At 56.9% G+C, this 48,430-nt stretch carries 47 protein-coding genes, 1 tRNA gene and 2 pseudogenes; 20 read left to right on the top strand and 30 right to left on the bottom strand.

What is annotated here, in order from left to right; all coding sequences use genetic code 11:
• Positions 1-319: 319 nt before the first annotated feature.
• Entirely contained in the window at positions 320-1,906 is a 1,587-nt protein-coding gene (locus tag QMG40_RS16685; RefSeq protein ID WP_283532251.1) for an ABC-F family ATP-binding cassette domain-containing protein, read from the bottom strand.
• A 256-nt stretch (positions 1,907-2,162) separates the two neighbouring features.
• Here QMG40_RS16685 and QMG40_RS16680 point away from each other — a divergent pair, with 256 nt between their 5' ends.
• Positions 2,163-3,149, top strand: coding sequence for a diaminopimelate dehydrogenase (locus QMG40_RS16680; RefSeq protein WP_283532250.1), 987 nt, complete (start codon positions 2,163-2,165; stop codon positions 3,147-3,149).
• Here the strand turns inward: QMG40_RS16680 and QMG40_RS16675 are convergent.
• Both QMG40_RS16675 and QMG40_RS16670 read right to left on the bottom strand, forming a co-directional pair.
• Positions 3,146-3,418, bottom strand: a pseudogene (locus QMG40_RS16675) (helicase-related protein); the annotation flags it as partial. The gene QMG40_RS16680 and the pseudogene QMG40_RS16675 overlap by 4 nt on opposite strands.
• Positions 3,419-3,700: 282 nt before the next feature.
• Positions 3,701-3,880 (bottom strand): hypothetical protein, encoded by a 180-nt coding sequence (locus tag QMG40_RS16670; protein WP_283532249.1) that lies wholly within the window; start codon positions 3,878-3,880, stop codon positions 3,701-3,703.
• Positions 3,881-4,212: 332 nt separating this feature from the next.
• Between QMG40_RS16670 and QMG40_RS16665 the strand changes: the two genes are divergently transcribed.
• The 6 genes from QMG40_RS16665 (at position 4,213) to QMG40_RS16640 (ending at position 8,209) form a co-directional block, all read left to right on the top strand.
• Entirely contained in the window at positions 4,213-4,377 is a 165-nt protein-coding gene (locus QMG40_RS16665; protein WP_283532248.1) for a hypothetical protein, read from the top strand.
• 214 nt (positions 4,378-4,591) lie between these two features.
• Positions 4,592-4,714 carry a hypothetical protein gene (locus tag QMG40_RS16660; protein ID WP_283532247.1) on the top strand — a complete coding sequence of 41 codons (123 nt, stop codon included), beginning with the start codon at positions 4,592-4,594 and terminating at the stop codon, positions 4,712-4,714.
• Between the two features lie 235 nt (positions 4,715-4,949).
• Positions 4,950-5,729: a 3-hydroxybutyrate dehydrogenase gene (locus QMG40_RS16655; protein ID WP_283532246.1), complete on the top strand. Its 780-nt coding sequence runs from the start codon at positions 4,950-4,952 to the stop codon at positions 5,727-5,729.
• A 957-nt stretch (positions 5,730-6,686) separates the two neighbouring features.
• Complete coding sequence (locus tag QMG40_RS17335) at positions 6,687-6,848, top strand: hypothetical protein (protein ID WP_343318324.1); 162 nt, start codon at positions 6,687-6,689, stop codon at positions 6,846-6,848.
• Positions 6,849-7,041: 193 nt separating this feature from the next.
• Positions 7,042-7,296 carry a hypothetical protein gene (locus QMG40_RS16645; protein ID WP_283532245.1) on the top strand — a complete coding sequence of 85 codons (255 nt, stop codon included), beginning with the start codon at positions 7,042-7,044 and terminating at the stop codon, positions 7,294-7,296.
• Positions 7,297-7,306: 10 nt separating this feature from the next.
• A complete protein-coding gene (locus QMG40_RS16640) occupies positions 7,307-8,209 on the top strand; it encodes an FHA domain-containing protein (RefSeq protein ID WP_283532244.1) in 903 nt (300 codons plus the stop codon).
• Positions 8,210-8,306: 97 nt separating this feature from the next.
• Here the strand turns inward: QMG40_RS16640 and QMG40_RS16635 are convergent, their stop codons facing one another.
• A complete protein-coding gene (locus QMG40_RS16635) occupies positions 8,307-9,938 on the bottom strand; it encodes a DHA2 family efflux MFS transporter permease subunit (protein WP_283532243.1) in 1,632 nt (543 codons plus the stop codon).
• Between the two features lie 59 nt (positions 9,939-9,997).
• The gene (locus QMG40_RS16630; RefSeq protein ID WP_283532241.1) at positions 9,998-10,864 is read right to left on the bottom strand and encodes a helix-turn-helix transcriptional regulator; all 867 of its coding nucleotides are present in this window, start codon (positions 10,862-10,864) and stop codon (positions 9,998-10,000) included.
• A 170-nt stretch (positions 10,865-11,034) separates the two neighbouring features.
• Here QMG40_RS16630 and QMG40_RS16625 point away from each other — a divergent pair, with 170 nt between their 5' ends.
• On the top strand, positions 11,035-12,075 hold the full coding sequence (locus tag QMG40_RS16625) for an NAD(P)-dependent alcohol dehydrogenase (RefSeq protein ID WP_283532240.1): 1,041 nt from the start codon (positions 11,035-11,037) through the stop codon (positions 12,073-12,075).
• Between the two features lie 443 nt (positions 12,076-12,518).
• Complete coding sequence (locus tag QMG40_RS16620) at positions 12,519-12,674, top strand: hypothetical protein (RefSeq protein ID WP_283532239.1); 156 nt, start codon at positions 12,519-12,521, stop codon at positions 12,672-12,674.
• 45 nt (positions 12,675-12,719) lie between these two features.
• On the opposite strand, the gene QMG40_RS16615 is transcribed toward QMG40_RS16620, so the two are convergent.
• The 3 genes from QMG40_RS16615 to QMG40_RS16605 all read right to left on the bottom strand — a co-directional run bounded on the left by QMG40_RS16615 (position 12,720) and on the right by QMG40_RS16605 (position 14,155).
• On the bottom strand, positions 12,720-13,193 hold the full coding sequence (locus QMG40_RS16615; protein WP_283532238.1) for a hypothetical protein: 474 nt from the start codon (positions 13,191-13,193) through the stop codon (positions 12,720-12,722).
• 94 nt (positions 13,194-13,287) lie between these two features.
• Complete coding sequence (locus QMG40_RS16610; protein WP_283532237.1) at positions 13,288-13,593, bottom strand: hypothetical protein; 306 nt, start codon at positions 13,591-13,593, stop codon at positions 13,288-13,290.
• A 118-nt stretch (positions 13,594-13,711) separates the two neighbouring features.
• Positions 13,712-14,155 (bottom strand): Fur family transcriptional regulator, encoded by a 444-nt coding sequence (locus QMG40_RS16605; protein WP_283532236.1) that lies wholly within the window; start codon positions 14,153-14,155, stop codon positions 13,712-13,714.
• A 127-nt stretch (positions 14,156-14,282) separates the two neighbouring features.
• Between QMG40_RS16605 and QMG40_RS16600 the strand changes: the two genes are divergently transcribed.
• The gene (locus QMG40_RS16600) at positions 14,283-14,909 is read left to right on the top strand and encodes a class I SAM-dependent methyltransferase (RefSeq protein WP_283532235.1); all 627 of its coding nucleotides are present in this window, start codon (positions 14,283-14,285) and stop codon (positions 14,907-14,909) included.
• 33 nt (positions 14,910-14,942) lie between these two features.
• Here the strand turns inward: QMG40_RS16600 and QMG40_RS16595 are convergent, their stop codons facing one another.
• The 6 genes from QMG40_RS16595 to galU all read right to left on the bottom strand — a co-directional run bounded on the left by QMG40_RS16595 (position 14,943) and on the right by galU (position 20,375).
• Positions 14,943-16,664 (bottom strand): ABC1 kinase family protein, encoded by a 1,722-nt coding sequence (locus QMG40_RS16595; protein WP_283532234.1) that lies wholly within the window; start codon positions 16,662-16,664, stop codon positions 14,943-14,945.
• Between the two features lie 5 nt (positions 16,665-16,669).
• Entirely contained in the window at positions 16,670-17,212 is a 543-nt protein-coding gene (locus QMG40_RS16590) for a PadR family transcriptional regulator (RefSeq protein ID WP_283532233.1), read from the bottom strand.
• 309 nt (positions 17,213-17,521) lie between these two features.
• Positions 17,522-17,597 (bottom strand) — tRNA-Ala (locus tag QMG40_RS16585).
• A 169-nt stretch (positions 17,598-17,766) separates the two neighbouring features.
• Positions 17,767-18,603 (bottom strand): hypothetical protein, encoded by an 837-nt coding sequence (locus tag QMG40_RS16580; protein WP_283532232.1) that lies wholly within the window; start codon positions 18,601-18,603, stop codon positions 17,767-17,769.
• Positions 18,604-18,850: 247 nt separating this feature from the next.
• A complete protein-coding gene (locus QMG40_RS16575) occupies positions 18,851-19,468 on the bottom strand; it encodes a GNAT family N-acetyltransferase (protein ID WP_283532231.1) in 618 nt (205 codons plus the stop codon).
• A 4-nt stretch (positions 19,469-19,472) separates the two neighbouring features.
• Complete coding sequence (galU, locus tag QMG40_RS16570; RefSeq protein WP_283532230.1) at positions 19,473-20,375, bottom strand: UTP--glucose-1-phosphate uridylyltransferase GalU; 903 nt, start codon at positions 20,373-20,375, stop codon at positions 19,473-19,475.
• Between the two features lie 101 nt (positions 20,376-20,476).
• Here galU and QMG40_RS16565 point away from each other — a divergent pair, with 101 nt between their 5' ends.
• Together QMG40_RS16565 and QMG40_RS17330 are read left to right on the top strand one after the other, a co-directional pair.
• Positions 20,477-21,094 (top strand): 5-formyltetrahydrofolate cyclo-ligase, encoded by a 618-nt coding sequence (locus QMG40_RS16565; protein WP_283532229.1) that lies wholly within the window; start codon positions 20,477-20,479, stop codon positions 21,092-21,094.
• A 153-nt stretch (positions 21,095-21,247) separates the two neighbouring features.
• A pseudogene (locus QMG40_RS17330) lies at positions 21,248-21,409 on the top strand (FmdB family zinc ribbon protein); the annotation flags it as partial.
• Between the two features lie 14 nt (positions 21,410-21,423).
• On the opposite strand, the gene QMG40_RS17325 reads toward QMG40_RS17330, so the two are convergent.
• Positions 21,424-21,657, bottom strand: coding sequence for a hypothetical protein (locus QMG40_RS17325; RefSeq protein ID WP_349361629.1), 234 nt, complete (start codon positions 21,655-21,657; stop codon positions 21,424-21,426).
• A 297-nt stretch (positions 21,658-21,954) separates the two neighbouring features.
• Between QMG40_RS17325 and QMG40_RS16555 the strand changes: the two genes are divergently transcribed.
• The gene (locus QMG40_RS16555; protein ID WP_283532227.1) at positions 21,955-22,629 is read left to right on the top strand and encodes a CpaB family protein; all 675 of its coding nucleotides are present in this window, start codon (positions 21,955-21,957) and stop codon (positions 22,627-22,629) included.
• 49 nt (positions 22,630-22,678) lie between these two features.
• Here the strand turns inward: QMG40_RS16555 and QMG40_RS16550 are convergent, their stop codons facing one another.
• The 7 genes from QMG40_RS16550 to QMG40_RS16520 form a co-directional block, all read right to left on the bottom strand.
• A complete protein-coding gene (locus tag QMG40_RS16550) occupies positions 22,679-23,191 on the bottom strand; it encodes a hypothetical protein (RefSeq protein ID WP_283532226.1) in 513 nt (170 codons plus the stop codon).
• 8 nt (positions 23,192-23,199) lie between these two features.
• A complete protein-coding gene (locus QMG40_RS16545) occupies positions 23,200-27,327 on the bottom strand; it encodes an AAA family ATPase (RefSeq protein WP_283532225.1) in 4,128 nt (1,375 codons plus the stop codon).
• A gap of 112 nt (positions 27,328-27,439) precedes the next feature.
• On the bottom strand, positions 27,440-29,029 hold the full coding sequence (gene guaA / locus QMG40_RS16540; protein WP_283532224.1) for a glutamine-hydrolyzing GMP synthase: 1,590 nt from the start codon (positions 29,027-29,029) through the stop codon (positions 27,440-27,442).
• A gap of 102 nt (positions 29,030-29,131) precedes the next feature.
• Positions 29,132-29,698: a DUF3817 domain-containing protein gene (locus tag QMG40_RS16535; protein ID WP_459253031.1), complete on the bottom strand. Its 567-nt coding sequence runs from the start codon at positions 29,696-29,698 to the stop codon at positions 29,132-29,134.
• Positions 29,699-29,781: 83 nt separating this feature from the next.
• Positions 29,782-30,642 (bottom strand): SURF1 family protein, encoded by an 861-nt coding sequence (locus tag QMG40_RS16530; protein ID WP_283532223.1) that lies wholly within the window; start codon positions 30,640-30,642, stop codon positions 29,782-29,784.
• Between the two features lie 233 nt (positions 30,643-30,875).
• Positions 30,876-31,367 carry a PTS sugar transporter subunit IIA gene (locus tag QMG40_RS16525; RefSeq protein WP_283532222.1) on the bottom strand — a complete coding sequence of 164 codons (492 nt, stop codon included), beginning with the start codon at positions 31,365-31,367 and terminating at the stop codon, positions 30,876-30,878.
• Positions 31,368-31,526: 159 nt separating this feature from the next.
• Positions 31,527-32,651 carry a GuaB3 family IMP dehydrogenase-related protein gene (locus QMG40_RS16520; protein ID WP_283532220.1) on the bottom strand — a complete coding sequence of 375 codons (1,125 nt, stop codon included), beginning with the start codon at positions 32,649-32,651 and terminating at the stop codon, positions 31,527-31,529.
• Between the two features lie 536 nt (positions 32,652-33,187).
• Between QMG40_RS16520 and QMG40_RS16515 the strand changes: the two genes are divergently transcribed.
• On the top strand, positions 33,188-33,805 hold the full coding sequence (locus QMG40_RS16515; protein ID WP_283532219.1) for a hypothetical protein: 618 nt from the start codon (positions 33,188-33,190) through the stop codon (positions 33,803-33,805).
• Positions 33,806-33,975: 170 nt separating this feature from the next.
• Here the strand turns inward: QMG40_RS16515 and guaB are convergent, their stop codons facing one another.
• Positions 33,976-35,490: an IMP dehydrogenase gene (gene guaB, locus QMG40_RS16510; protein WP_283532218.1), complete on the bottom strand. Its 1,515-nt coding sequence runs from the start codon at positions 35,488-35,490 to the stop codon at positions 33,976-33,978.
• 197 nt (positions 35,491-35,687) lie between these two features.
• Here guaB and QMG40_RS16505 point away from each other — a divergent pair, with 197 nt between their 5' ends.
• A complete protein-coding gene (locus QMG40_RS16505; RefSeq protein WP_283532217.1) occupies positions 35,688-36,686 on the top strand; it encodes a TIGR00341 family protein in 999 nt (332 codons plus the stop codon).
• Between the two features lie 95 nt (positions 36,687-36,781).
• Positions 36,782-38,686: a heavy metal translocating P-type ATPase gene (locus QMG40_RS16500; protein WP_283532216.1), complete on the top strand. Its 1,905-nt coding sequence runs from the start codon at positions 36,782-36,784 to the stop codon at positions 38,684-38,686.
• A gap of 111 nt (positions 38,687-38,797) precedes the next feature.
• On the opposite strand, the gene groL is transcribed toward QMG40_RS16500, so the two are convergent.
• Both groL and groES read right to left on the bottom strand, forming a co-directional pair.
• A complete protein-coding gene (gene groL, locus QMG40_RS16495) occupies positions 38,798-40,405 on the bottom strand; it encodes a chaperonin GroEL (RefSeq protein ID WP_283532215.1) in 1,608 nt (535 codons plus the stop codon).
• 95 nt (positions 40,406-40,500) lie between these two features.
• Entirely contained in the window at positions 40,501-40,797 is a 297-nt protein-coding gene (groES, locus tag QMG40_RS16490; protein WP_038464523.1) for a co-chaperone GroES, read from the bottom strand.
• A 101-nt stretch (positions 40,798-40,898) separates the two neighbouring features.
• On the opposite strand from groES, the gene QMG40_RS16485 reads away from it, so the two are divergent.
• From QMG40_RS16485 to QMG40_RS16475, 3 genes are all read left to right on the top strand, one after another.
• A complete protein-coding gene (locus QMG40_RS16485) occupies positions 40,899-41,081 on the top strand; it encodes a hypothetical protein (protein WP_283532214.1) in 183 nt (60 codons plus the stop codon).
• A 68-nt stretch (positions 41,082-41,149) separates the two neighbouring features.
• A complete protein-coding gene (locus QMG40_RS16480) occupies positions 41,150-42,040 on the top strand; it encodes an ABC transporter ATP-binding protein (protein WP_283532213.1) in 891 nt (296 codons plus the stop codon).
• Complete coding sequence (locus QMG40_RS16475; RefSeq protein WP_283532212.1) at positions 42,037-42,849, top strand: ABC transporter permease; 813 nt, start codon at positions 42,037-42,039, stop codon at positions 42,847-42,849. Before QMG40_RS16480 ends, QMG40_RS16475 begins: the two co-directional genes overlap by 4 nt.
• A gap of 2 nt (positions 42,850-42,851) precedes the next feature.
• Here the strand turns inward: QMG40_RS16475 and QMG40_RS16470 are convergent, their stop codons facing one another.
• From QMG40_RS16470 to QMG40_RS16455, 4 genes are all read right to left on the bottom strand, one after another.
• The gene (locus QMG40_RS16470) at positions 42,852-43,607 is read right to left on the bottom strand and encodes an iron ABC transporter ATP-binding protein (RefSeq protein WP_283532210.1); all 756 of its coding nucleotides are present in this window, start codon (positions 43,605-43,607) and stop codon (positions 42,852-42,854) included.
• Positions 43,604-44,665 (bottom strand): iron chelate uptake ABC transporter family permease subunit, encoded by a 1,062-nt coding sequence (locus tag QMG40_RS16465; protein WP_283532209.1) that lies wholly within the window; start codon positions 44,663-44,665, stop codon positions 43,604-43,606. The genes QMG40_RS16470 and QMG40_RS16465 overlap by 4 nt, the downstream gene beginning before the upstream one ends.
• On the bottom strand, positions 44,658-45,635 hold the full coding sequence (locus QMG40_RS16460) for an ABC transporter permease (RefSeq protein ID WP_283532208.1): 978 nt from the start codon (positions 45,633-45,635) through the stop codon (positions 44,658-44,660). Before QMG40_RS16460 ends, QMG40_RS16465 begins: the two co-directional genes overlap by 8 nt.
• Before the next feature lie 119 nt (positions 45,636-45,754).
• Positions 45,755-46,744 (bottom strand): siderophore ABC transporter substrate-binding protein, encoded by a 990-nt coding sequence (locus QMG40_RS16455; protein WP_283532207.1) that lies wholly within the window; start codon positions 46,742-46,744, stop codon positions 45,755-45,757.
• A 260-nt stretch (positions 46,745-47,004) separates the two neighbouring features.
• Here QMG40_RS16455 and QMG40_RS16450 point away from each other — a divergent pair, with 260 nt between their 5' ends.
• Entirely contained in the window at positions 47,005-48,234 is a 1,230-nt protein-coding gene (locus QMG40_RS16450) for a class I SAM-dependent methyltransferase (protein WP_283532206.1), read from the top strand.
• Here QMG40_RS16450 and QMG40_RS16445 read toward each other — a convergent pair.
• Positions 48,235-48,430 (bottom strand): hypothetical protein (locus tag QMG40_RS16445; RefSeq protein WP_283532205.1); only part of this gene is annotated, 196 nt, incomplete at its 5' end.

Raw genomic sequence — 48,430 nt, 5'->3', positions numbered from 1 at the left:
GGATTGTCAGTGCCGAAGGGTTCAATAGAAGGAAGAGCGGCTATCGCACCAAGGAGTGCGGCCACATCCTGTGTGGCTTCCTCGCCCCGTTCCCCGGGGGCCATCACCGGAATACTCATACCACAAGCCTACGCCCGTCGTGACCGAAACGCTATAGTTCCTAGAAGAAACATTCTAAGCAATATCTACTCAGACCCCACCACGCCTCAGCTACACAAACCGAAACACAAGCCGAAACCCGACCCGTACCCACCCCCACAACGCAAGAACCGCCGTCGTCCGCCAACCAACAGCACCAACTCCTCCAGCGGATCCGACGCTAGGCCCCATGAACTGCAATCCCGCCCGGCGCCTCCGCGTTGAACACTAGGCGGCGATTGGCGATCTTGTCAGTGAAGAACCTGTCGTGGCTCACAACCAAAACCGCCCCGGGAAAATGCAGCAACGCTCGCTCCATGACCTGAGTGCTGGACATGTCCAGGTGGTTGGTGGGCTCATCAAGGACCAGTACGGACGCGCCAGAAAGCAGACATTGGGCCATGGCGACGCGGGCACGCTGGCCACCTGAGAGATTCCCGATGCGCTGCTTCAAATCAGCCTCGGAGAACTGGAACATGGCCAGAAACCTGTTGACGGATTTTTTAGTAGCGGTCAGGGCAAGGCTGTCGGGCATGGCGTTGACCGCATGGGTAACGGTGTCCTCCGGGTCAAGCTCGTCAAGAACCTGGTTGTAGGAGACCAGCCCGCCGCCCTTCGCCCAAGTGACGTAACCGGAATCGGCAGGCTCCTCCCCCGTCAAAGCCCGCAACAGCGTTGACTTGCCCGAACCGTTGGAGCCCAGCACCACGATCCTGTTTCCCCTGCGAATCTCAAAACTAAGGTCGCTAAACAGGGTGCGCTCCCCGTAAGACTTCGTCAGTGACTCCACCCGGCACAGCACATCCTTGACGTGCAGACCACCGTAAATTTCGGTAATGATCTTATCCACTGGCCGCGGCGCACGCGATTTCTTGATCTTTGAAAGCTTGGAATCGAGCCCCTTTGTGGCACCCTTAGCGGCCTCACGCCGATCAGAAATCCCCTCGGCTTCGAAGGCGAGCAGCTCGGATTCATGCATAAACTGGCTCTCAAGGCTCTTAAGCCGGAATTGCTTGGCTACCACGTACTGGGCAAAATTGCCGGGGTACTCATGCAAGTGGTAATTCTCCAGTTCGATGATGCGGGTGACCACTGAGTCAAGGAATTTCCTATCATGGGAGACGATGATCGCCGCACCCTTGAAGTTCTTAAACCAGGCTTCCAGCCATTCAACTCCCGCCACATCTAGGTAGTTTGTGGGCTCGTCGAGCAGTAGTACCTCGGGGGCCTCCAACAGAATCTTGGCCAAGGCCGCACGGTTGCGCCAACCGCCCGAAAGATCGTCAATGGGGCACACCCGGTGCGCTTCATTGAAGCCAAGTGTAGTCAGCACCTTGTCGATGGAACGCTGATAATCCCAGCCATCTAGCCGGTCCATATCAGCAAAAAGCTCGGACTGCCGGTGGATCAGCCGGTCCATTTCCGCCTCAGCCTGATTGAGCGCAAGCGCAGCATCGATCTCCGCAAGCTCAGCCTCAATTTCAAGGACGTGCGCAAACACGTCTTCTAGCACCTCTAGAATGGTTGACTTTCCATTGAGCTCGGAAAACTGGGAAAAGTAACCGATCTTTGTACCCAGCTCAATGCTGACTGTGCCGGTGTCCGGCTCCACCTGATCCATGACGAGCTTGAGCAGCGTGGACTTTCCCGAGCCATTACGCCCGATCAAACCCACCCGATCCCCTGCTTCCAACTTGAAAAACGTCTCGCGAAGCACCTGAACCTTGTCAAAGCGGACGCTAACATCGTTCAAACGGATCAAGCTCATGGGTGTGTTCCTTTTATTGCAGATGTAGGTAGATGGCGGGGCCGGGAAAACACCCACCATCATTTTACCGCTGAACCGTGACGCGATCTCCGCATGGAGAACGACGCCGGGGGAGACAAGGCGGGCCACGCACGTAGGCGACGCGAACGTTCATAGGAGAGCAGTCCGCCTAGGCCTGGCTACGCTGCAGCCTGTACGGTTATTTCTAATGACGCGGCCGCCAAAGAGGGCGACCCAATCGATGAATGGAGATTAGATGAGCGCGCCAATTCGTATTGGAATTGCTGGTTACGGAAACTTGGGTCGTGGCGTTGAGGCTGCGATCGCCAAAAACGCGGATATGAACCTGGCTGGTATCTACACCCGCCGCAATCCGGCCGATCTGTTACCGCTCAATGCTGGGGCAGCCGTGTACTCCATGGATGATTTGGCCAGTCACGCAAATGACATTGACGTGCTGATCCTGTGCGGAGGATCCAAGTCAGACCTGCCCGAGCAGGGCCCGGTATTGGCTGCGTTGTTTAATACTGTGGACAGTTTTGATACGCACGCGCGAATCCCAGAGTACTTCGCTTCCGTGGATACCCCAGCGCTGGCCAACTCCAAGACTGCCTTGATCTCTGCGGGCTGGGATCCGGGCATGTTTTCCATTAACCGTGTGTACGGTGAGGCATTGTTGCCCGACGGCGAAACTTACACTTTTTGGGGCCGCGGGCTGAGCCAGGGGCACTCGGACGCTATCCGTCGCGTTTCGGGGGTGGCTGGCGGAGTGCAGTACACCCTGCCATCGGAAGCGGCTATTGAGGAAGTACGCAGCGGCTCGCGGCCGGAGCTCACAACGCGTCAGAAGCACACCCGCGAATGTTTTGTAGTGTTGGCAGAGGGAGCATCCGAAGACGCCGTCCGTGCCGAGATTGTGGGGATGGAACACTATTTTGACCAGTATGACACCACAGTGAACTTCATTTCCGCCGAAGAATTGGCACGCGATCATGCAGCCATGCCCCATGGAGGGTTCGTTATTCGTAGCGGAAACACTACCGCCGGGCACTCCCAGGTGATCGAGTACTCGCTGGCGTTAGAAAGCAACCCGGAGTTCACCTCCAGCGTGTTGGTTGCCTATGCTCGCGCCGTGCACCGCATGAATCAGTCCGGTCAGTTTGGTGCTAAAACCGTTTTCGACGTGGCCCCCGGACTACTCTCACCTAAATCCGCGGAGCAACTGCGCGCCCAACAGCTCTAGGGGAAATCCATGGCGGAGGTGAATAGTTTTGCCTTCCTTTTCTTCAGCGCCATGACTTTCTCCTCGATCGTGTCCTTGGCCACCAACCGGTAGACCACGATATTTTTAGTCTGTTCCATCCGGTGGGTGCGGTCTGCGGCCTGATTTTCCGCGGCAGGATCCCACCAAGGATCCAGCAGAAAGCAGTAGTCGGTTTCTGCGAGGTTTAGGCCAAAGCCAACCGATTTTAAACTGTTCAGAAACATCGGTGCGGTTCCTGGCTTGAACTTCTCGTTGGCCTCGCCATGCTTGCTGGTTTAGCCGGCCAAATAGGCGTACGCAATGACAGCTGCGATCAGACGTTCCCAGGTTTTGCCCAGAAAGATTGTGAACTGGCCAAAAATAGTGCCCGGCGTCCCTCGCCACCATATCTTCAAGCTGTTCACATAAGATCTCGAGCTTGCTGGACGCAGCAATGGCGTACTTCGGGTCAACTAAGGAGGCGTCCAAGCTTAACATCAGCAGCGTAGTGAGGGAGTGAAAAATGGCAAATTGCTTCTTTTCCATGTCGTCTACCAAGCCAACCAATTTTGGCGTTCACGCTGCCGATGACGATGATATACGGTGCGGTGTCGCGGAGCGAGTTCCAGGATTTGCTCCTGCTTGGGCGGCAGTTCCTTAGCTACTGTGTCCTTGATACGTCTCGTTGCCAGCGCCCGGATCCGCCGGCACAATTGTTTTTGCTTGTCCACATCCCCTTCCTTCTCACCAGGCTGGCAGTAATAGCCCTATGAACTACGTCGACAGCGGGAGCGGTTCCGTGGCGGTAGTGGCAAAAAGCCACCACAGCTCCATCGGGTTGCTTTGCATGCGTGTGCCAGTGCTGACCAACTTGAATGGGGCAGGGAATGACCTCAAAAGCTGGCTGGAATCAGTGAGATGCTTCTTCAAAAAGTCGGCCTCGTCCAGGATCAATCCCGCACATTTCCGGCTTTCATAGGCTTCATTTTCTGGGCGGAAAAAATGCAGGAGGTACTGACGACGTCGGCCCCGCTCACCGCTGAGACCCCATGGGTTCTACTTTTTGCGCAGCTGGTCGGTAATTGCCCTGGTGTTCAGGGCTGGCGCAGAGCAGCTGGGCTCGGCCGCCCTGTTGGATATCACCGAGGTGGGTGCAACCACAGGGTTGACAGACACCACCTTGAACACCGGGGACCATAACAACCGCGATGACCCAACAAGTCCGTGACGCTTGCCAAAGGAGCTGACCAACCATGGCAACAAGTCTTCGTCGGGACCACTTCAAAGCCTGCTTCCGCCGTCGTCGTACATCATGACCACAGTTAGTTCGCACCAGATTGCATTCACTCATGAGTGCAGTGCGGGCACCTTCCATGGCAAAAAGTCCACCATATTATTTGCGGCTGCCGACCGTGCAACTTTCCGGGCTTTCCCTCCGATTCATGGACGAACACCCCGCGTTGTACAAGTTAAGCCAGCAAACCGAGTTCACCTTCGTTGGGACACTGCGCTTGCATTACACCCGGATCGATGGAGGTAGCGTTGACGGTCTCGACGCCGGTTAGCTGACCAGAAAAGTGGAACTCCTAGCCCTTGCGGTGGGGGTCTGAGGGCTGATAAGTATCGGTGAGAACCTCGGCATGCAGTGGGCACTCCGGCAGGAAGGCGATATGGAAACCACAGGCGACTGACGACTAGCTATACCTGAGTAAGTTTTCAAGTGAATAATGGATTAGCTTGGACCCGCACTGGTACCCGAGCCTGCACCACCGGCAGCAATTAATGACAGGAGAACCAACCATGAACCAAAATGAGTACAAGCAAGCACCTCACGAGGGGCGCCTTTTGGGGCGAACTGCCCTGGTAACTGGAGGGGCCAGCGGCATCGGCGAGGCTTGCGCACGGGCCTTTGCCGCCGAGGGCGCCGTAGTTACTGTCGCAGATGTGAACAAAGCGGCAGCCACTGAACTTGCAGACCAAATTGGCGGCGATGTGTGGGCCGTTGATTTAAGCGACACGAAAGCACTTGAAACGTTGGTATTGACCACCGATATTTTGGTGAACAACGCCGGCATCCAGAGCATCGCACCGATCGAAGAGTTCGTACCTGACACGTGGCGACTGATTCACAAAATCATGCTTGAAGCCCCCTTTCTCCTAATCCGCGCCGCACTGCCAGGCATGTACGCACGCGGGTTTGGACGCATCATCAACGTCTCCTCAGTGCACGGACTACGTGCCAGCGCCTTCAAAAGTGCGTATGTGGCAGCAAAACACGGCATGGAGGGCCTCTCAAAGGTCACAGCATTGGAAGGCGGAGCACACGGGGTCACCAGCAACTGCATCAATCCCGGCTACGTCCGCACACCGCTTGTGGAGAAACAGATCACCGAGCAGGCGAAAGTGCATGGCATCCCCGAGTCCGAGGTCATTGCCAAAATCATGCTCACAGAAAGTGCCATCAAACGGCTCGTTGAACCAAACGAGGTGGCTTCATTGGCCACCTGGTTGGCAACAGCAGAGGCCGGCATGGTTACGGGCGCCTCATACACAATGGACGGCGGCTGGAGCGCGCGATGACCCAACCGATGCTCTGGAGCGGTGCAGTTAAATCAATCACAGGTAGTGAGACACGCTCGAGTGCCGTCTCGTCGCGTTGGTGCTGATCCACCGCCGTCCTAAGCCGGTCTCTTTCTCAACCGAATTACCTTGACTATTCACGTCTCCATTCTGCCCTCACCTGGCATTGACCCCCCTGTAGTGATATTTACATGGCGCACGATTCGCAAGGGCAAGCCCACCCTTGGGACCCTCCGCCAGCTAGAGGCATTGGCTCATGCCACGGCCACTTGCCCCGTGGCATGATACATGCTGCAGCATTTGCGGAGCTTTTTTTGCGCAGCTTTGTTCCTGTAGGCCCGAACGGCTCATTCGAAGAGGTGCCGGACTCTACCAAGATGACTATGTTGGTCGCTGCGCAGAAACAGTAGCTCGGTTCACGGTCTTTCAGGTTCCTGAGGCTGACCCTTGCACGATCGTGATGGACTCTGCCGGAGCCGGAGCCGCCGCCACCGGGGTGGCCGGATCGATTACTGCCCTATTGCCAGCAGCTTCCGGTTCGCAGTCCACGCGGACTTGCCACCACGCCGGATGCCAGTACGTCTCCGAAAAACGCCTCGAGCATGAATATAACGTACAAGAGAAGAATCACCTCAGTGGCCAATGCCCCAGACGGGCGCCCCTTTGGCCGTTGGCGGGTTGTGGCTGTCTGAGAACCCTATGCAGCTGATCAATGCGGGGCGGCCCCAGCGCACAACCGGGCCCTGTGTGGTCTCCACTAATTATCGTGTAGATCACGGGCTCGATTGGAGCTCTTGACTGCCGCGCTTAGGCATACGTACTTTCTCGCATGGGAGTGGGTCCCCTATCAAGTTGAGTCCGACGTCGACCTTGATCTCATCAACGCAGGGAAAGAAACAATCACGATACCCCCTGGCGATACCTTCCTAGACTCTGTCATAAGATTCGGCACGATCCGTGGTGGACAGGATCGTCACCGGCCAAGCCGTTCTGGATATAACTGACAATGGACTTGCCCTTGTTGAAACTGCGCCGGGGGTCAATATTGAGAGCATTCGCGCTGCCACGGGCGCCCATTTCAGCGTTTCTGAAGATCTGCTGGAATCAAGCGCCAACTAGCCTGCCCAAACAAAATTAACTTCCACTAAGAAGTAGTTAGATTTTTTAACTAGGTCTATTATTCTGCATTCCCAAGCACTATGGTTACAGCAAGTGCAAGATCTAGTTCACAGGCAACAATGCCCGCGAACTCATCCCCGGCACCCCTGCTGAGCGTTCCGCTCGGGCAGCATTGCTACTTGGAGGAACTGCCATGACTGACAACCAAGCATTAGCCGATGATTTCCGTTCCGTCCCGGTCAGCGACTGGTCCGACCTAGGCCAACAACTCTGGTCGTACCTAACCGGTCGAGGTGCCGTGGTCAACTACACTTTCGTGGATATGAGCGTTGAGGTGCCACGCGATATCGGTCCCGACGCCCCACGAGCCACGTGGAAGTTCAATGGGACGCTGCGAGTGACAACCAGCGACAATGAAAGCGCCCCCGTTGCAGGCCCTAAGTCCTAGGTGATGTGCCATGCGCTTCGACATTGACCTTGAATTTTCCGCAGAACTTCCCGCTGAAGCCGGCAAGGAAGCCGCCGCAGTCAACGGCACTATCAAGGCTGCGGGACAGGAAATTAACATTCACACTGACAACACTTCCCTGTTCCGGCTCGGTTCCCGGAGGAATTTGGCCGTCATTAAAGAGTTGGCGCAGTCCTTGGCCAAACGTGGCATTGTTGTGAACGTTTCGGTTCCCGAGGGAACCATTGTCAGCGTGGGTGCTGTGGATGTCTCACCCCTACAGCGCCTTCTGACCACCTCAGCCCACATCAAACCGGGCAAGTCGAACACGTGGGCAACTGTTGTCAAAGCGCAAACTACCGGCGGACTGAAAGGGCGCCTGATGCCCCCGTCAACCCCCTTCCCCTTGGTGCCTACTTTTCAGAAGTCGTACCGCATGAAAGCCACCACCACGCACTATGCACGCGGCGGCGGACGGCCCAGGCTTATTTTCGTTCGGGATAGTGAAACCTGGGATGGGCGTCCACCGAAGGAGTACAACCTCACTGAGGATTCAACTGTTATTGGCAGCGGTGCCGATGCTAATTTCATACTGCCGGAGCTGGCCCAGAAGCACGGCCGCGTAGATCATACGGACCAGGACGAATACGTCTACTTCGATGAACATGACACGTCCATCAATCCGGGTGGGCGGATTCTGCGAACAGGGGCGAGATTACTCTTGGGACCGTGGCGGATGGTGTTCTTCCGTGAAGAATATGCGGATCATGGGCGCCCTTTCGGCGGGCGGACCGGAGGCGAGTTCTCCAGAATGCAGCGCCCACAATTTGATCCCCGAACAGGACAAATTGAGTACGACGCCGTTTCCGGGCTAGGTGATCCGCGCCGCCAAGAATATCCAGACCCTTCGTAACGGCAGTCAATAACGGCCACAGAAACAACGGCTACCCGTAACCAACCATAAGACTTGGCAGCTGTGCAGATCCCCCATCTGCGCAGCTGCCAACTTTTTAGCTTGTTGCCAACTTATCCTCAACGGTGTCCTCATCCAGCCCCCGAGCGGGATCGGAGCCCCCTTCACCCTTCCCCAGTGACAGCGTGGCAAAAAGGCCCAAGGTAAGAAACCCTGCGGCGAAGTATGCGGAGTATTTTGTTCCATTGGAAAAGGCTGTCCGTGCCGCGTCCGCAACGCCTTGGGTGGCAGGATCTTTAGCAAAGCCTGTAATAGCGGCGCCGGAACTTTCCACGACTGCGGTGACGATCTTTGACTTGGCAGCTTCAGGAATATTTTGCTCATCCAGCGCATGTGACAGCTGGAGCGTGGCCGTTGAGAATAAAACAGTTCCCAGGATAGCTATGCCGAGTGCAGAACCAACTTGTCTGGCGGTGCTTTGGGTTCCAGAGGCTTGGCCGCTTTTGAGCTGCGGGACGTCTTTGAGCACCACGCCAGTCAATTGTGCCGTTGCCAGCCCAACGCCAAGTCCGTAGACGAAAAGGAATGGCACAAGGGCTCCCCACGGAGTGGTGGAGCTGATCACCAGGCCAAGGAATGCCACCCCGAGAATCTCCATAGCAATACCCACCCGGACAATTGTCACTGCCTGGATCTTGTTCCCAAAGGCGCCCGCAAATCCGCTGGCAGCAAACGATCCTGCGGCCAGAGGTAGTAAGAGCAGCCCGGTCTGTAGTGCCGAGTAGCCCAACACGTTCTGTAACCAAATGGGCAGTGACAAGATGATTCCAAACTCGCCCAAGCTCACAATCATGGCCGCAATGTTGCCATTGCGAAACGAAGGGATGGAAAACAGGCTGAAGTCCAGCATGGTGCTTGCCCCGCGCCGTGCACGGGCGCGACCCAAAGTGATAAAAAGAGCAACCGAGAGGATGCTAACGGTGAAGGCCACAGGCACGGCAGAGAGCCGAAATGGCCAATCCCATGCACCCAGCTTGAAAGGCTTGTTCACCAACCACCAACCATAGTTGCGACCCTCAATGAGTCCGAATACTAGGGTTGCGCTGGCCAACACTGAGAGCACTGCACCGCTGAAGTCGAGGCGCTTGGCAGAATCCGTGTCCCGTGACTCATCGACGGCCAGCAGAGTGCCTACAACAATGATGATGCCCAGGGGAATATTGATACCAAATGCCCATCGCCATGAATATGACGTGGTCAGCCAGCCTCCTAAGAGCGGTCCAACGGCTGACATGCCACCTATCGTGGATCCCCAGACCGCAAAAGCCAACGCTCGTTCCTTGCCACGAAACGTGGAGTTGATGATTGAGAGTGTGGTGGGAAGAACCATAGCCCCACCTATGCCCTGCAAAATCCTGGACCCAATGAGTAAATCGGCGCTTTGACTGGTAGCAGCCAGGACTGATGCCACCGCAAAGATGCTCACTCCGAGCAGAAGCAGCCGCCGGCGGCCGAACCGGTCCGCAAGAACACCAAAAACCAACAAGAGTGCGGCGAAAACGAGGGTGTACGACTCTTGAATCCATTGAACCTGAGTGGAGGAGGCGCCAAGATCCTCCACGATCGAGGGAATGGCAACGTTGACAATGGTGGAATCAACAATGATCAAGGAGACGGCGAGACTGATGAAGATCAGACCAAGCCATTTTCTTTTAGCACTATGGCGCATCTAAGTCACCGATTCCTTATTCTGATCACCGAAATTACTTAGATAATCATATTACTAACTCATGGAATCAACAATGCCGGCGTAGTCTCCCGCCAAGCCTCGAGGCGACGAAGCGCGTGGGCCGAGGAGCTGCCCGGCTCTGCCGTGTAAACGAACATGGAAAGTGCCCCTTCTCCCGGCAGGGAGAGTGTCTCGTAGATAAGATCCATGTCCCCGACAATCTCGTGATGAATCTTCTTCACCCCGGACTGGTGCTCGTGAAGATCATGGGCAGCCCAACGGAGGCGGAAGTCTTCCGAGGCAGTAGCCAGCTCACCGATCAGCCCGGTCAGGTCCTTATCGTGCGGATTGCGCCCGGCCGCAACATGCAGCATGGCAACGCTGTAGCTGGCCATCTGGTCCCAGTCCACATAAAACCGTTGCGATTCCGGGTCAAGGTGGATGTAGCGAGCGTGATTTAGCGTGCCCTTGGAACCCGCGATGAGCCCGGTATACAGCGCCCTGCCCAGCGCGTTCATGGCAACAATGTCTCCTCTGCCATTCTGGACGACGGCGGGCATTTGCGTCATCTGGTCCATGACCAGTTGGAGGGTGGCGCGGACAGCAAGTGCCGGCAAGCGCCGTCGTACTGGTTTTGGTGCTCCACTGTGGGCCCCGCGGGTGAGGAGAAAAAGGTGCCGACGTTCCATCTCGTCCAAGCGCAGGGTGCGCGCAATCGCATCTAGGACCGCGTCTGAGGCCCCCACGGCATTTCCGCGTTCCAACCGGGTGTACCAACTGAGGCTAACTCCCGCCAGGGCAGCGAGTTCTTCTCGGCGCAGCCCAGTTACACGGCGCTTACCACCTGCTGGCAGCCCGTAATCCTCTGGTTGGATCTTCGCGCGGCGAGAGGTCAAAAACTCACGCAGCTCAGTTTTGTTATCCATGGATATGACTCTACGGCCAGCACCGCTCAAGAGGCAGTCATTGCCAATGCCCCCATCAAGGCGAACTCCGCCGCAGCCAAAAAACCGCTCAAATTACCGCCCTGCCACGGTAGCGTCGAGAACACAACGCGCCTTGGGGCGCCACTAATACACAACACTTCGGAGATGTTATGACTACCGGACGCGCTTACGCTGCTACCTCCCCCACCGAGCAGCTTGTTGCCACGAGCATTGAACGCCGTGACGTGGGACCGCACGATGTCCTGATCGACATTGCCTACGCAGGAGTCTGCCACTCCGACATCCACACAGTGCGAGGCGACTGGGGTCCCATCGCTTACCCGCAGGTAGTGGGCCATGAAATTGTTGGCACCGTCTCCGCTATAGGCTCAGATGTCAGCCGCCACGCGATGGGAGATCGGGTGGGCGTGGGCTGCATGGTCAACTCCTGCCGCGAATGTGTCAACTGCTTGGCGGGCATGGAGAACTACTGCCTCAAGGGCAACACAGGCACCTATGCCGCCACTGACCGCGATGGCACCATCACACAGGGCGGCTATGCCACCAATATTGTGGTTAACGAGGACTTCGTGCTCAGCGTCCCGGAGAGCATCCCGTACCAAGCAGCAGCTCCCTTGCTCTGCGCCGGCATCACTACCTACTCACCCCTGGCCCACTGGAATGCTGGCCCGGGCAAGAAAGTTGCTGTGGTTGGCATGGGCGGGCTTGGACATATGGCCGTCAAGATCGCCCACGCCATGGGCGCTGAAGTCACCGTGCTGTCCCAGTCGCTGAGCAAGCGAGAAGATGGACTCCGCTTCGGTGCTGACCACTACTACGCAACCAGCGAAAAAGGCACCTTTGCGGAACTCAAGAGCACCTTTGACCTCATCATCAATACCGTCAGTGCCCCGGTAGACCTGGGTGCTTATGTGTCCCTGCTCCGCCTTGACGGCACTATGGTGAACGTTGGCGCACCGGCAGAGCCGCTGCCGATCTCTGTCTTCTCCCTTATGGGTAACCGCCGCTCCTTCGCCGCGTCAGGGATTGGTAGCGTGGCCGAGACGCAGGAAATGTTGGATTTCTGTGCCGCACACAACATCGCTCCTGAGATTGAACTAATCGACGCCTCCAAGATCAACGAAGCCTACGAGCGGATTCTTCGCTCAGATGTTCGCTACCGATTCGTCATCGACGCCGCAACTATCTAAGCAACGCTGAAGCGCCGCACCCGGAAGTTCAAGCGGGCGCGTCGGCAACGGTACAAAGTGGCCTCCCTCTTTGTACCGTTGCCGACTGAAGCCTCAATTGGAACACTACCGGGCTTGGACTGCTACCGGGCTGGGGCGTCCTCCTTAGTGCAAAGCCAGACCCAGATTATTCTCTTAGCTGCAGCCACTCATCCGACCCACAGAGTGGGTCATGCTGTCCGCCGGCAGTTTCTTCCACACCACATCGTTGCAGGTTCATCGCAGTCAAAGACGTAGAGCGGCAGTGCACGAATTTCAACGCGACAGTCAGCCGGGAAGAGCTCCATCGCCTTGAGCGCGATTTTGCGAGCAAAGGAGAGCCTCAGCCCTATCCACGATGGACAGCGGTAACAGCAAGGCAACAATGGCGCACGGGAACCAAGCCCGCGATGGAGCATGGAGCCATGGCCCTCTTCCAAACGGTGCGCGACGACGACCAGCAAACAGGAACTTCAATGAGCCCTAAGGACAAGCCCCAGCGCTCCTGGTGTCTGGAAGCACGCAAAGTCTCCATCGGCGTCGAGCTCGGCGCCTCTGCCGGTACGTTTACATACTCCTAGTCTCCGAAACTAAGTGCTGTACCGCGCGGCGCCGCCTCCATAGGCTTAGTCTTCCATTTCAGCAAGTAGCTCCGTGCAGCTAATGACGGTGCCGTTCATATCCAGCGTGGCGCTCTGGTCTTCGACGAGGAATTCGCGGATCACTCGGCATTCGGTGAGACCCCCGAGGGCAGAGATGGCTTCATTCTTAAGTTTCACGTGCAAAATACTGCCCTGCCAATTTGCGTCACCGTCCAGAGCGGCTCCGATCGCGGTGGCAATGCCATCCTTGGTGTTGCCGTTACTCGCCAATTTATCCTCTGCCGCCGCATTGGCAGTGTTGCCAGGGTTGCCAGGGTTGCCAGGGTTGGCAGGCTTGGTGGGAACTAAGGGCGGCGCCACACTCGTGAGGTCTTCTTGTTGCGGCTCTGAATCGGATGCGCTGCTGCATCCAACTGCGCTGCTGGTCAGGAGCAGAACACAGCCAAGCGCCATCAAGTACTTAACAAAGACCTTCATCGCTGCTCCCAAGGTAGTCATCACCAAACAAGCGTGGACCGTTGCGCCCGTATCACCCTGACCATAGCAGGGCTGCTGGAACTAAAGTTGAGCGATTCTGCCATGACCAAACAACTCACCTCGGCGCGGGCTGGTCCCCCACTCCTTCGGCACAGGTTACATAGGTGCCCTGAGTCCCGGAAGGAGCCGCGTTGGTTGTGACATATGAACCAGCACGGCTTGGTTGTGGTGCTGCTGTGCTCACATAGGTGCCCGTCACTTGATCCGTGCGAGGCGCACTGGTAGTCACATACCCTCCCCGATGACTGCGCATGGTCATTTTTGAATTTTTATCAGCGGCAAATGACTCTGTTGTGTCGGCCTGGTCGGCCACCAGGAAACGAATGAGTGGGTGACGCAATGAAATGAAAGAAGTCTTCAAGAAAGTTCCTTTGGAAATGATGGGATGAGGACGCAACAAAGCACGCCGCGTTGGGTGGTGGAGCCAAGGCAGCATGAAGTAACTACTGCCAGGAAAGATTCGTCGCTAGGGCGACGGTCTATGGGGCGTCGATGCCCAGTTGGCACTTGGAGCACAGGCCCCAAAAAGTGATCTCCGCCGACTGGATGGCGAAGCCATTCACGTGCGACGGCGTGAGGCACGGACTTGCGCCAATGACACAATCCACATCCTCTACGCTCTTGCAGTTCAGGCAAACCACGTGATGGTGGTTGTCCCCTACCCGTGCCTCGTAGAGTGCTGATGAGCCCGCCGGTTCGATCTTTCGGACTAAACCGGCCGTAACTAGTGCCGCTAAAACGCCGTAAACAGCCTGCACGGAAGTTTTAGGCAATGAAGTGACAATGTTCGAAAAAACCGAATCTGCATCCAGGTGCCCCCGACCGGTGAGAACAGCAAGAACAGCAACCCGGGGGGCTGTCACTTTCAGTTGAGCTGACCTAAGCCTGCCTTCCAGAATTTCTTGTGTTTCATGTTTGGCCATAACCCAATACTAGCAGTTGTTTTGAATTACTCAAAACAACTGCATGTATCTTTAGCGAATCCCTAATCCTGTCCTCCAGATGGCGACCAGGCGGCGCAGACAGAATTCTGGCATATACGCTGGCACCATGACAGCCATCTTTGATGAAAATTACTGGAACGATCGGTACTCCAAGCATGAAAGGGTTTGGAGCGGGAACCCCAACCCGCAACTACTGGCAGAAACTTCAGGCTTAGCGCCAAGGACTGCGCTTGATGCGGGCTGCGGCGAAGGTGCAGACTCTATCTGGCTTGCCGAGCATGGCTGGCACGTCACAGGTGTGGATATTTCCACTGTGGCCTTGGAGAAGGCTGCTGCGCACGCAGCAACTCACTTACTTTCTGGTTCCATTACGTGGGAGCACCATGACTTTTTTACGTGGTCGCCTACATCAGCTGCCTTCGACTTGGTGTCGGCGCAGTTCATGCACCTACCCAAAGCCAGCCGGGATCCCATATTTTCCCGGCTGGCCGACGCCGTCACAACTGGCGGGACGCTGCTGATCGTGGGGCACTCGCCGTCGGACGCTGACGCCGGCTTCCACCAACACTTTGGGACAGACTTATTTTTCACGGCCGAGCAGTTAGCCGCCGCTTTGGATCCAGAGGCTTGGGAAATTGTGACCACAGATTCCCGTCCCAGAAAGACCTCGGGGCGCGATGGTGAGTCCATCATCATCCACGATGAGGTTCTGCGGGCTCGCAGGAATAGCTGAACAGTCAGCGTTTCCGCCGTCGAGCTATCTCACCTAATGTCGACGACCCACCCACAAGCCGTGCAGTAACGGCAGTACCGAGACGATCATCAACACATTGCCGAACACCATATCTCCGCCTCGCACAACAGCGCCCGCTATGAGAACGGCACCAAATATGGCCACCGATACTGCCCTGCGTGCCGTGCGGTTAAGCTGCGCTACCTGCCGCTCCAAACGCGGAGTTGAGACTGACAACGAGCCCTCTTCGACTTGGGTAATTAGCCCATCCAGCCGTTTCGGTAGTCGCAGAGCCACCCCTGCGACGTCGAGCGCCTGCTTTGCAACATCCTGAACAATATTCCCGCGTTCATCTCGCAGCAACTGCGCAGCGTAGGGCTCAACCGAATCCCACAAATTAAACTTCGCGTCCAAGGAACTGCATACACCAGAGGTCAGTGACATGGCGCGGATAATCAATAGGAAATTTTCCGGCAGTTGGAATGGCAGCGAACGGACCACATCACCAAACTCCTCAGCGAAATCGAGGAACTCGCGAGGGTCTACCTCTCGCAGCTCGGCAAAGCCCATGCCGCCAAATCGGGCGAACAGGTGCGTCATAGCCCGTTCGAGCTCGAGGGTGTCGGCCGAAGGGACCAACACACCCACGTCGCTAATGGCATTCACCAAACCTTTGCCATCACGGGAAGCCGCCGCTATTAGCAACTTCCGCAGACCGCTGCGAGTGCTGGGTGGGACTTCCCCCATCATGCCGAAGTCAATGAATGTCAGCTTCCATGGCCGCTCCGCGGAAGTCCTTTCGGTGGCCTCGGTATTTGGCGTGACAAAGATATTTCCGGGGTGTGGATCGGCATGGAAGAAACCATTGGTAAACATCTGGTCAAACATGACCGAAGCAAAAACAGGAGCAACGTCCACCGGGTCTATCCCCGCTGCAAGAAGAGCTGCGGAATCCGTAATCTTGATTGCCGTGACATCTTCTAAGGTCAGCACTCGCCGGGAAGAGCGTTCCCAGACAACCTCGGGCACCAGCACCCGGTCATCATCGCTGAAGTCCGCGGCAAAGCGTTCTGAGCTGGCAGCCTCATGCAGGTAGTCGATCTCCTCCATACTGGTCGCCGCGAACTCCTCGACAAGCGCTGGCATGTCCACACGATCTGAAACGATCCGCACATGGCTAAGCCAGCCACCTACTTTGCGCAAAGCAGCCAGATCCACGTCCACAATCTTGTCAATACCGGGACGCTGGACCTTTAGCACCACCGCATGCAGGCCTGAGTCGGCAGCACCGCTGGCAAGAAGTTGCGCGCGGTGAACTTGACCTAGGGAGGCCGCGGCAACGGGCGTCTCATCGACCCATGCGAACACCTGGTCCAACCGCGCGCCCAGCTCCGTCTCGGCAAGGGAACGGATCGCAGGGAAAGGCACCGGCGGCACTTCGTCTTGCAGGCCCTCAAGTTCAGCTGTGATCTCGGGTGGAAGCACATCGAGTCTGGAAGACATGAACTGCCCTACCTTGATCATCAACCCGCCAAGGTCAACCGCAAGCACATGGAAACGTTGGGCGAAGCGGGTCATTCTTTTCGCTCTGCTGCGTTCAGCAACCTTGGTCAAGCCAACGCGTGGTAAAAATAACTCAAACCACCACGTCACCGCCAGATGCCACGCCGAAAAACGCAGAATGCGGCGATACCGTGAGCGAGCCTCCTTGGCCCCAGGAACAGAATCGGCCCGACCTTGAGGAACCGATGCCACCCGTGTCAATCTTGGGCGAGGATCGAGTACAGCCGGCGACGTGCTTCGTTGAGCACAGTGACAGCTTCGGCGACTTGCTCAGCAGATCCCGTGCGTCCCACTTGAGTGGCAGCCTGAGCAAGCTCAACCCCTGCTTTAGGTAATGCGGCAAACCCGCCACCAGGCGCCGCCCCCGTCGCGTTCCACGGGTCGGAAGAATCCGAGCCGGCTGCTTCTTCCCGACCTGCCTCAGTCAGTGAGTAGATCTTGCGACCGTTTGATTCCTCAGCACTGATGAAACCCTCATCGGCCAGTAACTGCAGCGTTGGGTAGACAGAGCCGGCGCTGGGCTTCCAACTCCCATTGCTCCGCTCTTCAATTTCACGGATGATCTGGTAACCGTGCATGGGACGTTCGGCAAGCAGTGAAAGCACAGCAGCACGAACCTCGCCGCGACCTGCACGTGTGCCTGAGCGCTTCTCAAACTTTGATCGCAGTTCCTCAACCGCCTGCCACATGCCATCAATGTTGCTGGGGCCAAAACCGCCGCCGGGGAATGAATTACGCATCATGGACTCCTTTATAAATCGTGAACGACATACAACGATAGAGTCAACGATATACCCCTGAAGTTGTAAACAACAATAGCTCTGGGCGTTATCTATCCTGTGTGTTCTCTGTGAAGTATTCGCTGTGACTGACGAGTACGACGGCGGCGCTAGTTCCCATTTGCAGGGTTCTGCGGTGGGGATGGCCGATGTATCGCTTGGCGAAGTTTGTGCTGTGGCGCTCACGCAATCGCACGCAGACATAAGATGACTGCGGCGAAAAGACAAAAACCCCCTGACTCAGTATTTCAACGGGTCAGAGGGTCATTGTGGTGGAGCTAAGGAGATTCGAACTCCTGACCTCCTCGATGCGAACGAGGCGCGCTACCAACTGCGCCATAGCCCCGCGCAGGTGCTCATACTAGAATTTCACACTGTTTGCACCATTGCTTTTCTCACCCTAAACCTGTTGAGTCGGGTTTCACAAAAATGGGCAAGAAAGTTAGCTTTATCCGGAGAATTTAAGGGCAGTGGAGAACTTTTCGGGAAAACAGGTGAAATCTGTAGTCTAGAAATTACGCCCGACGTCGTTGCAGGACATCGTCCAAGTTATTCAGTGCGTGGGTTCCACGCTCAGAAGCCGGCACAAATTTCTCCGTGCGGGAGGACTTGTCAGTCTTAGCGATCTCTGCATCTTGCCTATCATCCAGCGCATCCCCTTGAACGACAGTCACAACACCACCGTGTTCCCCTGCAATTCCAACCCCGGCTTGATCAGCCCGGATGGAAGTTCCAGCCGACTTTGGAACGTCAGGAAGCACAAGCGGCTTCTCTAGGCTCAGTGCTCGGTTCGCCGTTACATAGCCGGGAACAGGGACAGCCACGGGCTCCCACGTTTCAGCTTCCAGCTCGCCCTCAGCGAGAGTCTGGGTGTGCGCTAGTTTCGCGTCGGCAGTTCCCTTGGCCGCTACCCGCATTGCGGCGGCGCGCAGCTCTTCACTGGTCAGCGGCTTGGGCACCGGAGCCGGTGCAGCACCCTGGGCACCATCAAAGACCGATGTCTCTTTCTTTTCCACAGGGTTGCTGGACGATTCTTGCGCAGTGGCATTCGCCGTCGCACGTGCAGCCTGGCGTTCGTCACGGCGAACAGAGTGATCACGAACCGCCATGGCCCTGAGACCTACTACAACGGCAGCAAACACCAGTAGTGAAGTCCATCCCACACCGGGCGAGCCGAGATTAAACACACTCAACGCACCTGTTATGCCTGCCATCAGCAAAGCGATCAGGCCCACGAGAGCAATAAATGTCCTGTCCCAGCGAATCCGTAAAGTTCTCGCAGTCCCCTCGGGCGCAGCCGTTGAAGGTCCCGGCTCCACGTGGGTGTGGGCGTCGGAAGTAGTGCTTTCCATTGACGTCTCCTGCAACTGCTGGATTAGGTGGACTGGCAACTCGTGTCCGGCCACATTTCAACCCTAAACGGGAAACATGTCCGCACTGGCATTACTGCCGGTGTGTCGCGGGGTAAGGCTAAAAATCAGCCCCATTTTGTCGCCGTGAATTGTGTCCGACACTTGTTTCTGACAAGACGGGCTCAGAGCAACCGCAGTCTCTGACTACATTGCCTAAGTACATCGCAGGGCCCGCGAGTTGCTCGGACTACTGCCTCGCGCCCAGCCACCTGACGAGGATTCCTTCCGGAACCTCCTCAGAAGTGAGCGCGAAACTGCGATGATCCGCCCACTGTCCATTGATGTGCAAAAGCCTCGGGCGCAGACCCTCGTCCCGGAAACCCAATTTCTCCACCACCCGCAGACTGGCCGCGTTCTCGGGGCGGATATTGATTTCCATCCTGTGCAGGCCAAGCTGTTGAAAACAATGGTCCGTGGCCATGGCAACTGCCGTGGGGACAATGCCTCGCCCGGCCCTGCCTTGATCAACCCAATAGCCTAGGGTCGCCGACATCGCCGAGCCCCACATGATGGAGGAGACAGTGAGCTGCCCCACAATGGCTGGGCGTCGTTGGGACGGAATCCGTTCGGTAATGATAAACGGCAATGCGGCGGCTTCGCGGGCTTGCCGGTTCAGAACACGTACCATCCCCGAATAAGTTGGCAGCTCCCCCTGCCCACCGGGATTGCTCGCCTCCCACGGCTGGAGCCACGTTGAATTACGGTTTCGTACCCTGACCCACTCGGCCTTGTCGCCAAGTTTGATGGGGCGCAGTACCAAATCACCGCATTCCAAGGTCACCGGCCAGATGGCCTGCCCCCACACGTAACTAGCTCTTGAAATCGGCGGTGAACTCGCCGAGCCACTCGCGCAGGTCCGAGCCCAATTCCTCGTTTTCGCAACCCAGCGTCACGACTGCCTTGAGGTAGCTGAGCTTGTCGCCGGTGTCGTAACGCCTGCCACGGAACACAACCCCGTAGACACCGCCGCCTTCACCTTCCTGGGTGGCCAGGGTTTGCAGCGCATCGGTGAGCTGGATTTCATTCCCACGCCCCGGAGGGGTGTTTTCTAGGACGTCAAATACGGCCGGGTGCAGCACGTAGCGGCCAATGACGGCCAGGTTCGAGGGTGCTTCCTCTTTTGCGGGCTTTTCGACCAAGTGGTTGACCCGGACGTAATCCTCGCCTTCAACCACTGTCATGTCAGCACAGCCGTAGGAGGAAATCTTGTCCATGGGGACCTCAATGAGCGCCACGACGGACCCACCTGTGCGCTCCTGGACTTCGATCATCGTCGCAAGCAGCTCGTCGCGCTCATCGATGAGGTCATCACCTAGCAACACGGCAAACGGTTCATCGCCTACATGGGTTTTGGCACGCAACACTGCATGTCCTAGCCCTTTGGGGTCTCCCTGACGAACGTAATGGATCTCTCCTAGATCAGTGGCATGTTGTACCGCTGCAAGGCGGTCCATATCCCCTTTTTCCTCCAAAAGAAGTTCCGTCACGGGAACCCTATCGAAGTGGTCTTCCAGAGCGCGTTTATTGCGGCCAGTAATCATCAAAACGTCGGTCAGGCCCGCGCTGACAGCTTCCTGAACCACATACTGAATGGCAGGTTTATCAACCACGGGGAGCATTTCTTTGGGCATTGCTTTGGTTGCGGGCAAGAATCTTGTTCCCAAACCAGCCGCGGGAATAACGGCCTTACGTACATGCTTTGCAGAAGTCATGCCCCTAGGTTATCTGAAAGAGTCCCAAAAACACGGATAATGTCCCTATAGCTAGTTGCTCTCTCTACTGAACTAAAGTCAACTCAACCGATTGGACACGTGTGAGCGCACTCGATAAGTCTGTTTGGCGTTCCAGGCTGCGTGCTCAGCGCAAGGAAGTCCATCGCGCTTCCCCTGCGCTGCTGGGAGCAGATCTGGCGTATTCCGGACTCAGCTGGCTGGAATCGCTTGGCCTCCAGCCACGTTCCGGCTCCGCCGTATGTGCCTATATCTCCATGGGTGATGAGCCACCCACCGAAGCACTTTTGGGAGCCCTAACGAATGCTGGTTACAGCGTGTACGTGCCTGTTTGCGAACCCGGGCACCTGCTCAGTTGGGTCCTTTGGTTTGCCGACGTGCAGATGGCACGAAGCCGCTTCGCTCCCGTCATGGAGCCTGTAGGACCTCGAAATCACTTTAGCGAATTGGATTACATTCAGGCGATCTTCGTTCCTGCGCTCGCCGTTGACCGTTCAGGTGTCCGCCTAGGCCAGGGAGGCGGCTACTATGACAGGTTCCTGGCGACAGCCGCTGCCATTCCCGTAGCCGCCGTGGTCTATGCACCCGAAGTTCTTGCCTCCGGCCGCCTCCCCTCCGATGTTTTGGACGCCCCCGTGGACTATTCGCTGACCCCTGTTGGCTACCAACACATGGGAACCGGGACAATTCAGCCGCAATGAAACAGCACTGCTGCACTTGGTGGGTGTACCAGGGTAGCTAAAGGAGAGTGGCATGTGAGGGATCTCCGCGCCTTGTTCTCTTCCGATGGTAGAATTAGCAGCTGGGATCATGGACTGCCAGCCACGCGACTGGTGATAGCAGTGTCCCAACGCATGTATCCAGGAGGAAAATCAGTGCCCACGTACGCTTACGCCTGCAAAGATTGCGGCCACGCCTTTGATATTCAGCAGTCATTCACCGATGACTCTTTGACTGCCTGCCCGGAATGTCGCGGAAATCTTCGGAAGAAGTTCAATTCAGTGGGGGTTGTTTTCAAGGGATCCGGTTTTTACCGCACCGATTCACGCTCCAACGCCAGCTCGGTTCCAGCTGCCGCATCCGGCTCGACTAATTCCGAATCAGCAAATTCAGCATCCGGTGGCGCTTCCTCCCCCAAGTCCTCAGATGCCAGCAGCTCAGGTGGTGCGGCCAAGGCAAGTGCAGGATCTGGCAGCTCTGAAAGCTCTAGCTCTGGCAGTGCGGCCAAGAAGAATTCGGGCCAAAAAAACGCCTCAGCAGCCAACGCATCCAGCTAGTACTTTTAGTACAGTTAGTACTTTTAATTCTTGGCGCCCTTTTCATTCTGCGAACTAGTCTTCTGGACCCAGCTATTCCTCCACAGACCCGGCCGGTTAGAAAGTCCTCCACTGATAAGTGTCCGCCCCTATTAGTGGAACGGTTGTGGGCCTAGCGTTGGGTTATGAAGTCATCACGCAATCCGCCAAACCCGCCTGTTTATGCAGGACCTCTTTGGCGTTCCCATTCGTGGTCAGGACGCGGCTCCCCTCTATCAATCCGGCAGAGGTTTCAGCGGATAATAATGCGTCATCGACGACTTTTCGCAGCCCTGCTCTTCTGCGTAGCAGCGGCCCTGTCCGTCCAACAACTCACCCCTTCGAGCCCTGTTACCACCACAGTATTCACAGCATCCCACGACATTCCGGCAGGACACATACTGGCTAGTGGGGATCTGCTGCCCACCCAGGTAAGCCCCCGCATGGTGCCCGACGGCGCTCTGCATCCCGAGGTTGCCACGATTGGCTCGGCCACCACTGGCTCAGCCGCCACTGGCACGGAGTCCAACGCAACGTCCAGCTTGTGGCAGGGAAGGCAGGTCTCCGGGCCCGTTCGCCGTGGCGAAGTTATGACCGATGCCTCCCTACTGGGAAGTGGGTTGCTGATCGGTGCACCTGCGGGGAGCCAGGCGGTGCCACTGCGATTAAGTGATCCCTCTACTTTGGCACTGTTGCGTCAGGGCCAGCTTGTCACTGTGATCCTTAGCAGCAGCCAAGGCATGGATGGACCTTTACGCAATGAAGTATTGGCAGAAAGTATCCCCGTTTTGTGGACTCCGGAACTGGTGCAGAGCAGTGCAGGATTACTACCAGCCCACGAAAATGAGGGACTCGTCGTGGTGGCAGCGTCAGCAGAGCAGTCTGTACGCTTGGTGGACGCCGTCAACCGTGGAAAGATTTTCCTCATCTTGCTGAATTGAAGAACTCATGCCGGTCTACCCTGCAGCAGTCCGATTGTCTTCTGTCCACTTAGCTCCGTGCAGCCTTGACAACTGCAAAGTACTTATTCGCTTCAGGCAAATAACACAGTCCTACTGCCAACCCGCCCAAAATAATCTGAGCCACAGTTGTCAGCCCCTGAGGCATCGTGAACCCCACTAGCTGCGTCAACGTTAGAACCGCCAGCACCCCAGCGGCAACTCTGGCCCAAGTCCGGCCTTTCCGCAGAAAAAAAGCAAACAACACGTACGCGCTAACAGTTGCAATGCCAGCCAAAACCACTGTTATCACCCCCATGTTTCGGGTGGCTTCCAAACTGGGTACAGCACCACTCATGGCATCTATTTGTGCCTGAATCGCCACTAGACGGTCGGGTGAGGCCGCGTACATTACTGCCATCACTGAGGCGATGATCTGAACCACGGCAGCGGCAAGTAACAATCGCGCAGCCGCCACTACAAGATGTGGTACGGCAGGGTTGGACGCCCCAGCATTCTTTTCAATAAACGCGCCCAACCCGGGAATTTTCGGAGGATTAGTCAATGCAGTTCCTAGCCCCAGTGCGGAGGCTTATTCTCACGCAGCCACGCGTCATGACCGCGTCCGTTGGAGGAGTCACCCCACGTATGATCGGCGTCGCTCGGAGCTACCTTGGGCAACAACTTGGAGTCTTCTGCTGATTCCGGCGCTGGGTTGTCGCTCGTCTTATCAGCTGCTGTATCTTCAGACCCGCTCACTGTTGGCACACTCTTTTCACTATTTTTTGTATCGTCTACTTTATTTGCACGCACCAGCTCCTCCGCCGCTACGTCAGCTGAAGCTACATTGGTGCGTCGCCGTGAACGAGACGAATCAACCGTGCCGGTTGTGGGGGAATCAGAGGGTGCGCCAAATAAAGAAGCTAGTTCGGCATCGCCACTGGTCGTGGCCAGGTTCAGATGCCGGCCAATCTGATCAGCACAACTTGATGGATCGGTAAATACCTCAATGGTCCACAACGGTACGTAGCGCCAGCCCAAACGTTCCAGCATTTGTGGGCGCAGGCGGCTCCGCTCACGTACAGTCATGTTCTGGTACTTAGCCGTGCCATCCGATTCAACTGCGACAGGTACCGGAATTTCGTGGTCCTCAAGGCCAAGAAGTTGAACGGGGTCCGGGGCCGCCGCCATATCCAGAACACCGTCGTAGTGATGCCACACTCTTGCTCCACGGGCGCGAAGCCTGTCGGCAAGATCCGCCACAAGCGGGTCTTCGCCTGTGGCACGTTCACTATCAAGGGCACGTGTTGCCGGTGTTCCCAGCAACGAATTCCCGGCAAGTTCACGGTCAAGTAGCTCAAAGAAATCAATGGCACCAAAACTTAGCCGATTCTCATCCAAGTCCTCAGGACGGAAGCACGTGACTATATGTATATGGGTGCGGGCGCGCGTCATAGCCAGGGCGAATTTCGCACGACCGTCAGGTTCAGACAAGGGCCCAAAGCCATGCAGCGCACGGCCATGTGGCGTCCGTCCAAAGCCAAGGGAGAAAATAACTCTATCCCTGACAAGACCGGCGGCACGGTCAACAGTAACAACGCGGAACGACTCAGCACCCGAGGCAAAGAATTCAGCGAGCAGCGGATGGTTGGCCATTTGAAGCCGGATGGCTTGAGCAACTCGAACGGCATGCCGCTCACTGGCTGTGATGATGGCCAACGACTCGCGAGGACGAACCCTGGCGTGTTCAAACACCAAGTCAACAACACGGTTAACTTCGGCAACCACTGATTCAACCCCGCCGTCGCCAGCGCCGGGCAAGCCCTTGCCGTCCGGGAGATAGTCAACTGTGATTGCGCGTTCAAGTCCTGTCACGGCCCGGCCGTCGGGAAGCCGTTCCAACTGTGAATCGTAGAATCCGGTACTGAGCTGACGCACCAAGTCTTCATCAACGGCTCGGTAAGAAACTGTCAAACGATGTCGCGAAAGGACCCTGGACAGCGCACCAAACACACTTTCCAACGGATGTTGCTCGGCACTACGGGCCCCCGGAGTTCCGACAGCAACGCTGAAGCTCTTGGGGCACGCTGTCTGTTCGTCGCCAAAGGCAATGACCTGATCCGCCCGGGCCAGGGCTGGGAGGGCCGATTGCAAAGACGTGGATTCTGCATCAAGGATGACCACGGCATCGAAACGGTAGTGGGCCGGAATGGCCGAAGACACCACGAGTGGGCTCAGGGCAAAAACGGGTGCCAGATTACGTAACAGGTCAGGTGTCTGGGTGCTCAGTCCGGCAAGGGAGACCCTCCCATCCTTTAGCACATTGCGCAGCATTTCACCCTGCCGGTTGCGACCGGCAAGCATCGCCTTCCACTGCTTGGCCAGGTGCCAACGGATCCGGCCGGGACCGGAAGCAACATGCGTTTGGTCAGCCAAGCGGAACTCAGCCTCCAAGCGGCGCAGATTTTCGCCGTCGGACATGGCAAGGTACTCATCCCCGCTAATCATGGCTTCCAACGCCGACTGCCACCACGCAAGTTCAAGCTCTGAACTGGTCTGCTCAGACGGCACCTCACGGCGGGCCAGGTCATCAAGTAGTTCGCCAAGACCTTGTTCCCGCATACCCTCAAGCAGAAGCGTGCGCTCAGGCAGCGTCTCCAGTGATTCCCGAGAAGCTACCAGCGCTTCCAAACGGCCAACGAGCTCCCGCGCATTGAAATTCAGCAGGTCCCCGCCATCGACCGTACGGTCCAAAACAGCGCCCAGAGCCACCAACTTCTCGCGCAAGCTCTTGTAAGTGCGGCTCAACTCAGCCAGCCCCGAGGGCACAGTGGGGTGACGCTTGCTAGTTGCAGCCTCCGCCCACAGCATGCTTTGTTCGTTGACAAGCATCAAGGATGCGTGGAGATCTGCGATATGCACACCGGGACGGACTAAATCTTTAGCGTTGCGACGGAACCGTGCACGCTGCAAGGCAGGCATATCGATGCCACGCTCCCGGCGCCAAGCAGCGGTAGCCGTGGCAGCGATCATTTCATCCGTTGACCAGTCAAAAATATCGGCGTTGAACTTATCCAGGCTTTCCCGAATCGCGACCAGCATGTCCAGCTGCCGACCCCACTGGGCAAAAGAACTACCCTGCCGAATTTGACCAAATTCAGCCACCTCCCGCATCTTCACGGCAAAGCCGGGCACCTGATCGTACAGTTGCTCAGCCAGCGAATAAGCCGACTCGGTTTCCTTGCGTGTCACCATTCGGGCGCCATGCCATGCACTACTGACGGCAACCTGGCTAAACGCACCGAGCTCAGCGGTCCGTCGCAGACGCCCAGTGAGCTCCTTGCGATCACGGATGCTATCCAAGACGCTGCGTTTGAGGCGCACTGTTGTGGATGGCGCGGGGTGGATCGAGGTCAGTTCGGCCAATGACTGCATAGCTTGGTAAGGCGAGCATCCCCATCGTTCGCGCACATTGTGCAGGCTGGCTACATGATCAACCAGTTGGTGCCGATGATCGACGAGAGTTTCATGCAAGCTGTCCAATGTGGGTTCAACGGCTTTTTCATTTCGGGTGATGGCCCGGATCAACTGCGACTTGATTTGCTGGGGCCCCGTCTGTGCGCTGAGCTGCAACAGAAGAGAGTCAAGATCGTGATTGCTAAGAATCTGTGCAAATTCATTTAACGTCCCGCGACGTTCACCCACCACCAAAACGCTTTTGCCGTCATGGACTAGTTGGGCGACGGCATTGATTGCTGTCTGTGTCTGTCCGGTCCCTGGAGGGGTCGAAACAAGGACTGACTCGCCACTGCGAACCATATCCAGGACGTATTGTTGCTGTGGATCAGCGTCCAGGACCAACAGTTCATCTTCAGGGTGGCGATCATCCAGCGGAGCAAAGCGTTCAAAGTCGGGCTCGAGCTCAACGGGTAGAACGTCATCGCCGCTATGACTCTGGAGCAACTCAAGCAGTTCGCTACCGGCCATCAGTGCTGGGTCGTTCAAATTATCTGCCAGGAATGCGAAGGTGGAAACCACCAGTTCGTGTTCCACAACTGCCCCGTTGATGGGGGCCAGCAGTGTACGCACGCGATCCAGGACGGGGGCCGGATCGAAGCGTGCCGTGCTGTACGCCAGCCGCCCTAAAGCTGCGGTATCAAGGTGGATGTTTGCCTTCTGAGCCAAGTGTTTCGCCAGTGCGGGGTTCACCTGTGCCTGCTCCATTAGCTGGAGTTCATAGTCATCTTGACCAGGGCGGACGGTCAGTGCGACGGCGGCGAGCAGGACAGGTGCGCAGACGTCACCGCTGTTTTCACCACCGACAACAGACCAGCGCGCCATACCGGCACCCAAATATCCGACGTCGATTCCGCGATCGGTGCTCAGCTCAAAGATCTTCGCGCGAAGGGCAGCGGCAGCCTTCTTTGCGGCCGCATAATGTTCGGGTTCGCGAATCAAGGTGGAGAGCCGGGTTTTACGGCCGGCCAGAAGCTGGGCCAGGCCAGACGGGTGGGCGTGTGTGAGACCAATGCTGCCGTGCTCGGTTTTTACGAAGGTAAGGGCTGTATCCGCGCCTGAATAAGAATCCAATCCAGCAAGCCAGGTTTGGAGTTCCAATGAACTCTCATTGGGGCCTGCAACATCGGACACGGGTGCCTTCTTCTCTGCACTTGAGCGAAACGGTCTTGACCATACTGACATGTATTTCAGGCTATCGCTCTCAGCCCTTCAATGCTCGTTCGGCACACTGGAGGACACCAAATTTCCCTATTTCCACAGGTAATGGCGTCCACCAGTGTCCCAAAAGTGGGAACTACTCCCACTCAATAGTTCCCGGTGGTTTGGAGGTGACATCCAGAACCACGCGGTTTACCCCATCCACTTCATTAGTGATCCGGTTGGAAATTTTTGCCAGCAAGTCGTACGGCAGGCGTGACCAATCCGCGGTCATAGCGTCTTCTGAGGACACCGGGCGCAACACGATAGGGTGACCGTAGGTGCGCCCATCTCCCATCACACCAACGCTGCGGACATCGGCAAGCAGCACCACAGGCATCTGCCACACTTCATTGTCCAAGCCAGCTGCCGTGAGCTCGGCTCGGGCAATGGCGTCCGCGTTTCGGAGCAGTTCAAGACGTTCGCCGGTAATTTCGCCCACGATGCGAATACCCAGGCCGGGACCGGGGAACGGCTGGCGGCCCACAATCTCAGGTGGCAGACCCAACTCGGCACCAACCGCACGTACCTCGTCCTTGAACAAGGCCCGCAGCGGCTCAACAAGTTCAAAGCGTAGATCTTCGGGTAGTCCGCCTACGTTGTGGTGGCTCTTGATGTTGGCGGCGCCTTCACCACCGCCAGACTCAACAACGTCCGGGTACAAGGTTCCTTGAACCAAGAACTTGATCTCTTCACCTTCCAAGGCAGCCTCAGCCATGATGGCCCGCTCCGCCTCTTCGAAGGCGCGAATGAACTCGCGACCAATGATCTTCCGCTTTGTTTCAGGATCAGAGACGCCAGCGAGGGCGTTCAGGAACCGGTCCTGCTCGTTGGCTACGTAGAGTTTGGCTCCGGTTGAGGCAACAAAGTCCAACTCAACTTGCTCAGCTTCACCTTGACGAAGCAGGCCGTGGTTGACGAACACGCAGGTCAACTGATCGCCAACTGCACGCTGCACCAAGGCAGCGGCCACTGCTGAGTCAACGCCGCCGGAGAGTCCACACAACACTTTGGCGTCGCCGATCTGCTCGCGCATGCGGTCAATCTGCTCGTCCAAGATGCTAGTGGCGGTCCAGTTCTTCTCAAGTTTGGCACCATTGAACAAGAAATTTTCCAACACCTGTTGGCCAAATTCGGAGTGCTTGACCTCGGGGTGCCATTGCACGCCAAAGAGGCACTTTTCCTCATTGGCGAAGGCGGCAACAGGTGCGCCGGGAGAAGATGCCAGAACATCAAAGCCTGCCGGAGCCTCATGGACGCTATCCCCGTGGCTCATCCAAGTGGTTTGTTCCGCCCCTGTTGAGCTAAGGATGGAGCGGCTTTCACCCAAGAGTTGTACTTGGGTTGATCCGTATTCGCGTTGACCGGTCTGGGCTACGGTGCCGCCCAAAGCGGCCGCCATGGCCTGGAAGCCGTAGCAAATGCCGAGTACCGGGATACCAGCTTCAAAAAGGTCGACACCAATGCTGGGTGCGCCTTCGGCGTAGACACTAGAGGGTCCACCGGAAAGGATAATGGCAGCTGGGTTTTTGGCAAGCAACTGCGCGGTTGTATAGGTATGTGGCACGATTTCCGAGTACACGTTTGCCTCACGCACACGGCGCGCAATCAACTGGGCGTACTGGGCACCGTAGTCCACAACCAGGACGGGCTTCTGGGAAGTCTGAGGCGTAGCGGGATTAGTCACGGTTCAATCTTAACCTACGCCGCAGCCAACCAGTCCCGGTACCGCATTTTCAGTGACCAGCTACTCAAAAATGAACCACAAAAGTGCCCTAGGAGTTCAGGGTTAGTAACGCTTCCCGGCCTTGGGGTTGGCTGCCACTTCGGCCAGCACTTCCTTGTGAACCCTGCCCTCAACAATGAATGAGAGGAAGGGCACCACGCCACCAAGAGCGATGAGGACGAGTTTCCCGAACGGCCAGCGCATCAGCGTCCACAGACGGAAATCGGCAATCAGGTACACCACGTACATCCAGCCGTGAATGATCAAGACCATCGTTGAGAGGTTTACACCGCCGGTGACGGCCATCAGGCCACCGTCAATATTGACGAGTCCTAGTCCGTGAGAAGCCCCCGCAGTATCCGTACCGCCGGCCACAAGCACACTCTGGAAGCCGTAGCGCAACACCAATTCAACAACGAGCAAAAGCAGCATGGTCCCCGTGGCGTATGCAAGGACTTTATAGAATTTTAATGCACTGAGAATCTGTGCTGGCGTTCCCCCGAAGCGACGCTTTGGTGCTGTTTTAGCCGGTTGCGATGCGCCTCCCTGTACAGCCGGGCTTGCTGCTTTCTTTGCCGGCTCGGTATTAGTGGGTTCGGTGCTGGATTCGGTGTTCTTAGGCTCGGTCACTGTGCCGGCTCTCCTTCAATCTGTGCTTGGTTGCTGACTGTAACAAAACCAGTCGGTGCATGTCTTCAGTCGGTGCAAAAAACTCAGTGCGTGTGCGGTGCTACTGACGGTTGCTGGCCGTCACTTCCATCATCGTCACTAGCGTCTTCATCTTCATCGTTGATATCAAAAAGTTCGTCTTGGTCACGGCGATAATCGTCTGCCACCAGGCGCCACCATAGGAAAACGGCAAAGCCCGCAAACAATACCCATTCAATCGCGTAGAAGATGTTCAGCCAATTGACCTTGTTGTTTTGATCCGTGACGGTGACGGTAATGGGAACTAGGGCCGCGCCTTGAGCTTTCGCGCCTACGTCTTTGCCCTCAATAGTCTCACTGTGGGAAACTATGAACGCGGAATAGGTACTCACTGACCAAATATTCGTCAGTTCAGCAGAGGACAGAGTTTTCACTTGACCGGTCGGCAGGTCCTTGGCCAATTCTGGACCTTCCGAGTTCAGCAATCTGCCTTCAAGGGCAACAGTTCCCAGTGGTGCACTTGGCACATTGTCAGGAGAAACAACCCATCCTCGGGCTACCGGAATGACGATTTCCTTGGTAGCTGCAACTCCGCTTAGTGCCGGTGCACCCTCGACTTTAAAGGCAGTAACCACCCAGTATCCAACGTTGTCATCCTGCAGGCGTGAGGGAACCAATACCTGCTTGCTCGGATCAAATTCACCCGTGGCCGTGACAACTTGTCCTTCAGCGGTGCCCATCATGGGCGCCCCGGGAGACAACGTGTCAAGTAATGGCTGGATCTGTTCTGTCACAGAGGGCGGAGCAACATCCTTTTCCAGCGAACGCGAGAGCTGCCACTGACTCAAAAGCACGAAGGCGGCGGCCACGGCAAGCGCGAACACGAGCGCTGCTATCCATTTGGGCTTAACGGCAGTTTTCAACACAGCTCAACGGTACTTCGTCACGCTGTAGAACAACGAATGCAGTTGAAGAACATGATCAGGTGGGCCCACGCGCCCGAGGGACCCGGCACGAGCTTGCGAGTGTTGGGAGGGCGTGGGTGGGCCCACGCGCCCGAGGGACCCGGCACGAGCTTGCGAGTGTTGGGAGGGCGTGGGTGGGCCCACGCGCCCGAGGGACCCGGCACGAGCTTGCGAGTGTTGGGAGGGCGTGGGGACTAGTGGTCGAAAAACACCAGAGTTGAGTTGATCAACTCTGAAATAACTTCGGCATCGTGGGCTCTGCGCAGCGACTCCCGGAAGTTCTCTTTAAACAAAGAGCGGGCCAAGGTGGCCAGCACTTCAAGGTGTGCAGAGAATGAGCTGTCGGGAGTGGCAATGAGCAAGATCACTGATGCTGGCCCGTCCACAGCACCAAAATCCAAGCTGTGGTCAAACTTTGTGATGCCAACAGCGATGGATATCTCTTTAACATGCACGCTTCTGGCGTGCGGCAAGCCCACCCCGCCTGGCAGTCCTGTCGCCATCTGGTGTTCCCGGGCATTGACGTCCCGTAGAAAGCCATCCAGGTCTGAGACCCTGCCTTGCTCGAACAGCTTGGCAGCCAACTGTGCGGCCGCGTCCTCTTTGGAATCCGCCACCATTTCCAGAATTACCAAACCAGGGTTGGTCAACTCTGTGTCATAGCGTTCCAGTGAACCCAATGTCATTAGTACCTTTCGGCTGTACTTAAAAATTTTCCCCTTCCACGAGTCTAGCCTCACGCGCTTGGACACTGTGAGTGCTTCTGACATGCACACCGCACACAAAGCGCCCCGGTCCACGAGGGACGGGGCGCTTTTGTAATAGTGGGTCAAGCATCGAAAGAACTAACGGGCAACGATGACCTCTACACGCTGGAATTCTTTCAAGTCAGAGTAACCGGTAGTGGCCATTGAACGGCGTAGAGCACCGATCAGGTTGGAGGCTCCATCTGCCTGGTGCGCCGGACCATACAGCACTTCTGCCAAGGTGCCCACGGTTCCCATGTTCACCCGGTGTCCGCGCGGCAATTCTTGGTGGTGGGCTTCGGCACCCCAGTGCCAGCCTTGACCGGGAGCCTCTGCTGCACGAGAAAGTGCTGCGCCAAGCATTACTGCATCCGCACCCATGGCGATGGCTTTGACAATGTCACCGCTGGAGCCCATGCCGCCGTCGGCTATTACATGCACATAGCGACCGCCTGATTCATCCATGTAGTCACGACGGGCTGAAGCCACATCAGAAATGGCACTTGCCATCGGGGAACGAATTCCCAGCGCACGGCTGGTGGTCGTGGAGGCACCGCCTCCGAAGCCCACCAACACACCCGCCGCGCCAGTGCGCATCAGGTGCAGCGCTGGGGTGTAACCAGCAGCTCCACCGACAATGACGGGAACATCAAGCTCGTAAATGAATTGCTTAAGGTTCAACGGCTCAGTAGTTTTCGAGACGTGCTCTGCCGAGACCGTAGTTCCACGGATCACGAAGATGTCTACACCTGCGGCGATGACAGTCTTGTAAAATTCTTGCGTGCGCTGCGGCGTCAGCGATCCGGCAACTGTCACACCAGCGGCGCGAATCTCGGCTAAGCGGGCTGTGATCAGCTCAGCTTGAATCGGGGCACTGTAGATCTGTTGCAAGCGCACGGTTGTTTCAGGATCCATCACAGAAGCCTGAAGCATCGCGATTTCATCAAGCAGGGGCTGCGGATCCTCGTACCGGGTCCACAAGCCTTCCAAGTCCAGAACGCCCAGCCCGCCCAACTTCCCAAGGGCTATGGCAGTCTCCGGGGACATGACTGAGTCCATCGGCGCACCAAGCACCGGTACGTCGAATTGGTAGGCATCAATCTGCCACTTCACTGATACGTCTTGTGGGTCGCGGGTACGCCGGGAAGGCACAATCGCAATCTCGTCCAACGAATACGCGCGGCGTCCGCGCTTACCAAGGCCAATCTCAATCTCATAAGTCACGCCACCTAGCCTATCGCAGCGAGGGCCAGAGCCATTAAAGGGCACTTCACGCGAAGTTCATTGGGCGATGCCAGTGGCTCCTGCCGGACATTGATTCCAACTCTGTGGCGGGTGTCCTATCCAAAGTCACGGCAAGCTCCAGTGTCGGGACCATTGCGGTGAAATCGCCTCGCTCAAACGCACCCGCTTCCAGTGATGGCAGGAGCATGTGAAGCATGTCTGGAATCAAGAGAGAACTCTCCACGTCACCAAAAATTCGCAGCTATCCAGGTTCGACGGCGTGGCTGCGCTGATGCACGCAAGTTGCCCGCCGCCGTCGTCCATCAAGCACTGCCCACCCGCACTCGCCAACACGGGCACATCCGTGAAGGCCATGTCACCCTCGCTTCGCTCGGACGGGGGCCCCTCGGCCGCTACCGCTTGCACCCTCCCCAACCCTCGCTTCGCTCGGACGGGGCCCCTCGGCCGCTACCGCTTGCACCCTCCCCAACCCTCGCTTCGCTCGGACGGGGCCCCTCGGCCGCTACGCTTAGTCCATGACTGACACTGAACTTCGTATGACCGATCATGAGCTTCTTACCCTGTTGTCCATGTCCCCCACTGAATCGGCTGCCGTCACGCTGGGTCTGCTCCGGCTCGACCAGCACGGGGACAATGAACTACTCCATAGTGCTGGCCTGACAACATTGTTGGTGCGCGGGTTGGCCGAGCAACAGGCCGAGAAAATTGTCCCCATTGAGAAAGCGGCTGTTGTTGGCACAGTGCTCTCCCAAGCTCAGGAGTGGTTGGAGATCTCGCTGACCACCCCAACCAGCAACCATGTACTTTTCGCCGTGGGTTCCAATGTTGGAGCCGTTCTGCTGAGCATCGGTCCGCATGGTGTGCATGAGATTCAGCCCATCGAATCCGGCCCGGCCATGCTTGAGCTTGGGCTGCATCTAGGCGATGAGTACCTCACGGGCGCTGCCGAAGGTCTGCCCGCAACAGCAGTAGTTCGGCGCTTACGCGTAGATGCCGAGCCCCTTGTAGCCCAGCTGACGGCAAACGAGTCCGGTGACTGGATGCTACGCAGCGGATCAGAGTCAGAATTCACCGAGAACAGCTATCCGGCGAGCGAAGCCATGTCCCAGTTCAAGGCAGCACTGGAAGCTTAAACCAATCACCAGTAAAAGCGGCTAACAGCTAACAGCTAAGCCGTTGCGTTTTAGCCGTTGAGGTTGGAGGTGATGACACCCCCGAGGAACGAACGGGGTGTCATCACCTCCAACCTCAACGACGCCGGGCGAAGCTTAACCAAGACGTTTCGCTAGCCCCACGAAGGGAACTACTTGTTGAGGTAGTTCGGGGCTTCCACAGTCATGGTGATGTCATGCGGGTGCGATTCTTTGAGACCAGCAGGAGTGATCCGAACGAACTTGCCACGTGCCTTCAGTTCCGCAATGTTCGGTGAGCCAACATAAAACATTGTTTGGCGCAGTCCACCAACCAGCTGATAAGCAACAGATGCCAACGGACCACGGTAAGCAACACGGCCCTCGATGCCTTCGGGGATCAGCTTCTCATCTCCGGACACATCCGCCTGAAAGTAACGGTCCTTTGAGTAGGACGTGTTCTTCCCACGGGACTGCATGGCACCCAAAGAACCCATGCCGCGGTAAGCCTTGAACTGCTTCCCATTGACAAAAACCGTCTCCCCAGGGGACTCTTCGGTTCCCGCCAATAGTGAACCGATCATGACCGTGTCGGCACCAGCCACCAGAGCCTTGCCGATATCGCCCGAGTACTGCAGCCCGCCGTCGGCAATCAACGGCACACCTGCCGGTATGGCAGCCTTAGCGGATTCGTAGATGGCGGTGATCTGTGGAACACCAACCCCTGCAACCACACGCGTAGTACAAATAGAGCCTGGGCCAACGCCAACCTTAATACCATCGGCGCCAGCGTCAATCAGGGCCTGGGCACCTTCACGAGTTGCTGCCTGACCGCCAATGACGTCAACATGAGCTGCAGCTTTTTCACTCTTGAGCCGCTGGATCATTTCCAGCACACCTTGGCTGTGGCCGTTGGCAGTATCAACGAACAAGGCATCAACACCGGCTTCAACCAATGTCATCGCACGCTCGTATCCATCCCCAAAGAAGCCAATGGCTGCGCCAACAAGCAGACGGCCCTCGGAGTCTTTTGTGGACAGCGGGTACTGCTCGGCTTTAGAGAAATCCTTGACCGTAATCAGCCCGCGCAGAATGCCCGCGTCATCTACCAGCGGCAGCTTTTCAATTTTGTTCTTACCCAGGAGCGCAGACGCTTCTTCGCGGCTAATACCAACACGGCCAGTAATCAGCGGCATGTGTGTCATGACGTCGCGAACAAGTCGCTGAGAGTATTCGCTTTCCGGGATGAAGACGATGTCGCGGTTGGTGACGATGCCCATTAGACGGCCACGATCGTCAACCACGGGAAGACCGGAAACGCGGAAGCGTGCACACAATTCATCCAGCTCAGCCAGTGTGGCATCGGCTCCCACCGTCACAGGATTCGTGATCATGCCCGATTCGCTGCGTTTGACCAGGTCAACTTCTTCGGCTTGACGTTCAATGGAGAGGTTTCGGTGAACAACACCCAAACCACCCTGACGCGCCATCGCGATGGCCATGCGAGACTCAGTCACAGTGTCCATCGCCGCTGAAAGCAGGGGTGTCTGCACGGTGATGCGTTTGGAGACTTTTGAACTGGTGTCTGCTTCTGAGGGGATCACATTAGTGTGACCTGGAAGAAGCAATACATCGTCATAGGTCAGGCCAATTAGGGCGAAGGGATCATGAGTTTCAGGCTGGGACACGAAGGCTCCTTGACAAAGGGTAGAACCATTGGGGATGTGCATCCTATGGCCTGTTCCGTGATTACGAAGCTGGCCTGTGCGTTGCTTACAGTCTAAAACGAAAGAGCTCCTGACCCTATTCCCGCAAGCTGGGTCACATCTGGGCATAAAACATCACATAGAATCAAGCCCACAAACTGGCACGAGAAAGGCCTCCCATGGCGTTGGAGATCCGCATTGTTATCCCATCCGGGGCCGCAGATTCCGTCGAAGAAATTGCTCGCAACTACCCCGGCGTCTCAGAAATTTCTCGCACTCGGGGTGTATCACTTGTCCCCAAGGGCGACGTCATCGTTTTACAGGCAGTGCGCGAATCTGTCGAGGGACTGTTGGAAAAGCTGGAAGCCCTCAACATCGCTCAGCAAGGATCCATCAGCGTCAGCTCACCGGAATTGATTATCTCCGATCGCTTGGACGAAGTGGAAAAGGAAGTTTCCGGGGACGGTGCCGACGCCATTATTTGGGCCGAAGTTGAAAAGGACACGAATGCCGATTCGAAACTGACCTGGAACTATATGCTCTTTCTGATTATCGCCGTGCAGTTGGCTGGGATCGGCATCGTCACCGATTCCACCATCGCCATTGTTGGTGCCATGGTGGTGGGCCCCGAGTTCGGTCCGTTGGCGGGGTTGGCGTTGGCCGTGGTGGACCGGCGCTGGAAACTGGCCCGGCGCGGCGCCGTAGCACTCATAATCGGGTTCCCAATTGCCATCGTTTTGGCGGCCCTGGCCACAATGCTCTCCCTGTGGCTGGGGTTTTTCATCCCGGCTGACGTACTCCGTGAAAACCGTGCCACCGAATTCATCTACCACCCAGGACCGTACTCTTTCATTGTGGCTGTGCTTGCCGGTGCGGCTGGAATGCTCTCACTTATCGGACGCAAATCCGCCGCCCTGGTCGGCGTGTTCATTTCAGTCACAACGATTCCTGCCGCGGGGTATATAGCCGTTGCATTGGTGTTGGGCGAACAGGGCAGGGCTGTTGGCTCGGTGCTGCAACTCTTGGTCAATGTTTCAGGCATTGTTCTTGCTGCGGTCACTGTGCTTTTCGTTTACCGTATGGCACGACGACGGCGTCCTGGGCCTTCCATCTATTCCGCGGCTCACGGGGCTGCAAATGCCCACAACGTGGGCTCACGTAATCCTTTCCGCCGCTGAACCCTCACCACTGCTGACGGTGTCCTTGCCTCGCGGGTACTGGGAATGTCTCTCATATACTGTGTTTGGCGGCAAAGCTAAGGCAGAGTAAGGGCATGGACGCCACACGCCCCCACACCACAGATGCATCCGAGACGACCAGCCCGGCGGCCCGGGCCTCCACTCAGTTCTCGCTAGTCGCCGCCATCCGGCGATACCCGCTAGTGGCGCTGACTCTCCTAGTTCTGGTTGTTGCCGGCTCGTTGGCTCTTACAGGCTTAGGTGCGGCTGCCCAGTGGTTGGCGAGTATCTACGCCATAGCGGTCGCGTTCCACCAGGGCATTGGCATGGTCAAGGACATCCTGCGAGGTCATTGGGGCATTGACATACTCGCTTTGACAGCCATTGTCAGCACAGTCGCTGTCGGGGAATATATTGCCTCTCTGATCATTGTCCTGATGCTCTCCGGTGGTGAAGCACTGGAGGATTTTGCTGCCGGCCGTGCCCAGCGTGAACTGCGTTCCCTATTGGAGCGGGCACCACTTTCGGCACACCGAGAAGGCCCGGACGGCCTGACTGAAGAAATCCCTGTGGCGGAAGTAGAGGTTGGTGATGTCCTCATCATCAAACCGGCAGAAGTGGTTCCAGTTGACGGGACGATGCTCTCTGATTCTGGTTCCTTCGACGAGTCTGCGTTGACGGGAGAAAGCCTTCCCGTTGACCGGTTTGCCGGTGATCCTGTTATCAGTGGAACAGTCAATGGCTCGGCCGCGCTGCACATCTTGGTCACAGCGAAGGAATCTGACTCGCAATACAGCCGCATCATTGCCCTGGTCAAAGAGGCCGCAGACAGCAAGGCACCCATGGTCAGATTGGCGGACCGGTACGCGGTGCCCTTCACCATCGTGGCTCTGGTGCTGGCCGGAATGGCGTGGTTCCTGAGTAAAGATCCGGCCCGCTTTGCCGAGGTCTTGGTCGTGGCGACTCCGTGTCCGTTGCTGATTGCCGCACCCGTGGCATTCCTTGGCGGTATGAGCCGGGCAGCCAAGGCTGGCATCATCGTGAAGAATGGTGGCACACTCGAACAGCTTGGCCGCGTTAAGACAGCAGCTTTCGATAAAACGGGTACCCTGACGGGTGGCCATCCAACGTTGGAGGCGATCACGCCCGCAGGTAACTTCTCTGCTGACCGGGTGTTGTCCCTTGCGGCGTCGGCCGAACAATACTCGTCCCACGTTCTCGCGGCAGCCGTCATTGATGCGGCGCAGGCGCAAGGACTGGAAATCTATTCTTCAAACAACGCTGTCGAACACGCCACCAACGGGGTTACTGCTACATGCGATGGCAGTGTGGTGGTGGTTGGAAAGTCTGCGTTCGTGGCGCAGCAGGCCAATAACGTGGTGCTAGCAGCACTTGTGCCCGGCCAGTTGGCTGTTTATGTAGCCATTGACGGAGTCTTCGCTGGCACTCTCCTCATGCGGGACCACATACGGGAGAATTCCGCGGCAACGGTCAGCGCGCTGCACTCGCTGGGTGTACGCCATGCCATGATTCTGACAGGGGACGCGCAGTCCACGGCCGATCATGTGGGCCGTGCTGCAGGGATCACCGAGATCCGGGCGAATTTACTGCCCGAAGATAAAGTCACCATCGTGAATTCGATGCTTGATCGGCCAGTGCTGATGGTTGGTGACGGCATCAACGATGCACCAGTTCTTGCCGTGGCTGACGTCGGTATCGCCATGGGTGCCAAAGGTTCCACGGCAGCCAGTGAGTCTGCTGATGTTGTCATCCTTGTCGATGATCTGGCCAAGGTTGCCCAGTCGGTGGAAATCGGCCAGCGAACTATGAAAATAGCGATCCAAAGCATTTGGATCGGCATCATCCTGAGCGTGGGGCTGATGATTCTCGCCGCATTTGGCTACATCCCTGCCGTGGCCGGGGCGCTGGCCCAGGAACTCGTGGATTTGGCCACTATTTTGAACGCACTGCGCGCTTTGGTCTCTGGTCGGCGCAAGTAGGAAGCGAAAAAGCCGCCGCTTGCGGTTAAAGCCCCCGGTAGCCGGGTGGCTTTAACCGCAAGCGGCGGCTTTCTTAGTGTTCGCCCCGAGAAAACGGGAAGAAGCTAGGGACTAGTGCTGGTGTCCGGCTTCTTCGTCTTCGGCAGGCTTGTCCGTCACGAGAACTTCGGTGGTGAGCACCAAAGCTGCGATGGAGGCTGCGTTGCGCAGAGCTGAGCGCGTGACCTTGACCGGGTCGATGACGCCGGCCTTGACCAGGTTCTCGTACTCGCCGGTGGCAGCGTTGAAGCCGAATCCATCGTCAAGTTCGCCAACCTTGTGCACTACAACGTAGCCGTCGTGGCCCGCATTCTGAGCAATCCAGCGCAGCGGCTGAGCAACAGCCTTACGAACCAGCTCGATTGCCGTTGCTGCATCACCGGTCAGGGCTAGAACAGCAGCATCTTCGGTAAGGGCCTTGGCAGCCTGGACCAGTGCGGAACCGCCACCAGCCACAATGCCTTCTTCCAAGGCTGCACGCGTTGCGGACACGGCGTCCTCAATACGGTGCTTCTTTTCCTTGAGCTCAACCTCGGTGGCTGCGCCAACCTTGATCACGCCAATGCCGCCAGCCAACTTGGCCAGACGTTCCTGCAGCTTTTCCTTGTCCCAATCGGAGTCAGTCCGCTTGAGCTCAGCATGCAGCTGGGCTACGCGATCAGCGACGTCGCCAGCGGTGCCTGCACCGTCAACGATGGTCGTGTTGTCCTTGGTGACTGTGATGCGGCGAGCCGTACCCAGAACCTCAAGGCCAACCTGATCCAGGGACAGGCCGATCTCCGGAGAGACAACCTGTGCGCCGGTGAGGATCGCGATGTCCTGCAGCATGGCCTTGCGGCGGTCGCCGAAGCCCGGTGCCTTGACAGCAACTACGTTCAAGGTGCCGCGCAGACGGTTCACGATCAGCGTGGACAGTGCCTCGCCATCAACATCTTCAGCAATGATGAACAGCGGCTTGTTGGCAGCAAGTGCCTTTTCAAGCAGCGGCAGGAATTCCTGCAGGTTGGAGATCTTGCCCTGGTTGATCAAAACCAGTGCATCTTCCATAACAGCTTCCTGGCGTTCCGCGTCAGTGACGAAGTACGGGGACAGGTAGCCCTTATCAAACTGCATGCCCTCGGTGAGGACCAGCTCGGTTGAGGTTGTGGATGACTCCTCGATGGTGATCACACCATCCTTGCCAACCTTCTCAAATGCTTCGGCGAGCAGGTCGCCGATTTCCTGGCTTTGGGCGGAGATGGCGGCAACTTCTGCCACCTGCCCACCGCCAACCGGGCGTGCGTTTTCAAGCAGGCGCTTGGCAATGGCTTCAACAGAAACCTGGATGCCGCGCTTGAGCTCGCCGGGGGCTGCACCTGCGGCTACGTTGCGCAGGCCTTCCTTGACCAGTGCCTGTGCCAAAACTGTGGCCGTGGTGGTGCCGTCGCCGGCAACATCATTGGTCTTCGTGGCAACTTCCTTGGCCAGCTGAGCGCCAAGGTTCTCGTATGGGTCTTCCAGCTCCACCTCGCGGGCGATTGTGACGCCGTCGTTGGTGATGGTGGGAGCTCCCCACTTCTTATCCAGTACTACGTTGCGACCGCGCGGGCCGAGGGTGACCTTGACGGTATCGGCAAGCTTGTCGATACCGGCTTCAAGGGCCTTCCGTGCGCTGTCATTAAATGCAAGCTGCTTGGCCATGCCTAATGTCCTTTCACGCAAAGACCCCACGTTCGTGACCTAAGCTACGGTCCCGGTCGCGGGGGCTTTACAAAGTGGTTGTTTGGCGAGGGTCGTTACTTAACGACGATGGCCAGTACGTCGCGGGCTGAGAGAACGAGCAGCTCTTCGCCACCGGTCTTCACTTCGGTTCCACCGTACTTGGAGTAAATAACGACGTCGCCAACAGCAACATCGATCGGGACACGGTTGCCGTTGTCATCAACGCGGCCGGGTCCAACTGCCACAACTTCGCCCTCTTGGGGCTTTTCCTTGGCAGTGTCCGGGATGACCAGACCTGATGCGGTGGTCAGCTCGGCTTCGAGCTGGCGAACAACAATACGATCCTCAAGAGGCTTAATAGAGACCGACACTCGGACCTCCCCTTCACATGCGTAAATTTTTTGGATGCCTGGCAGTCTTTTTCGCCATGTGTGTGGAGTCCAACCGTCGTCGCGGTGCCGGAGGTGCTCCCATGGCCAAGAAGATTGGCAAGTTAGCACCCTCGGGTGAGAGTGCTAACTCGACTCTAGATAGTTGGTTAGCACTCGGTCAAGGCGAGTGCCAGATTCAGCGCCAAAAGTACGACGACGGCGGGCCGGGTTTCGCTCACGGCGCACCAAAAGCGGTAGTGCCGGATGCACCTGCGATTGACTGAGGAGAATCCGTCAACAAATCCTTGGTCACAATGCTTCAGGGCTACTTGGACAATGCAAGGATAAAGCCATGACCCCCAGTCCTGTGCAATTGCGCGAACTCAAAAAGTCCTATGGCACCTTCACCGCCGTTGACGGCATCTCCTTCGATATTGGCGAGGGCGAAACTTTTGCCCTGCTCGGTCCCAACGGTGCCGGTAAAAGCACCACCATTGAGATCCTGGAAGGCTACCGAAACAGGACCAGTGGCGACGCTCAAGTGCTGGGGGTGGACCCCCAAGTCGGTGGGAGGGCGTGGAAAGAGAAACTGGGGATCGTGCTTCAATCCAGTGGTGAGAGCGGAAATGTCACGGTGCTGGAGCAACTGACGCACTTCGCTGGCTATTACCCCAACCCGCGCAAGGTTGCCGATGTCATTGAAGCCGTGGGGCTGGCAGGTAAGGCAAAGTCCCGGATCAGCAAGCTCTCCGGAGGACAGCGCCGCCGTGTGGATGTTGCTTTAGGAATCATCGGCCGGCCCAGACTTTTGTTCTTGGATGAACCCACCACAGGTTTTGATCCTGAGGCCAGACACCATTTTTGGGACTTGATCAACCAACTTAAAGACGAAGGCACAACCATTTTATTGACTACCCATTATCTTGACGAGGCCGCCACCTTGGCCGATCGCGCAGGGGTGATCATCGGGGGCAAATTAGTAGACATTGGCCCAATCGATGAGATTGGTGGGCAAGAGGCAAAGGTGCCATCTGTGCGGTGGCGGCAGGACGGCGTCGTCCGTGTTGAACGAACCACAGCACCAGCTGCATTAGCCGCACGGCTGTTTGCTGAACATGGCGGTGAGGTACCGGGGCTTGAAATCACTCGACCCAGCTTGGAAGACATCTATCTGGATATGGTGAAAAACCATTCCGCGGCACAGAAGTCGCCCGAGCCGGTCCCCGCTGGAGGTGTGGCATGAGCACGTTGGCGCTGGGTACCTCCCGAATTGGGTACGAACTAAAACTCTATTTCCGCCAGGGCGACTCGGTATTTTTCACGTTCCTGTTCCCCATCTTAATGCTCTCCGTTTTTGCCGTGGCGTTCAGCACCAGCGGCAACATCGGTGAGGCTCCGGACGGCAGTGGCGGCATCAGCTTTGCCGCATTTTATGTTCCCGGCATGGTGGCCGCTGGCATGCTGCTTAGCGGAGTACAGAATCTTGGCGTGGACATTGCTGGGGAAAAAGGCGACGGGACGCTCAAACGTTTGGGCGGCACTCCCTTACCGGTTTTTTCTTACTTCATGGGCAAGATTGGCATGGTGCTTGTCAGCTCCGTTTTCCAGGTGATTCTGCTGTTGCTTGTGGCCCGCTTCGTCTTCAGCGTTGAGCTGCCCACCGATCCTGCCAAGTGGCTGATTTTTGCGTGGGTGTTCCTTTTTGGTGTGATCACCAGCTGCGTACTGGGTATTGCCCTCTCGGCCCTGCCCCGTTCGGGGAAAAGTGCTACCGCTGTGGTGATTCCCATTGTCTTGTTGTTGCAGTTCATTTCAGGGGTTTACCTGAACTTTGCACAACTGCCGAGCTGGCTACAAAACATCGCCAGCATCTTCCCTTTGAAATGGATGGCTCAGGGGATGCGCAGCGTGTTCCTTCCGGAGTCATTTGAGGTGATGGAGTCAGGCGGTTCCTGGGATCTTGGACTCGTGGCCTTGATCATGGGCGTCTGGTTAGTGGTTGGCTTGATCCTTTGCCGCGCTACGTTCCGATGGATCCGCAAGGATACGTAGTACTAGTAGTAGACCGCCAGCGGACCGCGCGGGCCGTCAATGACCTGCACGGGGGTGTCGAAGACCCGGCTCAGTACATCATCGGTCATGATCGTTTCCGGGGTGCCAAACTCAATGACCTTGCCGTCCTTCACTGCGCAAATGTGGTCTGCATAGTGTCCGGCGAAATTGATGTCGTGGAGCACTATCACCACTGTCCGGCCCAGCTCGACGGCGGCCTTCTGCAGAAGCGCCATCATCTGCGCGGAATGCTTCATGTCCAAGTTGTTCAGCGGCTCATCCAACAGGACATAGTCGGTGTCTTGAGCCAGCACCATCGCCACATACGCCCGTTGGCGCTGGCCACCTGATAGCTGGTCCAGGTAACGGTTTTCCAGCTCGTTGAGGTTGAGGAAATCCACCGAGCGGCTGATGATTTCCTCATCTTCAGTGGTTAGCCGTCCTTTGGAATGCGGGAATCGACCAAAACCCACCAATTGACGAACAGTCAGGCGGGTGACGAAGTGATTTTCTTGGCGCAAGATGGAAACGATCTTGGCGAGATCTTTGGAAGCGGTGCGGGAGATGTCATACCCGGCAATCTCGATGGCACCCGCGTCCACCCCCAGCAAACGCCCGATCATGGTCAATAGCGTTGATTTTCCGGCACCGTTGGGGCCCACCAACGCTGTAACTCCGCCTTGGGGGATCGCCAACGTCACGGGCCCAATGGCCACGTTATCGCTGTAGCTTTTCTTGACGTTGGTCAGCGTAATCACAAGCGACCCTTTCTGAGGATGAAGAATAAGAACACGACGCCACCGACAACTTCAATGATGATCGAGACCACCCCTTGGGCGTAGAAGAGGTTCTTCATGATGAAGTACGCGCCCGCCAGAACGACGAAGCCAATGAGCACGGCTACGGGGAAGACGTAGCGGTGATCATAACTATCGGCCAGTTGGTAAGCCAAGGTGGCTACAAGGAAGCCAAGGAACGTCATGGGCCCCACCAACGCGGTAGAGGTAGCCATCAGGATGGAAACTAGGAATAGTACACGCATGACTTCAAAGCGGTGATTCAAGCCCAAGTTAGTGGTGGTATCTTGGCCCAGTGCAATGATATTCAGCCGTTTGGAGTTCAGTAACAACAGAACCCCGGCCCCTACGCACAACGGGATAGCGATGGGCAGGTAGCTGATATCGGCGTTTGAGATGGAGCCGAAGAGGCGTGCCGTGAGCACATCGAATTCACTTGGCGTCAACAACCGCTGCATGAACACCGAAATGGAGCCAAGCCCACCGCCGATGACTATGCCGATCAGCAGCATAATCTGCAGATTGCCATATTTGCCTGAAAGCAGCCAGCCATACAGTGCCATGGAAAGCCCCACCATGAGCACAATTTGAATGATGAACTGTGGAACGCCTTGAACTGCGCTGACACCCGCGGCACCCAAGAAAAACACTGCCCCCGTCTGCACGGCAACATACAGAGATTCAAAGCCCATGATCGACGGCGTGATAATACGATTATTAGTGGCCGTTTGAAAGCTCACGGTGGCCATGGCCTGACAGATGGCCACAACCAACATGAGAACAACGCTGGTACCGCGCATTTCAGCTATTCGCCAGAATCCGGCGCTCCCGAGGGGCATGGGGTTGTCCCAGGCCAGCAGCCCAAAGCCAAATCCCGCGGCCATAGTGATCAGTACGCCAAGTATTATCCAATACCGTCTCCGGGCGCGGGTTGTGGGCAAGGCGCCGGATGCACGATCGCGGTGGTGTGTGCTCTTAGGAAGTGGCGGTGTGATCCTCCGCGTGGATGTTTCAGCCATTGCGGCGCTGCTTGAGCAAAAGGGTGATGAAAACTACGGCGCCAACAACACCCAGGATCAATGACACGGGGACTTCAAAGGGCATGATGATTAGCCGGCCCACCAGATCGCAAACGGTCACAATACCGATGCCCAGCAAACACACCCAGGGCAGATTTCCGCGCAGATCATCGCCACGGAACATGGAAACAATGTTAGGCACTATCAGTCCCAGGAATGGCAGGTTTCCCACTACAACCGTGACAATCCCTGTGGCAATGGCGATGAGCCCGGTCCCCAGAAGCATGACCTGGTTGTAGTTCAGTCCTACGCTGGTGGCAACATCTTGACCAAGTCCAGCCACGGTAAAGCGGTCTGCCACAAGAAAGATAGCTACTCCCACGAGGGCTACAATCCACAGCACCTCGTACTGGCCACGCAGCACCGAGGTAAAGCTCCCGGCAAACCAAATACCTAAGCTTTGGAGCATATTGGTCTGTAGGGCAATGAAACTGGAGATGGCACCCACCACGGCACCCAGCATGATGCCAACGATCGGCACCGTCAGAGATGCCTTAAGTGAGACTCTGCGCAGGAACAGGAAGAAGACCATGGTGCCAATGAACGCGGCAATCACGGCCCCGCTCATCTTCAGCAGGATGCTGGCACCTGGGTTGATGATCATCACGGTCAGCAGTCCCAGCCCCGCCCACTCGGTGGTGCCCGTGGTGGTGGGTTCAACAAAACGGTTTTGTGTCAGCATCTGCATGACCAGTCCTGACATGGCCATGGCAGCACCGGCCAAAACGAGCGCTATGGTTCGAGGGACGCGGGTCACGGCAAACATCTCGCCACCGTCCTTGGCCCCAAAAATGTCATAGACACCCGTGAACAGTGAGAACACCAATAAAAGCCCCACAACGGCAATGCCGATGAATAGCTTGGGTTCAAACAGCCGGCCCTTTGTTGGAGCCCGCGTGGTGGTGGTCATGTTCAGCTGTCCCTTCAGACCTGACGTGGCCGCATCGAAGCTTGAATGCGCAGCAGTTCAGATGCGCAGCAGTGGCAGACTCACGGAGCGGTCTGCCACTGCATTAGTAAAGCGTTGGTCTACTTTTTGCCCTCGAGCGCCTCGGCAAAGCTGTTCAGGAATTTGGTGTAGGTCTGAATGCTCTCGTTGGTATAGGTGTCGGCCGGCATGTATACGATGTTGCCCTTTTGTGTTGCCGTGACATTTTTCAAGGCGTCGGAGCCTTCCAGCAGCGCGTTGGCTGGTTTATAGGCAGCGTCATCAGCGGACACCGCGGCGTCGCGGTCCATAACAAGGATCCAGTCGGGGTTGGACTTGGCAATGGCCTCAACGGAAATGTCATCACCTTGGTGATCTGTGCTGGCGTCCTTGACTTCAAGGGCAGGGGTCAGGCCCAGGATGCTGAACAGCGGGCCAAGCGTGCGGCCATTGCCGGGTGCGGAGTAGTTGATGTTGCCACCGGAGGTGATGACGCCCATGACAGTGGTGTCTTTGTTATAGGACTTCTTGACTCGGGCAATCGCCGCATCAAAGTCATCGTTAAGTTTTTTGGCTTCGGTCTTTTTGCCGAAAACTTCTCCCAGAACTGAGATCTGACGCTTCAGCTCAGAGTCGAAGGGCTGCCCCTCACGTGGATCCAGCTCAAGGACTGTGGCATTAGGCGCCAGTTTGGCGAAATCGTCATGGTATTGCGAGAAGCGCTGGCCATTGACAATCAAATCCGGTTCTACGGCCACGACGGCTTCCAAATTTGGCTCACGGTGGTTGCCCAGATCCACGATCGAGGAGTCTTGTTTGTAGCCACTTGTTTTTGGCATGAGTGCTACGGCGCCGGCGCTGAGCTTGATACCCCAGTCCGACAGCGTTTCAAAGGTCCTATTGTCAGTAGCGACGACTGATTTTAAAGGGGTTGAGATTGTCTGCGGTCCATTGTTGTCTTCGATGGAGACAGTGGCCGGTGCGTCGGTGTTGGAATCGGTGGTGGCGGCAGGCGTTTGTGCACCACAGGCGGTCAAGCTGATGGCGGCTGCGCCAATCAGCGCAATGAAGCGAAACTTCAGGGAGGTCATTTTTTCCTTCGTGTTTGTGCGGCTGTGAAATGGCCGTAAAACTGAACTGGTACCGAAAGTTAGCTTAGCCTAACCTAAGTACAAAGCCACTTTCGGAGCTGTTAGCTCGATCACAACTTGCCTCAAAACACCTTTTACCCAGACGCTGCGATCAAAGTTAGTACAGACTAAGTAAATTACGCAACTAAGTAGTGCTGTAATTTACTTGTCTTCGAGCAGTCCTGCCCGGAAGGCCAGTTTCTGGAGGTTAGGCTTAAGGAATGGTTCACGACGCAATTTCCCCGCTGCTCACCGTTGAAGGCTGGGAACTTTTGTCTTCCCTTGGTCCCTACCAAGAGGCCGATTCCCTGAAACTCAACGACTCATTGCGCAAAGCCGGGCACTCCCCCGAATTGGTGGCCGCCGCCCTGACACAAGCACGTCTGCGCGACAAGGCAGAAGCCAAATTTGGGGAGTTCGCGCACCAGATGCTGTTCACACAAGCAGGTTTGGAACAGGCCACTCGCCTGAGCATCGCTGCCTTGCATGCGCAGAGATTTACAACAGCAGGTATCACCTCAGTGGCCGATCTTGGCTGCGGTCTTGGCGCTGATTCGCTAGCGATGGCAAGCCTTGATATCAGCGTCATCGCCGTTGAAATGGACGAAATAACAGCCGCGTGCACCACAGTAAACCTCATGCCCTTCCCGCACGCCACGGTGTTGTGCGCGAAGGCTGAAGAGGTGGATCTTCAGGGAATTCAGGGCGTGTGGCTTGACCCGGCCCGGCGCACCACCAGCACCTCGGGCACCACACGACTCTTTGATCCGGAAGCCTTCTCCCCTCCCCTGTCATTTGTGGAACAGCTGGCCGATCAGGGGCTAGCTGTGGGCGTAAAGATGGGTCCGGGTATCCCGCACGACGCAATTCCAGACACTGCCGAGGCCCAGTGGATCTCCATCAATGGAGAGGTGGTGGAGGCGGGCCTGTACTTCAATCAGCTTGCCCGCCCCAATATCCGTCGCGCTGCTCTGGTGATTGGCAAGAATGTCACCGGCGCAAACGGCAGTGCAGAGCTGACAAGTCCGCAGAAATATGAGCCTTCTGAGCAAAATGCGCTGCTGGGCCCCGTCAGTGGCTACTTGCACGAGCCCGACGGAGCAGTTATCCGCGCCGGACTTGTGGCCGATCTAGCCCGAAGCATCGGCGCTCACCTGCTCGATGAACACATTGCTTACCTGTCCTCCGATGCTCCAATCCAGACGCCGTTCGCCCGTAGCTATAAGGTTCTTGAGGTCAAGCCGTTCAACGTCAAAGCGCTCAAGGCGTGGGTGAAGACTAACCGGATTGGCGTCCTCGACATCAAAAAACGCGGTATCTCGACGACGCCGGAAGAACTACGCCGTCAGCTACTGACGGGCTCGGGCAAGGGGCCCAATAAAGCCACGCTTGTGCTGACCCGTATTGGCGAAGAACGCGTGGCAATAGTGGTTGAACCCCTCACCCCATAATCAACGCTCGCTCACTTCACGTCGAGTATTTCTCAGCGCTCGCTCACCTGCGAGCTTGCGAGTAGAGGGAGCGGCTGGGTGGGCCCACAGACGCGAGGGACCCGCTGCGAGCTTGCGAGTAGTGGGAGCGGCTGGGTGGGCCCACAGACGCGAGGGACCCGCTGCGAGCTTGCGAGTAGTGGGAGCGGCTGGGTAC

Source organism: Arthrobacter antibioticus (assembly GCF_030063205.1).
In the GTDB taxonomy this organism is placed as follows: domain Bacteria; phylum Actinomycetota; class Actinomycetes; order Actinomycetales; family Micrococcaceae; genus Specibacter.
The sequence above is the reverse complement of the archived record's forward strand: the minus strand, read 5'-3'. Positions and strand labels throughout refer to the sequence as shown.

Bases quoted from the DNA above. Each gene is read 5' to 3' on its own strand.
- QMG40_RS16685 (WP_283532251.1), bottom strand. From the start codon at position 1,906: ATGAGCTTGATCCGTTTGAACGATGTTAGCGTCCGCTTTGACAAGGTT.
- QMG40_RS16680 (WP_283532250.1), top strand. From the start codon at position 2,163: ATGAGCGCGCCAATTCGTATTGGAATTGCTGGTTACGGAAACTTGGGT.
- QMG40_RS16660 (WP_283532247.1), top strand. From the start codon at position 4,592: ATGGACGAACACCCCGCGTTGTACAAGTTAAGCCAGCAAACCGAGTTC.
- QMG40_RS16655 (WP_283532246.1), top strand. From the start codon at position 4,950: ATGAACCAAAATGAGTACAAGCAAGCACCTCACGAGGGGCGCCTTTTG.
- QMG40_RS16645 (WP_283532245.1), top strand. From the start codon at position 7,042: ATGACTGACAACCAAGCATTAGCCGATGATTTCCGTTCCGTCCCGGTC.
- QMG40_RS16640 (WP_283532244.1), top strand. From the start codon at position 7,307: ATGCGCTTCGACATTGACCTTGAATTTTCCGCAGAACTTCCCGCTGAA.
- QMG40_RS16635 (WP_283532243.1), bottom strand. From the start codon at position 9,938: ATGCGCCATAGTGCTAAAAGAAAATGGCTTGGTCTGATCTTCATCAGT.
- QMG40_RS16630 (WP_283532241.1), bottom strand. From the start codon at position 10,864: ATGGATAACAAAACTGAGCTGCGTGAGTTTTTGACCTCTCGCCGCGCG.
- QMG40_RS16625 (WP_283532240.1), top strand. From the start codon at position 11,035: ATGACTACCGGACGCGCTTACGCTGCTACCTCCCCCACCGAGCAGCTT.
- QMG40_RS16620 (WP_283532239.1), top strand. From the start codon at position 12,519: ATGGCCCTCTTCCAAACGGTGCGCGACGACGACCAGCAAACAGGAACT.
- QMG40_RS16615 (WP_283532238.1), bottom strand. From the start codon at position 13,193: ATGACTACCTTGGGAGCAGCGATGAAGGTCTTTGTTAAGTACTTGATG.
- QMG40_RS16605 (WP_283532236.1), bottom strand. From the start codon at position 14,155: ATGGCCAAACATGAAACACAAGAAATTCTGGAAGGCAGGCTTAGGTCA.
- QMG40_RS16600 (WP_283532235.1), top strand. From the start codon at position 14,283: ATGACAGCCATCTTTGATGAAAATTACTGGAACGATCGGTACTCCAAG.
- QMG40_RS16590 (WP_283532233.1), bottom strand. From the start codon at position 17,212: ATGCGTAATTCATTCCCCGGCGGCGGTTTTGGCCCCAGCAACATTGAT.
- QMG40_RS16580 (WP_283532232.1), bottom strand. From the start codon at position 18,603: ATGGAAAGCACTACTTCCGACGCCCACACCCACGTGGAGCCGGGACCT.
- galU (WP_283532230.1), bottom strand. From the start codon at position 20,375: ATGACTTCTGCAAAGCATGTACGTAAGGCCGTTATTCCCGCGGCTGGT.
- QMG40_RS16555 (WP_283532227.1), top strand. From the start codon at position 21,955: ATGCGTCATCGACGACTTTTCGCAGCCCTGCTCTTCTGCGTAGCAGCG.
- QMG40_RS16545 (WP_283532225.1), bottom strand. From the start codon at position 27,327: ATGTCAGTATGGTCAAGACCGTTTCGCTCAAGTGCAGAGAAGAAGGCA.
- QMG40_RS16525 (WP_283532222.1), bottom strand. From the start codon at position 31,367: ATGACATTGGGTTCACTGGAACGCTATGACACAGAGTTGACCAACCCT.
- QMG40_RS16515 (WP_283532219.1), top strand. From the start codon at position 33,188: ATGACTGACACTGAACTTCGTATGACCGATCATGAGCTTCTTACCCTG.
- QMG40_RS16505 (WP_283532217.1), top strand. From the start codon at position 35,688: ATGGCGTTGGAGATCCGCATTGTTATCCCATCCGGGGCCGCAGATTCC.
- QMG40_RS16500 (WP_283532216.1), top strand. From the start codon at position 36,782: ATGGACGCCACACGCCCCCACACCACAGATGCATCCGAGACGACCAGC.
- groL (WP_283532215.1), bottom strand. From the start codon at position 40,405: ATGGCCAAGCAGCTTGCATTTAATGACAGCGCACGGAAGGCCCTTGAA.
- QMG40_RS16485 (WP_283532214.1), top strand. From the start codon at position 40,899: ATGGCCAAGAAGATTGGCAAGTTAGCACCCTCGGGTGAGAGTGCTAAC.
- QMG40_RS16480 (WP_283532213.1), top strand. From the start codon at position 41,150: ATGACCCCCAGTCCTGTGCAATTGCGCGAACTCAAAAAGTCCTATGGC.
- QMG40_RS16475 (WP_283532212.1), top strand. From the start codon at position 42,037: ATGAGCACGTTGGCGCTGGGTACCTCCCGAATTGGGTACGAACTAAAA.
- QMG40_RS16465 (WP_283532209.1), bottom strand. From the start codon at position 44,665: ATGGCTGAAACATCCACGCGGAGGATCACACCGCCACTTCCTAAGAGC.
- QMG40_RS16460 (WP_283532208.1), bottom strand. From the start codon at position 45,635: ATGACCACCACCACGCGGGCTCCAACAAAGGGCCGGCTGTTTGAACCC.
- QMG40_RS16455 (WP_283532207.1), bottom strand. From the start codon at position 46,744: ATGACCTCCCTGAAGTTTCGCTTCATTGCGCTGATTGGCGCAGCCGCC.
- QMG40_RS16450 (WP_283532206.1), top strand. From the start codon at position 47,005: ATGGTTCACGACGCAATTTCCCCGCTGCTCACCGTTGAAGGCTGGGAA.